The 57,472-nt window shown below is 68.0% G+C and carries 52 protein-coding genes, 3 tRNA genes and 1 other RNA gene (2 of these 56 running past the window's edge); 20 read left to right on the forward strand and 36 right to left on the reverse strand.

Annotation, left to right across the window (positions count from 1 at the left end; translation table 11 throughout):
- The 7 genes from D7252_RS00615 to pstB form a co-directional block, all read left to right on the forward strand.
- Nucleotides 1-338 carry the end of a response regulator transcription factor gene (locus tag D7252_RS00615; protein WP_120773637.1) on the forward strand. Its footprint begins 346 nt before the window's first position, so the window shows 338 of its 684 coding nt (coding positions 347-684); its start codon lies beyond the left edge, outside the window; its stop codon occupies nt 336-338.
- A 52-nt stretch (nt 339-390) separates the two neighbouring features.
- Nucleotides 391-2,556 carry an RNA degradosome polyphosphate kinase gene (locus D7252_RS00620; protein ID WP_120776718.1) on the forward strand — a complete coding sequence of 722 codons (2,166 nt, stop codon included), beginning with the start codon at nt 391-393 and terminating at the stop codon, nt 2,554-2,556.
- Nucleotides 2,553-3,530: an NUDIX hydrolase gene (locus tag D7252_RS00625; protein WP_120773638.1), complete on the forward strand. Its 978-nt coding sequence runs from the start codon at nt 2,553-2,555 to the stop codon at nt 3,528-3,530. Before D7252_RS00620 ends, D7252_RS00625 begins: the two co-directional genes overlap by 4 nt.
- A 151-nt stretch (nt 3,531-3,681) precedes the next feature.
- Nucleotides 3,682-4,785, forward strand: coding sequence for a phosphate ABC transporter substrate-binding protein PstS (gene pstS / locus D7252_RS00630; protein ID WP_120773639.1), 1,104 nt, complete (start codon nt 3,682-3,684; stop codon nt 4,783-4,785).
- A gap of 128 nt (nt 4,786-4,913) precedes the next feature.
- The gene (pstC, locus tag D7252_RS00635; protein WP_120773640.1) at nt 4,914-5,882 is read left to right on the forward strand and encodes a phosphate ABC transporter permease subunit PstC; all 969 of its coding nucleotides are present in this window, start codon (nt 4,914-4,916) and stop codon (nt 5,880-5,882) included.
- 1 nt (nt 5,883) lies between these two features.
- A complete protein-coding gene (gene pstA / locus D7252_RS00640) occupies nt 5,884-6,978 on the forward strand; it encodes a phosphate ABC transporter permease PstA (RefSeq protein ID WP_120773641.1) in 1,095 nt (364 codons plus the stop codon).
- Between the two features lie 38 nt (nt 6,979-7,016).
- A complete protein-coding gene (gene pstB / locus D7252_RS00645; RefSeq protein ID WP_120773642.1) occupies nt 7,017-7,796 on the forward strand; it encodes a phosphate ABC transporter ATP-binding protein PstB in 780 nt (259 codons plus the stop codon).
- Nucleotides 7,797-7,854: 58 nt separating this feature from the next.
- On the opposite strand, the gene D7252_RS00650 is transcribed toward pstB, so the two are convergent.
- The 4 genes from D7252_RS00650 to sigK form a co-directional block, all read right to left on the reverse strand.
- Nucleotides 7,855-8,739 carry an aminodeoxychorismate lyase gene (locus tag D7252_RS00650; protein ID WP_120773643.1) on the reverse strand — a complete coding sequence of 295 codons (885 nt, stop codon included), beginning with the start codon at nt 8,737-8,739 and terminating at the stop codon, nt 7,855-7,857.
- 194 nt (nt 8,740-8,933) lie between these two features.
- The gene (locus D7252_RS00655) at nt 8,934-9,563 is read right to left on the reverse strand and encodes a DNA-directed RNA polymerase subunit beta (protein WP_120773644.1); all 630 of its coding nucleotides are present in this window, start codon (nt 9,561-9,563) and stop codon (nt 8,934-8,936) included.
- A gap of 28 nt (nt 9,564-9,591) precedes the next feature.
- Nucleotides 9,592-10,380 (reverse strand): anti-sigma factor domain-containing protein, encoded by a 789-nt coding sequence (locus D7252_RS00660; RefSeq protein WP_120773645.1) that lies wholly within the window; start codon nt 10,378-10,380, stop codon nt 9,592-9,594.
- Entirely contained in the window at nt 10,377-10,964 is a 588-nt protein-coding gene (sigK, locus tag D7252_RS00665; protein ID WP_120776719.1) for an ECF RNA polymerase sigma factor SigK, read from the reverse strand. The genes D7252_RS00660 and sigK overlap by 4 nt, the downstream gene beginning before the upstream one ends.
- Before the next feature lie 208 nt (nt 10,965-11,172).
- On the opposite strand from sigK, the gene D7252_RS00670 reads away from it, so the two are divergent.
- The 4 genes from D7252_RS00670 (at nt 11,173) to D7252_RS00685 (ending at nt 14,926) form a co-directional block, all read left to right on the forward strand.
- The gene (locus D7252_RS00670) at nt 11,173-11,838 is read left to right on the forward strand and encodes a fasciclin domain-containing protein (RefSeq protein ID WP_120773646.1); all 666 of its coding nucleotides are present in this window, start codon (nt 11,173-11,175) and stop codon (nt 11,836-11,838) included.
- Nucleotides 11,839-11,974: 136 nt separating this feature from the next.
- A tRNA-Lys gene (locus D7252_RS00675) sits at nt 11,975-12,047 on the forward strand.
- A 111-nt stretch (nt 12,048-12,158) separates the two neighbouring features.
- Nucleotides 12,159-14,237, forward strand: a complete 2,079-nt coding sequence (locus D7252_RS00680) for a SpoIIE family protein phosphatase (RefSeq protein WP_120773647.1) — start codon at nt 12,159-12,161, stop codon at nt 14,235-14,237.
- 143 nt (nt 14,238-14,380) lie between these two features.
- Nucleotides 14,381-14,926: a type 1 glutamine amidotransferase domain-containing protein gene (locus tag D7252_RS00685; protein ID WP_120773648.1), complete on the forward strand. Its 546-nt coding sequence runs from the start codon at nt 14,381-14,383 to the stop codon at nt 14,924-14,926.
- A 21-nt stretch (nt 14,927-14,947) separates the two neighbouring features.
- Here D7252_RS00685 and D7252_RS00690 read toward each other — a convergent pair whose 3' ends face one another.
- Nucleotides 14,948-15,466 (reverse strand): CGNR zinc finger domain-containing protein, encoded by a 519-nt coding sequence (locus D7252_RS00690; RefSeq protein ID WP_120773649.1) that lies wholly within the window; start codon nt 15,464-15,466, stop codon nt 14,948-14,950.
- A gap of 25 nt (nt 15,467-15,491) precedes the next feature.
- Here D7252_RS00690 and D7252_RS00695 point away from each other — a divergent pair, with 25 nt between their 5' ends.
- Nucleotides 15,492-15,707 (forward strand): hypothetical protein, encoded by a 216-nt coding sequence (locus D7252_RS00695; protein WP_120773650.1) that lies wholly within the window; start codon nt 15,492-15,494, stop codon nt 15,705-15,707.
- A 5-nt stretch (nt 15,708-15,712) separates the two neighbouring features.
- Here the strand turns inward: D7252_RS00695 and D7252_RS00700 are convergent, their stop codons facing one another.
- From D7252_RS00700 to D7252_RS00760, 13 genes are all read right to left on the reverse strand, one after another.
- A complete protein-coding gene (locus D7252_RS00700; protein ID WP_120773651.1) occupies nt 15,713-16,342 on the reverse strand; it encodes a M23 family metallopeptidase in 630 nt (209 codons plus the stop codon).
- The gene (locus tag D7252_RS00705) at nt 16,339-16,872 is read right to left on the reverse strand and encodes a DUF1697 domain-containing protein (protein WP_120773652.1); all 534 of its coding nucleotides are present in this window, start codon (nt 16,870-16,872) and stop codon (nt 16,339-16,341) included. Before D7252_RS00705 ends, D7252_RS00700 begins: the two co-directional genes overlap by 4 nt.
- On the reverse strand, nt 16,869-17,450 hold the full coding sequence (locus D7252_RS00710; protein ID WP_120773653.1) for an isochorismatase family protein: 582 nt from the start codon (nt 17,448-17,450) through the stop codon (nt 16,869-16,871). Before D7252_RS00710 ends, D7252_RS00705 begins: the two co-directional genes overlap by 4 nt.
- Before the next feature lie 67 nt (nt 17,451-17,517).
- Nucleotides 17,518-17,590: transfer RNA gene (locus tag D7252_RS00715), tRNA-Thr, on the reverse strand.
- A gap of 115 nt (nt 17,591-17,705) precedes the next feature.
- Nucleotides 17,706-19,262, reverse strand: a complete 1,557-nt coding sequence (locus D7252_RS00720) for an alpha/beta hydrolase (protein WP_120773654.1) — start codon at nt 19,260-19,262, stop codon at nt 17,706-17,708.
- Nucleotides 19,259-20,416 carry a DNA polymerase III subunit delta' gene (locus tag D7252_RS00725; RefSeq protein WP_120773655.1) on the reverse strand — a complete coding sequence of 386 codons (1,158 nt, stop codon included), beginning with the start codon at nt 20,414-20,416 and terminating at the stop codon, nt 19,259-19,261. The genes D7252_RS00720 and D7252_RS00725 overlap by 4 nt, the downstream gene beginning before the upstream one ends.
- A 41-nt stretch (nt 20,417-20,457) precedes the next feature.
- Nucleotides 20,458-21,093: a dTMP kinase gene (tmk, locus tag D7252_RS00730; protein ID WP_120773656.1), complete on the reverse strand. Its 636-nt coding sequence runs from the start codon at nt 21,091-21,093 to the stop codon at nt 20,458-20,460.
- A complete protein-coding gene (gene topA / locus D7252_RS00735; RefSeq protein WP_120773657.1) occupies nt 21,090-24,017 on the reverse strand; it encodes a type I DNA topoisomerase in 2,928 nt (975 codons plus the stop codon). Before topA ends, tmk begins: the two co-directional genes overlap by 4 nt.
- Before the next feature lie 77 nt (nt 24,018-24,094).
- Complete coding sequence (locus D7252_RS00740) at nt 24,095-24,424, reverse strand: Rv3654c family TadE-like protein (RefSeq protein WP_120773658.1); 330 nt, start codon at nt 24,422-24,424, stop codon at nt 24,095-24,097.
- Nucleotides 24,424-24,888 (reverse strand): TadE family type IV pilus minor pilin, encoded by a 465-nt coding sequence (locus D7252_RS00745; RefSeq protein WP_251050544.1) that lies wholly within the window; start codon nt 24,886-24,888, stop codon nt 24,424-24,426. The genes D7252_RS00740 and D7252_RS00745 overlap by 1 nt, the downstream gene beginning before the upstream one ends.
- Entirely contained in the window at nt 24,888-25,085 is a 198-nt protein-coding gene (locus tag D7252_RS00750) for a DUF4244 domain-containing protein (protein ID WP_120773660.1), read from the reverse strand. Before D7252_RS00750 ends, D7252_RS00745 begins: the two co-directional genes overlap by 1 nt.
- A 58-nt stretch (nt 25,086-25,143) precedes the next feature.
- Complete coding sequence (locus D7252_RS00755) at nt 25,144-26,049, reverse strand: type II secretion system F family protein (protein WP_259461026.1); 906 nt, start codon at nt 26,047-26,049, stop codon at nt 25,144-25,146.
- Nucleotides 26,043-27,053, reverse strand: coding sequence for a TadA family conjugal transfer-associated ATPase (locus tag D7252_RS00760; protein WP_120773661.1), 1,011 nt, complete (start codon nt 27,051-27,053; stop codon nt 26,043-26,045). The genes D7252_RS00755 and D7252_RS00760 overlap by 7 nt, the downstream gene beginning before the upstream one ends.
- A 386-nt stretch (nt 27,054-27,439) precedes the next feature.
- Between D7252_RS00760 and acs the strand changes: the two genes are divergently transcribed.
- Nucleotides 27,440-29,407: an acetate--CoA ligase gene (acs, locus tag D7252_RS00765; protein WP_120773662.1), complete on the forward strand. Its 1,968-nt coding sequence runs from the start codon at nt 27,440-27,442 to the stop codon at nt 29,405-29,407.
- 62 nt (nt 29,408-29,469) lie between these two features.
- Here acs and D7252_RS00770 read toward each other — a convergent pair whose 3' ends face one another.
- Nucleotides 29,470-29,928, reverse strand: coding sequence for a RidA family protein (locus D7252_RS00770; RefSeq protein WP_120773663.1), 459 nt, complete (start codon nt 29,926-29,928; stop codon nt 29,470-29,472).
- Nucleotides 29,925-30,149 (reverse strand): hypothetical protein, encoded by a 225-nt coding sequence (locus tag D7252_RS00775; RefSeq protein ID WP_120773664.1) that lies wholly within the window; start codon nt 30,147-30,149, stop codon nt 29,925-29,927. The genes D7252_RS00770 and D7252_RS00775 overlap by 4 nt, the downstream gene beginning before the upstream one ends.
- A gap of 110 nt (nt 30,150-30,259) precedes the next feature.
- On the opposite strand from D7252_RS00775, the gene D7252_RS00780 reads away from it, so the two are divergent.
- The 4 genes from D7252_RS00780 (at nt 30,260) to D7252_RS00795 (ending at nt 34,779) form a co-directional block, all read left to right on the forward strand.
- The gene (locus tag D7252_RS00780) at nt 30,260-32,860 is read left to right on the forward strand and encodes a transglycosylase domain-containing protein (RefSeq protein ID WP_183055125.1); all 2,601 of its coding nucleotides are present in this window, start codon (nt 30,260-30,262) and stop codon (nt 32,858-32,860) included.
- Nucleotides 32,857-33,792 carry a metallophosphoesterase gene (locus D7252_RS00785; RefSeq protein WP_120773665.1) on the forward strand — a complete coding sequence of 312 codons (936 nt, stop codon included), beginning with the start codon at nt 32,857-32,859 and terminating at the stop codon, nt 33,790-33,792. The genes D7252_RS00780 and D7252_RS00785 overlap by 4 nt, the downstream gene beginning before the upstream one ends.
- Before the next feature lie 57 nt (nt 33,793-33,849).
- A tRNA-Pro gene (locus D7252_RS00790) sits at nt 33,850-33,926 on the forward strand.
- A 97-nt stretch (nt 33,927-34,023) separates the two neighbouring features.
- The gene (locus D7252_RS00795; RefSeq protein WP_120773666.1) at nt 34,024-34,779 is read left to right on the forward strand and encodes an HAD-IIB family hydrolase; all 756 of its coding nucleotides are present in this window, start codon (nt 34,024-34,026) and stop codon (nt 34,777-34,779) included.
- A 47-nt stretch (nt 34,780-34,826) separates the two neighbouring features.
- Here the strand turns inward: D7252_RS00795 and D7252_RS00800 are convergent, their stop codons facing one another.
- From D7252_RS00800 to ffs, 16 genes are all read right to left on the reverse strand, one after another.
- The gene (locus tag D7252_RS00800) at nt 34,827-36,086 is read right to left on the reverse strand and encodes an alpha-hydroxy acid oxidase (protein ID WP_120773667.1); all 1,260 of its coding nucleotides are present in this window, start codon (nt 36,084-36,086) and stop codon (nt 34,827-34,829) included.
- Between the two features lie 32 nt (nt 36,087-36,118).
- Complete coding sequence (locus D7252_RS00805) at nt 36,119-36,823, reverse strand: FadR/GntR family transcriptional regulator (RefSeq protein WP_120773668.1); 705 nt, start codon at nt 36,821-36,823, stop codon at nt 36,119-36,121.
- A 155-nt stretch (nt 36,824-36,978) separates the two neighbouring features.
- Nucleotides 36,979-37,632: a thymidine kinase gene (locus D7252_RS00810; RefSeq protein WP_120773669.1), complete on the reverse strand. Its 654-nt coding sequence runs from the start codon at nt 37,630-37,632 to the stop codon at nt 36,979-36,981.
- A gap of 9 nt (nt 37,633-37,641) precedes the next feature.
- On the reverse strand, nt 37,642-39,114 hold the full coding sequence (locus D7252_RS00815; protein WP_120773670.1) for a malate:quinone oxidoreductase: 1,473 nt from the start codon (nt 39,112-39,114) through the stop codon (nt 37,642-37,644).
- 66 nt (nt 39,115-39,180) lie between these two features.
- Complete coding sequence (locus D7252_RS00820; protein WP_120773671.1) at nt 39,181-40,251, reverse strand: aspartate-semialdehyde dehydrogenase; 1,071 nt, start codon at nt 40,249-40,251, stop codon at nt 39,181-39,183.
- Nucleotides 40,252-40,375: 124 nt separating this feature from the next.
- Nucleotides 40,376-41,656, reverse strand: coding sequence for an aspartate kinase (locus D7252_RS00825; protein WP_120776722.1), 1,281 nt, complete (start codon nt 41,654-41,656; stop codon nt 40,376-40,378).
- A gap of 108 nt (nt 41,657-41,764) precedes the next feature.
- Nucleotides 41,765-42,712, reverse strand: a complete 948-nt coding sequence (locus tag D7252_RS00830) for a DMT family transporter (protein WP_259461027.1) — start codon at nt 42,710-42,712, stop codon at nt 41,765-41,767.
- Nucleotides 42,709-43,302, reverse strand: coding sequence for a recombination mediator RecR (recR, locus tag D7252_RS00835; protein ID WP_120773672.1), 594 nt, complete (start codon nt 43,300-43,302; stop codon nt 42,709-42,711). The genes D7252_RS00830 and recR overlap by 4 nt, the downstream gene beginning before the upstream one ends.
- Entirely contained in the window at nt 43,302-45,680 is a 2,379-nt protein-coding gene (locus tag D7252_RS00840) for a DNA polymerase III subunit gamma and tau (protein WP_120773673.1), read from the reverse strand. Before D7252_RS00840 ends, recR begins: the two co-directional genes overlap by 1 nt.
- Nucleotides 45,681-45,725: 45 nt before the next feature.
- Nucleotides 45,726-48,236, reverse strand: coding sequence for a glycoside hydrolase family 65 protein (locus D7252_RS00845; RefSeq protein WP_120773674.1), 2,511 nt, complete (start codon nt 48,234-48,236; stop codon nt 45,726-45,728).
- Nucleotides 48,233-48,991, reverse strand: a complete 759-nt coding sequence (locus D7252_RS00850) for an HAD-IA family hydrolase (RefSeq protein ID WP_120773675.1) — start codon at nt 48,989-48,991, stop codon at nt 48,233-48,235. The genes D7252_RS00845 and D7252_RS00850 overlap by 4 nt, the downstream gene beginning before the upstream one ends.
- Before the next feature lie 104 nt (nt 48,992-49,095).
- On the reverse strand, nt 49,096-50,316 hold the full coding sequence (locus D7252_RS00855) for an acetate/propionate family kinase (protein WP_120773676.1): 1,221 nt from the start codon (nt 50,314-50,316) through the stop codon (nt 49,096-49,098).
- Nucleotides 50,313-52,442 (reverse strand): phosphate acetyltransferase, encoded by a 2,130-nt coding sequence (gene pta / locus D7252_RS00860; protein WP_120773677.1) that lies wholly within the window; start codon nt 52,440-52,442, stop codon nt 50,313-50,315. The genes D7252_RS00855 and pta overlap by 4 nt, the downstream gene beginning before the upstream one ends.
- A gap of 9 nt (nt 52,443-52,451) precedes the next feature.
- A complete protein-coding gene (locus D7252_RS00865) occupies nt 52,452-53,159 on the reverse strand; it encodes a hypothetical protein (RefSeq protein WP_251050545.1) in 708 nt (235 codons plus the stop codon).
- Nucleotides 53,156-53,758, reverse strand: a complete 603-nt coding sequence (locus tag D7252_RS00870) for a rhomboid family intramembrane serine protease (protein WP_251050803.1) — start codon at nt 53,756-53,758, stop codon at nt 53,156-53,158. The genes D7252_RS00865 and D7252_RS00870 overlap by 4 nt, the downstream gene beginning before the upstream one ends.
- A gap of 70 nt (nt 53,759-53,828) precedes the next feature.
- Nucleotides 53,829-53,925: signal recognition particle sRNA small type (gene ffs, locus D7252_RS00875), an RNA gene on the reverse strand.
- Between the two features lie 119 nt (nt 53,926-54,044).
- Between ffs and D7252_RS00880 the strand changes: the two genes are divergently transcribed.
- The 3 genes in view from D7252_RS00880 to D7252_RS00890 are tightly spaced (at most 11 nt apart) and all read left to right on the forward strand, a layout consistent with a single transcriptional unit that may run on beyond the window.
- Nucleotides 54,045-55,034: a MoxR family ATPase gene (locus D7252_RS00880; protein WP_120773678.1), complete on the forward strand. Its 990-nt coding sequence runs from the start codon at nt 54,045-54,047 to the stop codon at nt 55,032-55,034.
- 11 nt (nt 55,035-55,045) lie between these two features.
- Complete coding sequence (locus D7252_RS00885) at nt 55,046-56,236, forward strand: DUF58 domain-containing protein (RefSeq protein WP_120773679.1); 1,191 nt, start codon at nt 55,046-55,048, stop codon at nt 56,234-56,236.
- Nucleotides 56,223-57,472, forward strand: the 5' portion of a protein-coding gene (locus tag D7252_RS00890; RefSeq protein WP_120773680.1) for a DUF3488 and transglutaminase-like domain-containing protein. It continues 1,015 nt past the right edge of the window; 1,250 of the gene's 2,265 nt are visible here — the first part of the coding sequence; the start codon lies at nt 56,223-56,225; its stop codon lies off the right edge, out of view. Before D7252_RS00885 ends, D7252_RS00890 begins: the two co-directional genes overlap by 14 nt.

Genomic DNA, 57,472 nt, shown 5'->3' on the forward strand with positions numbered 1-57,472 from the left:
ACGAGGTCGCCGAACCCTCCCGCGTACAGGCGTCCGGAGTCTCGATCGACGAGCAGTCGTATTCGGCGAAGCTGCACGGAAAGCCGCTGGACCTCACGTACAAGGAGTTCCAGCTGCTCCATTTCCTGGCCACCCACCCGTCGCGGGTCTTCACCCGGGAGCAGCTGCTCAGCGAGGTCTGGGGCTACGACTACTTCGGCGGCACCCGCACGGTCGATGTGCATGTGCGGCGCCTTCGGGCGAAGCTCGGCGACCAGGAGCAGATCATCGGCACCGTGCGCAACGTCGGCTACCGGTTCAACGTCTACGAGGACGAGACCCTGGCGGGCGCGCGGTAACGGAACCGCCGCGTTCACACGTGCGTCACCGGTCGATGCTTAGATGTACCCCATGATCGATCCCGCACTCGCTGATGCAGGCCTCGGCGACGCCGAAGACGACGACTTCGACGCCACCGAATCGCCGGACGCCCTGCTGCCCGACCATCGCTACCTCGACCGGGAGCTCAGCTGGCTGGCGTTCAACCAGAGAGTGCTGGAACTCGCCGAAGACCCCACGCTCCCCGAGCTGGAGCGCGCGAACTTCCTGGCGATCTTCGCCAGCAACCTCGACGAGTTCTTCATGGTCCGCGTCGCCGGCCTCAAGCGGCGCATCATGACGGGGCTCGCGGTCCCGACGAACATCGGCAGGTCCCCCGTTGACGCCCTCGCCGACATCTCGCGCGAGGCGCATGCGCTCCAGCTGCGGCACGCCCACGCCTGGGGTTCGATGGTGCGTCCTGCCCTCGCGGACGCCGGCATCGAGATCACCGAATGGTCAGAGCTCACCGACGAAGAGCGGTCGGCGCTGACGGACTATTTCCAGGCTCAGGTCTTTCCCGTCCTCATGCCGCTCGCGGTCGACCCCGCACACCCGTTCCCGTACATCTCGGGCCTGTCCCTGAACCTCGCGATCCGCATCCGGAACGCGCGCACCGGTCGACAGGAGTTCGCGCGCCTCAAGGTGCCGCCGATGCTCCCGCGGTTCGTCGAGGTCCCCCGCGCCGGAGAGATCAAGCGCTTCCTGCGCCTGGAAGAACTCATCGCCAACCACCTCGGCGACCTCTTCCCGGGCATGGAGGTCCTCGACCACCACGCGTTCCGCCTCACCCGCAACGAAGACGTCGAGATCGAAGAGGACGAGAGCGAGAACCTCATCCAGGCGCTCGAAGCCGAACTCCTGCGCCGCCGCTTCGGCCCGCCCATCCGCCTCGAGATCACGGAGGAGATGGACGAGGTGACCCGCGAGCTGCTGGTCAAAGAGCTCGACATCACCGAGCGCGAGGTCTACCGCCTTCCCGGCCCGCTCGACCTGCGCGGGCTGTTCGACCTCTCCCGCATCGACCGTCCGGACCTCCGCTACCCGCCGCACCTGCCCACGACGGCGGTGGCCTTCCAGCCGACCGGATCCAGCACACGCGCCGACATCTTCAAGGCCATCCGCAAATCCGACGTGCTGGTGCACCACCCGTACGAGTCGTTCACGACCAGCGTTCAGGCGTTCCTCGAGCAGGCAGCGCGCGACCCGCACGTCCTCGCCATCAAGCAGACCCTCTACCGCACCTCGGGCGACAGCCCGGTCGTGCAGGCTCTCATCGACGCCGCCGAGGCCGGCAAGCAGGTGCTGGCACTCGTCGAGGTGAAAGCGCGGTTCGACGAAGCCAACAACATCGTCTGGGCACGCAAGCTCGAGAAGGCCGGCGTGCACGTCGTGTACGGGCTCGTCGGACTCAAGACGCACTGCAAGCTCGCGCTGGTCATCCGCGAGGAAGACGGGATGCTGCGCCACTACTCGCACGTCGGCACCGGCAACTACAACCCGAAGACCAGCCGTATCTACGAGGACTTCGGACTCTTCACCGCCGACGCGCAGGTCGGCAAAGACCTCACCCGCCTGTTCAACGAGCTCAGTGGCTACGCGATCGAGAAGAAGTTCAAGCGCCTGCTGGTCGCTCCCCTGCATCTGCGCAAGGGCCTGGTGCGGCAGATCGACGCCGAGCGCAAGAACGCCGAAGCGGGCAAACGCGCGCACATCCGCATCAAGGTGAACTCCATGGTCGACGAGGAGATCATCGACGCGCTCTACCGTGCGAGCGCAGCAGGGGTGAAAGTCGACGTCTGGGTCCGCGGAATCTGCAGTCTGCGCACCGACCTCGACGGCATCAGCGACAACATCACCGTTCGCAGCATCCTCGGTCGATACCTGGAGCACTCCCGGATCTTCGCTTTCGACAACGACGGCGATCCTCAGGTGTACATCGGCAGCGCCGACATGATGCACCGGAACCTCGACCGTCGCGTCGAAGCGCTCGTGCGGGTGACCGACCCAGCACATCTGAAGGAGTTGCAGGCGTTCTTCGATCTCGCCATGGACCCCGGTACGACGTCGTGGCACCTCGGCGCGGACGGCGTCTGGGAGCGGCACGCCGAAGATGCCGACGGGAAGCCGTTGGTCGATCTGCAGGACAAGACGATGGGTCTGGTTCAGCGACGGCGCCGCGCGCGGGCGGTTCGATGACCCTTCGAAAGGACCAGGTCCCGGCAGGATCGAAGTGGACCGACAAGGCCGTCTACGCCGCCGGCGCCGTGGTCTGGCGACTCGTCGACGGGAAGCTCCGCGTCCTCCTGATCCATCGCACGAAGTACCGCGACGTGACGCTCCCCAAGGGCAAGGTCGATCCGGGCGAGATGCTCGCAGAGACCGCCGTGCGCGAGGTGCACGAGGAGACCGGCATCCGCGTGTCCCTCGGCGTCCCCGTCGGTGTGAGCCGCTACCACCTGGCATCGAAGAAGCAGAAGGTCGTGCACTACTGGGCGGCGGAGGCGACCGATGACGCCATCCGTGAATCCACCTTCGTTCCGAACCGGGAGATCGCGGCGATCGAATGGGTGAGCGTCAAGAGGGCGCGGGCACGCCTCAGCTACCCCGTCGATCTGGAGATCCTCGACTTCTTCACGAACCTGGTCGACGACGGGGTGCTCCGCACCTTCCCGGTGATCGCCCTCCGCCATGGGAAGGCACTGTCCCGGTCGGAATGGGACGGTGCGGATGCCGCGCGACCGCTGTCCGAGCGCGGCCGCAAGCAGGCGAAGTCCATCGTCGGCCCCCTCCGCGCGTTCGGCGTCCGCAAGATCGTGACCAGCGACGCCGTGCGCTGCGTGGAGACCGTCGCACCCCTTGCCCGGGAACTCGACCGCAAACCCACCCTGACCGAGAAGATCAGTCAGGACGCCTGGGACGATGATGTGGCCGATCTGCGCGCGGTGGTGGGACGACGGATCCGGTCGGGCAAGCCGGCCGTGCTCTGCAGCCACGGGCCGGTGCTGCCGGGGCTGCTCTCCGAGATCGCGCTGGCCACCGCGACGATCCAGGGCTCCTATCTGAGCAGCGCCGCAGACCTCGAACCGGGAGCATTCTCGGTCGTGCATGTATCCGCCACGAACCCCGGTTCCGGAATCATCGCGATCGAGACGCACGCACCGAAGGTCTGAGCCTTCGCAGTAGCCGCCTGCGATCGCCCCAGAGAGACGCGCGCCGTTCACCTCCCGTTCACCTGTGCGGGAGAGTCTCGTTAACCGCCGCATCTAGCGTCACTGTGTGCCCTGCACCGGGCCCCACCCATCAAAGATCGAAGGATCCACAGTGAAGATCTCCCGAATCGCACGTATCGGCGCCATCGGCGCCGTGGCCGCTCTCGCCCTCGCCGGCTGTGCCGCGAACGAACCCGCCAGCGGCGGCTCCGGCGACGAGCCCGCCGAGTCCAGCCTCACGGGCACCATCGAGGCCACCGGCGCCTCCTCCCAGGAAGCCGCCCAGCAGTCCTGGGTCGCCGGCTTCCAGACCGCGAACCCCGACGTCACCGTCAACTACACCGCCACGGGGTCCGGAACGGGCCGCGAGAACTTCATCGCCGGCTCGTCGAACTTCATCGGCTCCGACCGGGCGTTCGACGCCGACGAGCTCGCCGCCGGCGGCTTCGGCTCCTGCGCATCCGACGAGATCGTCGAGATCCCCGTCTACATCTCGCCGGTCGCTGTCGCCTTCAACCTCGAGGGCATCGACACGCTGAACCTCGACGGCGAGACCATCGCGAACATCTTCGCCGGCAAGATCACCAACTGGAACGACGAGGCCATCGCCTCGCAGAACGAGGGCGTCGAGCTCCCGGACCAGGCCATCGTGCCGGTCCACCGCGCTGACCCCTCGGGCACGCAGGAGACCTTCACCAACTACCTCAGCGCCGTCGCACCCGACGTGTGGACCTACGAGGCCAGCGACGAGTGGCCGCTGCAGACCGGTGAGGCCGGCGACGGCACCTCCGGCGTCGTGGGCGCCATCAAGAGCGGTGTCGGCTACATCGGCTTCGCTGACGCCTCGCAGGCCGGCGACCTCGGACAGGTCGCCGTCGAGGTCGAGGGCGAGTACGTCGCGTACTCCGCCGAAGCCGCCTCCGCGCTGGTCGCCGCCTCGCCGCTCGAGGAAGGCCGTGCCGACCACGACCTCGCCTACGCCGTCGACCCGGCCGCTGCACCCGCCGGCTCCTACCCGATCGCCCTGGTCTCGTACCTGATCGGCTGCGTCGAGTACGAAGACGCCGAGGTGGCCTCGCTGGTCAAGGCGTACTTCGAGTACGTCGCCTCGGAAGAGGGCCAGGATGTCGCCGCCGAGGCTGCCGGCAGCGCGCCGATCTCCTCGGAGCTTCGCGACCAGGTCACCACGGCGATCGAGGCGATCGTCACCGAGTGACCCGGTTCTCGGCTCCAGGCTGAGACCCTGTCGCCCCCGGGTGCGCCGGTCGACCACAAGACCGGCGCACGCGGGGGCACCCGCATGAATAGCCCGCACCACCCACCCCCCACCGTGGAGCCGCACCGATGACCACAACCACGACGGACACCGAAGAGGTCCGCTCGTCCCCGTCGCGCACATCGCTGCGCCGACGAGGAGATCGCATATTCTCCGGAACCGCGCTCGCGGCGGGCATCGTCATTCTCATCACACTGGCGGCCGTCGCGATCTTCCTGATCATCCAGTCCATCCCGGCACTGGCGCCCGACACCTCCGGCAACCACATCCTCAACGGACAGCCGTTCGTCACCTGGGTGTGGCCCTTCGTCTTCGGCACCCTGTGGGCCAGCGCCATCGCGCTGGTGATCGCCGCGCCGATCGCGATCGGCATCGCGCTGTTCATCTCGCATTACGCACCGCGCCGCCTGGCCGGCGCACTCGGCTACGTCATCGACCTGCTGGCCGCCGTGCCCTCCGTGGTCTTCGGCCTGTGGGGAGCCCTCACCTTCGCGCCGATGCTCGTGCCGTTCTACAAATGGCTCAACGACAACCTCGGCTTCATCCCACTCTTCTCGGGCACCCCGTCCGGTACCGGAAAGACGATCCTCACCGCATCCCTCGTGCTCGCCGTGATGATCCTCCCGATCATGACGGCGATCTGCCGCGAGGTCTTCCTGCAGACACCGCGCCTGCACGAGGAAGCCGCGCTCGCACTCGGTGCAACCCGCTGGGAGATGGTCCGGATGGCGGTTCTGCCGTTCGCCCGCAGCGGCATGGTCTCGGGCGCGATGCTCGGCCTCGGTCGCGCACTCGGCGAGACCATGGCCGTCACGCTCGTCCTCTCCCCGCTCGGAATCGTCACCTTCAACCTCATCAACCCCGAGAACCCCACGACGATCCCCGCGATCATCGCACTGCGCTTCCCGGAGGCCCACGACGAGGGCGTCAACACCCTCATCGCCGCCGGTCTGATCCTGTTCATCGTGACCTTCGCGGTCAACTTCGTCGCGCGCTGGATCGTCTCCCGCCGCTCCGAATTCTCGGGAGCCAACTGACATGACCGCCACTGCCATCGCTCCCGACATCGCGCAGTCGTCCTCGACGACCGCCGGCCACCTGCCCAAGTGGGCGCCCTGGGCCCTGCTCCTCGGCTGCTTCGCTGTGGGAGGCGCCGTCTTCGCCATCGCCAACATCGGCGGTGACCCGGCGGACTTCAACATCGCGCTCGCTCTCATCGTCGGCATGCTGCTGTACATGGTGATGATCTTCGTGATCTCCTCCGTTGCGGAGAGCCGCCGCCACGCGACGGACCGCCTCATGACGGCCCTGGTGTCGACCGCGTTCGTGATCGCCCTGCTCCCGCTGGTCTCGCTGCTGTACACGGTGCTGATCAACGGCCTCACCCGCTTCGACTCGGAGTTCTTCAGCTTCTCGATGCGCAACGTCGTCGGCGAGGGCGGTGGAGCGGTCCACGCCATCTGGGGAACGGTGCTCATCACCCTCGGCGCGACCATCATCTCGGTCCCGATCGGCCTGATGACCTCGATCTATCTCGTCGAGTACGGGGAAGGACGTCGGCTCGCGCGCGGCATCACCTTCCTGGTCGACGTGATGACCGGCATCCCCTCGATCGTCGCGGGCCTGTTCATCTACTCGGTGTTCGCCCTCCTCATGGGTCCGGGCACACGAATGGGCATCATGGGTTCGTTGGCGCTGTCCGTCCTGATGATCCCCGTGGTGGTGCGAGGGTCGGAAGAGTTGCTGCGCATCGTTCCCAACGAGCTCCGCGAAGCGGCCTATGCGCTGGGCGTGCCGAAGTGGCTGACCATCATCAAGGTCGTCCTGCCGACCGCCATCGCCGGTATCACCACGAGCATCATGCTGGCCATCTCCCGCGTGATCGGCGAGACCGCTCCGCTGCTCCTCACCGTCGGAATCGTGCCGAGCCTGAACCTCAACATGTTCAGCGGGCAGATGGCGACGCTGCCCGTGTTCTCCTACATGCAAGCCAAATATCCCGGCATCCCGGCAGACGCGTTCATCGAGCGCGCCTGGGCCGCTGCGCTCACCCTCATCGTGATCGTCATGGTCCTCAACCTCCTGGCGCGACTCATCGCCAAGATTTTCGCCCCGAAGACCAACGGCCGCTGAGCCGACGTCTTTTCCCGACCAAGAAGAAGGATCTCCAGGTGTCCAAGAGCATCGAAGTCAACGACCTCAATGTCTACTACAGCGACTTCCTCGCCGTCGAAGGCGTGAGCATCGACATCAAGCCCAACACGGTGACGGCGTTCATCGGCCCGTCGGGCTGCGGCAAGTCGACGTTCCTCCGCACACTGAACCGCATGCACGAGGTGATCCCCGGTGCTCGCGTCGAAGGCGAGGTGCTGATCGACGGACGCAACCTGTACGACGCGAACGTCGACCCCGTACTCGTTCGTCGACGGGTCGGCATGGTGTTCCAGCGTCCGAACCCGTTCCCGACGATGTCGATCAAGGAGAACGTGCTCGCCGGCGTGAAGCTCAACAACACGCGCATGTCCAAGAGCGATCAGGATGCGCTGGTCGAGCAGTCGCTTCGTGGAGCCAACCTCTGGAACGAGGTCAAGGACCGCCTGGACAAGCCCGGCTCCGGCCTCTCGGGCGGGCAGCAGCAGCGTCTGTGCATCGCGCGGGCGATCGCGGTCTCTCCCGACGTGATCCTGATGGACGAGCCCTGCTCCGCTCTCGACCCGATCTCGACCTTCGCGATCGAAGAGCTGATCGCGGAGATCAAGCAGCAGTACACGGTCGTCATCGTCACGCACAACATGCAGCAGGCGTCGCGCGTCTCCGACCGCACCGCCTTCTTCAACATCGCGGGCACCGGCAAGCCGGGCAAGCTCATCGAGTACGACGACACCACGACGATCTTCACCACCCCGTCGATTCAGGCGACTGAAGACTACGTGTCCGGCCGCTTCGGATAGTCCCGGGCCCTCGACTTCTCGGGACTCCGCTTCAGCTGCGGCGAACGGAAGGGCGGACTCAGTCGCGGGGAGACAACAGGTACTGGTTGAGCTCCGCCGTCAACGCAGTGTCGATCGAGAGAGCCGTGCCGTCGACGGCGGTGATCGGGGCAGCCAGGCGGACGCTCGAGACCAGCCACGCGGCATCCGCTCGTGGCAGGTCGGATGCCGGAACGCGGTCGTATTCGACGTCGAAGCCCCGCGCGGACAGGTGTTCGTAGACGCTCAGCTGCGTCGTGCCGTGCAGGATGCCACCGTTCGGGGCCGGCGTCACGAAGCGATCCCCGAAGCGGAGGATGAGGGATGCGGTGGGCGCCTCCAGCACGAACCCGTCGCTGGACAGGAAGATCGCGTCATCCGCGTCGCGGCGCCTGGCCTCTCGCAGCGCCGCCATGTTCACGGCATACGACAGCGTCTTCGCACCGAGCAGCAGCCACGGTGCACGCTCGGCCGCCCCGAGATCGTAGCCACGGTCCAGGGTCACGACCCGGACGCCCTCGGTCCGTACGCGCGCGAAGTCGGGAGCCGGGGCTGCGGTCACCCAGGCTGTCGGAGTGGGCCCGTGCTCGACGCCTCGACTGAGAATGAGTTTGATGACGGCCTCACCGCCGCCGCATCGGGCTGCAGCCTGGTCGATCGCCTGCCGCCACTGCGGAAGATGAGGCTCCGGAAGATCGCACAGCCGCGCGGAATGCGCGAGTCGCTCGAGGTGCGGCACGACCTCCTGCGCGTGCCCGTCGACGACGCCGATCGACTCGAAGACGCCGTCGCCTCGCTGGGTGCTCAGCTCCCCCACGCTGAGGGCGGGAGCCGCCGCGTCCACCTGGGTGAACGTCTCGCGGTAGTCCGTGCGGTCGTCACCGGCGACGACGGGGGCGATCATCAGAGCGAAGCGCTGTGTCATCCTTTGAGCCTACGGGCCGGGAATACCTTGCGGAGTCTCGCGTTACAATTGAACGGCCGGGCCGCATAACCCCGGGCTCCAATATTCGCCGCTTTGAGCGGCCTTCCGCCGAGAGGCGTTCTTGCGGCCCGGTCTTTCTCTGTCTACGACCATCCGCGGCTGATCCGGCCGTGTTGTCGGCTCACGCCCGACGTTCAGGCGAGGGCGCCCGTGCGCCACAGCATCGCGGCAGCGGAAAGGTCGTGTCCATAGCTGCTGAGCCGCAGTGCCCTCGTGGTGAGTTCGCTCGCCCGCGCCGGCTCGGTCGACTCATAGTCATCGGCTGTGTGCGTGGCACCGGACGCCTGCACTCGGCAGAAGGCTGCCGCCCGGTCGAGCGCCACGGCGAAGTCGCCGCGGAACGCGCCGCGAAGGATCGTGTCGATGAGGGCGACGAGCTCATCGGGGTCCGCGGGAACAGGGGCGCCGGCGATGACGGCATCCGCCGAGGCCAGTTCGACGCGACCGCGCTCGTAGAGAAACGCCGCTGTCCGCGGGTCCCCATGGATCGCGAGCTGCAGGACATACAGCCGCCACAACGCCCCCGGCAGCGTGCGTCCCGGTGCCTTGGACCACAGTTCGGCGATCTCATCGATGCCGTGTTCGGCGGTGAACGCGACGAGACGCTCGGCGCTTGCTCCGCTCTCGTCGGCACGAACGCGCGTCAGCAGAGCGGATGCTGTGGCGTGCGCCACTCGCGACTCCTCTGCGGGGTCGTGCGTGCCCACGATGTTGTCGAAGGCGCTGGTGGGGCGTCGCACGGGTCGGTGATGCTGCTCGGGCATCGAACCAGGGTACCTGCGATTGCCGTGCTCAGGCCGTAGGGATGACGAGCACCGGATCGGACGTCGGCTGGCCGTTGGGCGAACCGCCCGCCTGTTCGACGGTCACCGCGATCGCGTCGCCCTCGTGCATGTCACCGTCGAGCACCGCCGTCGCGTCTCCGTCGTCGACGTCGAAGACGCCGGCGGCTATGGGGGCGTCGCCGCGGAGGAACCAGAGTTCGTACGTCTTGCCGTCTTCGGGAGCCTCGATGTCGTCGGCCACCAGGACAGCCGTTCCCAGAGACGCCGACCAGTGCGCCGTGGCGGATCCGCCGCCGTCCAGCTCGACCGTCGCCTGTGCAGCGTCCCCGGCAGCCTGGATCTCTTCCAACGCCACGACGGACGCAGGACGGTTGAGCTGATCGTTGAGCGCCACCGCCCCGATTCCCACACCCACCAGGAGAGCAAGGCAGGCGGCGAGCGCGAACACCACGCGTGTCCAGCGGCGCGGAGCCGAGCGAGGCTCGTCGCGGGCGCGCGAGGCGTCGGTCGCGTGCGCCACCCCGGGTGCGTCGACGGTCGGACCGGGACGATCGTCGGGCTCGACGCCCTGCGGTGTCGTGGCGATCTGCGCGAGCAGCGAAGCGCGGATGTTGTCTGGCGGTGTCACCGAAGCGACCGCGTCCGTCAGCAGGGCAGCAGTCTCCGCCTCGGTCTCGGCGATCGAACGCCATTCCGGGTTGGTGAAGAGGGCTGCGCGGAAACGCTGCTCGTCGTCGGGAGACAGTGCGCCCAGGGCGGCGCCTGCCGCGAGTTCTGCGAATTCTTCCTCGTTCATGCCGTCACCCCCATCGCCGCACGCAGACGGGTGAGCCCGTCTCGCATCCGTGTCTTGATCGTCCCCAGCGGTGCTCCTACGAGCACCGATATCTCGTTCTGACTGTAACCACCGTAGTAAGCAAGAACGAGAGCTTCACGCTGCACTTCGGGCAGCCCCGTGAGCGCTTCGACCACCTTCTCACCGTCGATCCCGAGTTCCACCCGTTCAGCGACGCTGTCATGCGCCACACCGATGTCTCTCAGTCCGGCCCGCACATCTCGGTCCGCACTGGACTGGGATGCACGCACCCTGTCCACGGCCCGGCGATGTGCGATGGTCATCACCCATGCTCGTCCTTGACCCTTGTTCGGAGCGAAGCGCGAAGCGGATTGCCAGATCTCGAGGAAGACCTCCTGGAGCACCTCTTCGCTCTGCGAGCGGTTCACCAGCACGCGGAGGATGAGACCGAACACGCGCGCGGAGAGGGCGTCGTAGAGCTCTGCGAAAGCACGCTGGTCACCGTCGGCGATGCGTTGGAGGAGTGCGCCGACGACATCACTCGCCGTCCCGTCCTCCGGGACGTCCATTCCATCGATGACCATCAGCACAAGCATGCCGCATGCGCGCGCTATTACCGCGCACGTGACGCCCTAACGTGACGGAATCGAGGCCGAGTGCGATGGTCCGAGATCGGGCAGAAAAGGCGCCGGAGAAAAAACTTTGGGATCTGTCCCATCCGATGGCGAGGGGGCTCCGAACAGAACTCGACGCCACGGAGAGGCCGCGGCTCAGTTTTTGAAGGAGCTCGACATGTTCACCACCAAGAAGAAGGTCACCGCAGCAGTCACCCTCACGCTGGCGAGCGCATTCCTGCTCTCGGCCTGTTCGATGGGCGGCACCCCCGAAGAGGAGTCGCCGGAGTCGTCGGCGCCCGAGACGTCGGAGGAGACCGAAGCGCCCGAGACGATGGACCCGGCCGCCAACCTCGTCGGCCCCGGCTGCGCGGCTTACGCCGAGGCAGTGCCGGACGGCGCAGGCTCGGTCGAGGGCATGTCTCAGGACCCGGTCGCCGTCGCAGCCTCCAACAATCCGCTGCTGAAGACGCTCGTCGCAGCAGTGAGCGGACAGCTCAACCCGGACGTCGACCTGGTCGACACGCTCAACGGCGACGAGTTCACGGTGTTCGCACCGGTGGACGAGGCCTTCGCGAAGATCGACCCGGCCACGATCGAGGCACTCAAGACCGACAGCGCAACGCTGAGCTCGATCCTGACGTACCACGTCGTCCCCGGCCAGATCGCTCCCGAGGACATCGCTGGCATGCACACCACGGTGCAGGGTGCCGACCTCGAGGTCACCGGCAGCGGTGACGACTGGATGGTCAACGACGCATCCGCCGTCATCTGCGGTGGCGTCCAGACCGCCAACGCCACCGTGTACCTGATCGACACGGTGCTGATGCCCCCGGCTGAGTAAGCGGGAAAGCCGGGTGGGGATACCCGGCGAGCGTCCTTCTCCCGTCTCGGGGGAGGAACGCGAGGAGGACGCGAAGGGCCGTCGACGGTGTTGCACCGCCGACGGCCCTTCGTCATGCCCCATACAATGGTGGGGAGGGCCTCTAGCTCAGTTGGCAGAGCATCGGACTTTTAATCCGCGGGTCGTGGGTTCGAGCCCCACGGGGCCCACCGCACGATCATCAACTCCCGGTCGTTCGCCCCTGGGGCCGACGACGCCGAGGGCTACGCTGAACTCACCCGCGGCACCACCGACGGGCTACGGCGGGAGGGCAACGACAGATGAGAGTCACCTCCGAACGAACGATTGAAGCAGGCGAAATCCGACGCGAGATCGTTTTGCTGTCAGGCTTCATCGTCGGCTACGCCGTTGCCGTTCTGCTGGGACGGGCCACGGTGCTCCCGCAGTCCAACCTCAGTATGGTGTGGCCCGCCGCCGGGGTATCAGTGCTGTGGATCACCGCGCGAGCGGGCCGTCCCTGGGCAGCGCTGGACATCATCCTGATCGGCCTTCTCACCTCACTCGGCGTGGCGGTCACCGGCGGCGAGATGAGCGGCGCCGTCGCCGCAGGTCTGGCCGCAATCGTGCAGACCGCTGTCATCGCCGTCCTCATCTCCCGCCACTGCCCGCGAATCTGGCGCAGCCGAGCAGGGAGCCCGATCACGCGGCGGGATCTCTGGTGGTTCCTGCTGGCATCGATTCTCGGCCCCGCCGTGTCCGCGGTCCTCATCGGTCTCAACGCGGCTGTGTTCGCCGGCGGGTGGGACTGGCAGGTGATCCTTCTCTGGTGTGCGCGGAACACCGGGAGCATCGTCGTCATCGTTCCCCTCGGCCTCATCGTCGGAGGACTCATCCGCCGGGCGCGAGTGCGAACAGTCGATTCAGCCGCAACCGGACGGCTCCACGCGCTGCGATCGCACCCCGCCGAGTGGGCCTTCCTGCTCGTACTTTCGCCCATCGTGCACGTCGTCTGGTTCATCAGCACCGAGGACACGGCGATCGTCTTCCCCCTGCTGGCTCTGGCCTGCTGGGCTGGAGCGAGACTGCCCTCACCCCTCGTGCCCGTGCAAGGCGCACTCGTCGCCATCGGTTGCACGGCCATCGCTGCCGCGGGCGCAGGACCATGGTTGAGTCTCGGGGCGCCGATCACTCAGATCGCCGTCGCACAGCTGTACGTCACACTTTTCTGTGCCATCGGGTTGGCGCTCGCACTCGACCGTGACGATCGGGACGAGCTCTCCGCCGCACTGTCCGACGCGAAGAACGACGCCCAGGCTCAGGCCGATCTCTACGAGACCATCTTCGAGACGATGTCCGAGGGCGTTCGCGTGGTCGATCGCGAAGGACACCTCGTTGTCCGAAACAGCGCCGCCGCCCGCCTTCTCCGCGTTGATACCGGAGCTGGCGCGCCGCGACAGAGCATGGAGGGGGTGGAGCCGGACCTCGCCTCGATCCGAAACCTGGACGGGTCTGCGCTGGCACCGACCGACATGCCGTTTCGCAGGTCTCTCGCCGGGAACGACGTCCGTGACCTCGAACTGCTGATACGCCCCGACGGCGCGGAGCCCAGCAGTGACCGGATCATCTCGTTCACCACTGCGCGGTTGCCGGTGACAGCCGGCGCCGGGGTCGTCACGGTACTCCGCGACGTGACACTCGAGCGCGAGGAGCTTCGGCGCGCCGCTCAGATCCAATCCAGTCTCCTGCCCCTCGATCTACCTCACCTCCCGGGATACGAGCTGGCGGCGCGATTCGTGCCTGCGGGCTCCGTCGGGGGCGACTTCTACGACTGGTACGAACTGGACGACGGGCTGGTGCTGACTCTTGCGGACGTGATGGGCAAGGGACCGGGTGCGGCGATCCTGGCAGCCACGACGCGCTCCCTGCTCCGGGCGCATGGCGGGGACCAGGATGTCGTGCGAGCCGTGTCGGCGACCGAGAAGAGCATGGTGAGGGACCTTTCCAACATCAATGCCTTCGTCACGGTCTTTCACGCGCATCTGCATGCCCCCACGGGAGCGCTCCGCTATGTGGACGCCGGGCACGGACTCGCGGCGATCATTCCCGCCGGCGGCACCGGGCGACGACTCGAGAGTGTGGACCTGCCGCTGGGCGTGGGCGACGAAGAAGAGCGCGGCGTCAGGAAGGAGTATCTCGCTCCTGGCGATCTGCTTCTCGTGATGAGTGATGGTGTTCTCGATGCCGTGGACGGCACGCCCGAGGGCCTCGACAAGGTCTGGCAGGAGGCTTCACGCGCAGGATCTGCCGCGGACGCCGTTGGCGCCGTCGCCGCGCTCACCGCATCTGCGGCAATCGAAGACGACCTGACGATCCTCGCGCTCCGCCGTCAGCCCGCGTGACCCCGCGCGACCCGCAACATCCGACTCGCGGGCGTATCACCCCTCTCTCGCATCGGCCACCCCCTTTTGCACTGAGCCTGCTCGAAGGAGAGTCGATGTGTCCCCGCGACCCGAGGGACGACTCCCCCACGAAAGGATGAACGATGACTCTCACCGGCAACCGAGTGGCATTCCTGGCGACGGACGGATTCGAGGACAGCGAGCTGACCAGCCCGTGGGACGCGGTGACCGCGGAAGGCGCGAGCGCGACCCTGATCGCCCCTGACAGCGGCCGGATCACCGGCAAGAACGGTCACGAGCAGTCCGTCGACCTCGCCGCGGCCGATGCGAAGGCCGACCAGTTCGACGCGCTCGTGCTTCCGGGAGGCGTCGTGAACGCCGACCATCTGCGTCTCGACCAGGCTGCTATCGCGCTGACGCGGACCTTCTTCGAACAGCACAAGCCCGTGGGCGTGATCTGCCATGGCGCCTGGATCCTCATCGAAGCCGGCGTGGTCGACGGACGGACCCTCACGAGCTACCCGAGCCTCACGACCGACCTCCGCAACGCCGGAGCGACATGGGTCGACGAAGAGGTCGTCGTCGATGCAGGACTGGTCTCGAGCCGCACGCCCGACGACCTGCCCGCGTTCAACGCCAAGCTGGTCGAGGAGATCGGCGAGGGCAAGCACTCGGGTCAGACCGCCTGACCCTCCCGATCGGCGCGTGCCTCAGGCACCCCGCGCACGATGCCGTCGTACAGCCGCACGGTTCGCACAGCGTACGGAGCAGAAGCGCTGGCGGCCGTTGCGGGTCACATCCGCGACGACATTCGTGCACGGGGCCGCCTCACATCGCGCCAGTCGGTGCATGCCCCGCGTCACGAGGTGCAGCGACGTGCCGAGGCTGATGATCGCGCGCAGGACGAACGGCAGCGAGCGCACGTCATCGCGGTAGTGGAGATGCCACCCCTCGCCGTCGTGATTCGTCAAGCGGGGGTACGCGGCCACGGCGGCGAGCTGGGCGTTGAGCATCTCCGCACGCCGATCGGGGTCGTCCGCATCGACGATCGTCAACCAGTCGTCGATCACTGCCCGGACTTCGGCGTGGTCGCCGGGTGCCGGCGGGAAGGTCTGCGTCATGCCGAGTTCGAGTGTGCGCTCCTCGATGCCGGCGCGGTCGTCCGGCCAGTCATTGGCGAGGGATGCCGCGAGCAGTACCGCATACTCGCCGTAAGGGTTGAGATGCATAAGACCATTACATCACGCTGGATGCATGACCTCGACGAACACGCTTCCGGTTCCCCGCCTCGCTCCCCCGCGGACGACCCACGAGCATGCCTGGCTCGTGGAGTCGCGGCATCCGACCAGCGAAGGGACCGTGCTGTACGTGCGATGCGACGATTGCGGCACACGCCGGGTCGATCTGCAGTCGCACGCGCAGACCCCTCCCGCCGCACTGAGCCCTGAGTTCCCCCGGAGGAGCAGCTGAGCCGCTCAGGCTGCGACGACCTCGCCGTTGCGGGGCAGCACGCGGTTCCCGGACGGATCGACGAAAACGAGCGGGACGCCGTGCGCGTTCCGCTCGAGCGAATCGGACACCTGGACGTGCACGTGCGGCTCGGTGCTGTTGCCCGAATTTCCGCACTCGCCGATGGCCGTCCCGGCGGTCACCCGCTCACCCGGCCTGACTCGGATGCTACCCGCGCGCAGATGAGCGAGCAGCACGAGACCCTCGTCGATGCGGATGGCGATGTGGTTGCCGGCGATCGCCGCAGCGCCCTCACGGACTCGCGAAGACTGGGTCAGCGCATACCCGAGCAGTCCCAGCGGGGAGCGTCGAGCGGCGTGGTCACGCTCACCGTCGTGGACCACCTCGACCACCCCGCCGACCGGAGCGAGGACCGGGCGACCGAACCCGACGAAGGACTCGGGCGGTTCCGTCGCGAACACACTGGCGAGGGTGCGGGGTGCGCTGCGACCATCGGCGCCCACCGGGACGAAGTCGATCGCGTACGACGTGCCGAAGAGCTCGGTGCCATGACTGGGCACGCGTGAGGCCGGACTGTTCTGCACCAGCCAACGCCCGGTGAAGGGCAGCGCGAGCTCGACGGCATCCGCGGTCATCTCGTCAACTCGATCAGAGCGCGGACCGTGCGAAGGTTTCGCGTGGTTCCCGCGACGCCGAGTGCACGATCGAGCACGGTCTTGGTGAGCTTGGTCACCTGCACCCCGCCGTCGCCGTAGTCGATCCACAGGTCGTCGCCGATGAACGCCAGGCGTTCGCCGGTTCGCAGCCGCGGTTGGAGGGCCTCGATCGCCCCTCGCGGCGCAGAACCTTCGAGGAACATCGCATGCACGAACTTCTCGACGCCGTCGGTGAACGGCTGCCGGCCGGCGGATGCTGTCAGCTGCGCGTGATCCCGGTGGATGACCGGAGTGTCCACGTCGAACGCGGCGGCGATCGCCGTGCGGACGGACCGGCAGGCCACGGCAGGCTCTGTGGGTGTCTCGCAGATGATGTTTCCGCTCGCGATGTACGTCGTCACATCGGTCAGGTCGGTCTCCGCCGCCAGCACTTCCCGAAGCCGCCCCATCGGCACGCTGTTCCGCCCGCTGACGTTGACGGCGCGCAGCAGCAGGACGCTCCGTGTCACACGTCTGCGCTTTCGAGCAGTTCCGCGCCGGCATGCGCGAGTTCTGCCAGGGCGGCGGCACTCGGCTCCGGGGCCACTCCGGCGACGAGATCGGTGAGGATGCGCACCTGCACTCCGTGCGCGATGGCATCGAGAGCCGATGCTCGCACGCAATGATCCGTCGCGATCCCCACGACGTCCGCGCGGAGCACACCGGCCTCGGTCAGCACGGCGCCGACCGTCGCATCGGCATCCGTCGTGCCTTCGAACATCGAGTAAGCCGGCTTCCCCTGACCCTTGCGCACATGATGAGTCACGGCATCGGTGGTGAGGAGCGGATCGTACTCGGCACCCTCGGTCCCCGCGACGCAGTGCACCGGCCAGGTGTCGGTGAAGTCCGGGACTGCTGCGAAATGGCCGCCGTTGTCGCCCTCGGGGTCGTGCCAGTCGCGCGAGGCGATGATGACGTCGTATTCCGCCGCCCGCTCGGACAGGAAGGCCGTGATCGCCGCAGCGACGGCGTCGCCTCCCTCGACGGCGAGTGCACCGCCCTCGGTGAAATCGTTCTGGACGTCGACGATGAGGAGTGCCCTGCTCATGCTTCGAGGGTACGCCGTGACGGACGGGAAAGGCCCCGTGATGTTCTTCGCATCACGGGGCCTTCGGAGCCGCCTGTCAGAATCGAACTGACGACCTTCTCATTACGAGTGAGATGCTCTGCCGACTGAGCTAAGGCGGCGTGCGACGCGTGAGCGGCGCGATCACCGATATTACCTTGTCTCGAGGCTCGTCGCGAATCGAGGCGACGACTGCGGCGACGACCGCCGGCCGACCGTTCCCGGTGCGGCGCGATGTCACTCGCAGCGCAGGCCGTCTTCGGGGACGACATCCTCGAGCAGGAAGGCTTCGACGGCCTCATCGACACAGGCGTTGCCCTTGTTGTAACCGGTGTGCCCCTCTCCGACGCGGGTGATGAGCACGCCCTCCTCCAGCTGGCCCGCAAGCGATTCCGACCACTCGTAGGGGGTGGCGGGGTCGTTGGTCGTTCCCACGACGACGATGGGTCCTGCGCCTTCCGCAGCGATCTCGCCGCGGGTGCCGGTCGGCGGGTACGGCCAGACCTCACAGGGGTCGGGGCCGCTCCAGTAAGGGGCGATCGTCGGGGCACCCTCGGCGATCTTCGCCTCGGTCGCGGCTTCGGCGTCCGGATCTTCTTCCACCGGGTAGTCCATGCAGTTGTATGCCCGGAACGCCTCGGAGGAGTTGTCGATGTAGGTGTCGCCTTCGCGACCGTTGTAGAAGTCGGCAAGCACGAAGGCCGTCGTCGGGTCACCCTGCAGTGCCTCGTCAAGCGCCTGGGTGAGGTAGCTCCAGCTGTCTTCCGAATACAGGGCGGCGATGATGCCGGTCATCAGCGAGTCGGCGCCCAGCATGCGCCCATCACCGTTCGCGAGCGGCGTGCGGTCGACGCTCGCGAGCAGCGCACCCAGATCGGCCATCGCGTCGTCGACGGTGCCGTTGAAGGGGCAGCTGCCCGAGTCGAGGCAGTACTGCATGTAGGCGCGCAGCGCCGATTCGAAACCGAGAGCCTGAGTCGCGCCCACCTCGAGTCCCGGGACGGCCGGGTCGATCGCGCCGTCGAGCACGAGCCGACCCGCCTTCTCGGGGTAGAGCTTCGCGTACGTGGCTCCGAGGAACGTGCCGTACGAGTAGCCGAGGTAGTTGAGTTCCTTATCGCCGAGAACCGCTCGGATCAAGTCCATGTCACGGGCGGAGTTGATCGTGGTGATGTGCGGCAGGATGCCGCCGCTGTTCGCGTCGCAGGCCTCGGAGAACGCCTTGTGCGACTCGAGAACCTCCGCCTCCCACGCGGCTGTCCCTCTCTTCGCGGTCGGAATGCCGTACAGGTAGTCGTCCATCTGCGCGGCGTCGTAACAGGTCACCGCTGTCGATGCGCCGACACCGCGAGGATCGAAACCGATCACGTCGTAGTTCTCGATGAGGTCTGCACCGATCGCGAAGTCGAGACTGTTCTGGATGAGGTCCACGCCACTGGAGCCAGGGCCACCGGGGTTGGTGAGCAGCGATCCGATCGGCGTTCCCTCGGCCTGGTGTCGGACGACGGACAGGGCGATGTCGCCCGCGCTCGGGTCTTCCCAGTCGAGCGGGGCCGTCACCTCGGTGCAGTCAAAACCGGTGCCGCACTCGGCCCACTCCAGTGTCTGGGAGTAGTACGGGAGCAGATCGGCGTCGACACCCTCGGTGTCGGGCTCGTTCGTCACCGAGGGACGCGGAGCCGCCTGTTCGGGTATCGCCGCGTAGAGGCAGCCTGACAGTGCGACGGAAGCCGCGGCGATCCCCGCGATGACAGCGGCAGCACGACGGAGGCGGGAAGTCGATCGATCGTTCACGGTTTCCTCCCGCTCGTGATCGTCACGAGCAAGCTCTCCAGGGCGAGCAGCGGGGCGACATTGCGCTCCAACGACTGCCGCGTCTCAGCAAGGTGGTCAAGTACGACAAGCGTACGGGTCTCGGACCAGGCGGACGCGAGCGCGCTCAACTCTGTGCGCAACTCGCTGTTGATCAGGTCGTCGCCTCGTCCGAACTGCAGCATCACAACATCGCGGAACAGCGACTGAAGATCGGTCAGCACCCGGTCGATGCCATCGCGCAGGCTGCGCGTGCCGCGTTTCTTCTGATCGTCTTCCAGCGCGGAGAGCTGCGTGCGCAGGGCGGGCGGCACCGGCTGCCCCTCTGCGATCCCGATGGTGCGGAGCATGGAGGCACGCTCTGTGGCGTCGCGTTCGGCGGTGAGCGCCTTCGCGTCTTCGGTGGCGGCCTGGATGATCCGCCCCGCGACCTCGACGGCATCGCCGACGCCGCGCACCCCCAACACCGAGCGCAGGGTCTCATCGCGTCGGCGGCGTGCCGAATCATCGGTGGCCAGGCGCTGGGCCATGCCGATGTGGCGCTGGGCGTGGCGAGCGGCCTGCTCTGCGACGACCTCATCGACGCCGGTGCGCAGACTGATCAACCGGGCCACATCGGCCACATCGGGTTCGCGGAGGCGCAGCGACCGCACCCGGGAGCGGATCGTGGGCAGAAGGTCGGCTTCGCTGGGCGCGCACAGGATCCAGACCGTCAGCTCCGGCGGCTCTTCGAGCGCCTTGAGCAGCACGTTCGACGTGCGCTCGACCATGCGATCGGCATCTTCGACGACGATGACGCGATATCGACCGGCAGAGGGCGCGAAGTACGATCGCTCCACCAGCGCACGGGCTTCAGCGATCGTGATGATGACCTTGTCGGTGCGCAGCGCGGTGACGTCGGGATGTGTGCCCGCCAGCACCTGGCGCATCGTGGACTCGTCGTCGGACTGCTCGGCGATCAGCGCGGCGGCGAAGGCATACGCGAGCGTCGAACGGCCCGACCCCGGCGGGCCGGTGATCAACCAGGCGTGGGAGAGCGCTGACGGGTCAGAGGCGGCAGCACGAAGAGTCTCGACAGCTGCATCCTGCCCCCACACATCGGCCCACGGGAACGGGGCGGCGACGATCTGGGGCATGCCCTCAGCCTACGCGGGAGCGCCGACGTACGCCGTCCGGGTCAGCGGGCGGCGATCAGCTCGGCAACGCGGGCGCGGATCTCGTCAGCGATCTCGCCGACGGATGCCGAGGCGTCGACCACCAGGAAGCGCTCCGGTTCTGCCGCGGCGAGCGCCAGGTAGCCGTCACGAACGCGGCCGTGGAATTCGGCACGCTCCGCCTCCAGACGGTCGAAGGGCTTGTCGGCCGAGTCGAGCCTCACGCGAGCCGCATCCGGGTCGAGGTCGAGCAGGATCGTGAGGTCTGGAAGAGCCCCCTCCACCGCCCACAGCGACAGATCGCGGATCTCGCTCGCATCGAGGATGCGACCGGCTCCCTGATAGGCGATCGAGGAGTCGAGGTAGCGGTCCTGAAGCACGAGGTCGCCGCGGTCGAGGGCCGGCCGGACGACGGTGGCGACGTGGTGCGCGCGGTCGGCTGCGTACAGCAGCGCCTCGGCGCGGGGCGCGATGTCGCCGCGATGGTGCAGCACGATGTCACGGATCAACTGTCCGACCTCCGACCCGCCGGGCTCGCGGGTGCGGACCACCGTGTGGCCGGCATCCGTGAGCCAGGTGGCGAGCAGGTCGGACTGCGTGGTCTTCCCCGAGCCGTCGCCGCCTTCGAGCGTGATCCACACCCCCGCACGTGAGGTCACGAGTTCGCCTTGGTCGCCGCCTTCGCAGCCGCATTCGCCGCCCGCGTCGCCGCCGCCTTCTTCGCTGCGGCCGACCGCGCTGCCGACGTCGCGGTGTCGGACTTCGCCGCCTTCGTCGCCGTCGTCTTCGTCACCGACGCCTTGGCCGGCGCCTTTTTGGTCGCCGTCTTCTTCGCGGCCGTCTTCTTCGCGGCCGTCTTGGCAGGGGCCTTCTTTGCAGGGGCCTTCTTTGCAGCGCTCGATCGCGCTCCGCGCTTCGGGGCGGGCCCCTTGGCGCGCTTGTCGGCGAGCATCTCCACGGCGACTTCGAACGTGATGTCTTCCACCGTCTGACCGCGCGGGATCGTCACGTTCGTCTCACCGTCGGTCACGTAGGCGCCGAAGCGTCCGTCGCGAATACGGATCGGCTTGCCGCTGACCGGGTCGGCGTCGAACTCCGCGAGCGCACTGGATGCACGGCGGGCACCGTACTTCGGCTGCGCGTAGATCTCGAGAGCCTGCTCGAGGGTGACGTCGAAGATCTGCGATTCGCTCTCCAGCGATCGGGAGTCGGTCCCCTTCTTCAGATAGGGTCCGAACCTTCCGTTCTGCGCGGTGATCTCCTCGCCGGATTCCGGGTCGGCGCCGACGACGCGCGGCAGGCTCAGCAGCTGCAACGCGGTGTCGAGCTCGATCGTGTCGACAGACATGGATCGGAACAGGGAGGCGGTGCGGGGCTTGGGCGCCGCGGCTTTCTTCGTTCCGCGCTTCGGCTTGGGCGCTTCGACCACTTCTCCGGTCGTCTCGTCGACCGCGGCGTCGTCCGACACCGGGTCGTTCTCCTGGACGTAGGGGCCGAACCTGCCGTCCTTGACGACGACGATCTTGCCGTTCTCCGGGTTCTCGCCGAGCACCCGGTCGCCGGCCACGGGGGCATCGATGAGCTCCTGCGCTTTCGCCGGGGTGAGCTCGTCGGGTGCGAGGTCTTCGGGGACGTTGACGATACGCGGCTTGGCGTCGGGGTTCTCCGGATCGGCGACCTCGAGGTAGGGACCGTACTTGCCGAAGCGGAGCGTGGCCGTGTCGGTGATGGGGGTCGAGTTCAGAGCCCGAGCATCGATCTCCCCGAGGTTGTCGACCACCTGACGCAGTCCCTCGCGGGAGTCCGAACCGAAGTAGAACGATTTGAGCCACTCGACGCGGTTCTGCTCGCCACGGGCGATGGTGTCGAGGTCGTCTTCGAGTGCGGCCGTGAAGTCATAGTCGACGAGGGCACCGAAGTGCTCTTCGAGGAGCCGCACGACACTGAAGGCGAGCCAGGTGGGAACGAGAGCCTGACCACGCTTGACGGCGTAGCCGCGGTCGAGGATCGTCTCCGGGATCGATGCGAAGGTGGACGGTCGCCCGATCCCCTTCTCCTCCAGCACCTTGACGAGCGATGCTTCGGTGTAGCGGGGCTTGGGGGTCGTGCGGTGCCCCTTGGCCTCGGCATCCGACACGGCGAGCTGGTCGCCCACCGTCACGGCCGGAAGCGACTGGTTCTCCGCGGCATCCGCGTCGCCGCGCTTCTCGTCACGGCCTTCTTCATACGCTTCGAGGAAACCCTTGAAGGTGTAGACGGTGCCGGATGCCGTGAACTCGGCGAGCTGAGCAGCGCCCGTTCCCTGGAGTTCCGCGGAGGTGTCGACGGCGATGGTGACCGTCGTGGTCTCGTACTTCGCGTCGGCCATCTGGCTGGCGACGGTGCGCTTCCAGATGAGGTCGTAGAGACGCTGCTCGTCGCGGTCGAGCTCTTTCGACAGCGACGCCGGCGTGCGGAAGTTCTCGCCGGAGGGGCGGATCGCCTCGTGGGCCTCCTGAGCGTTCTTGCTCTTGGACTTGTACACGCGCGGCTTCAGTGGCACTGCGGCGTCGCCGTAGAGGGCGACAGCCTGACTCCGGGCTGCCTGCACCGCTTGGGTGCTCAGCGCCGTGGAGTCCGTTCGCATATAGGTGATGTACCCCTTCTCATAGAGGCGCTGCGCGACCCCCATCGCCTGCTTCGCCCCCATCGAGAGCTTGCGCCCCGCTTCCTGCTGCATCGTGGAGGTGGTGAAGGGCGCGTACGGGCTGCGGGTGCCGGGCTTGGCCTCGACCTTGGTGACCGTCCCCGCTCCGACGGCATCGATGGCCTGAGCCAGGGCTGCGGCCTCGGCCTCGGCGAGAATGACGACGGCCTTCTTGAGCTTTCCGGCGTCGTCGAAGTCGGTGCCGCGGGCGAGCTGACCGCCGTCGACGCGGACCAGACGGATCTTGAAGGACGTCTGCGCCGCGGCCGCCGCTGCATCGACATCCCAGTACTCGGCCGAGACGAAGGCCATGCGCTCACGCTCGCGGTCGACGATCAGGCGGGTGGCGGCGGACTGCACGCGCCCTGCCGAGATGCCCGTCTTGACCTTGTACCAGAGCACCGGGGAGACATCCCAGCCATAGAGGCGGTCGAGAATACGACGGGTCTCCTGCGCGTCGACCAGATCGTGGTCGAGTTCGCGAGTATTGCCGATCGCGGCCTGGATCGCATCCTTGGTGATCTCGTGGAAGACCATCCGCTTGACGGGAACCTTGGGCTTGAGGGTCTCCAGCAGGTGCCAGGCGATCGCCTCTCCTTCGCGGTCCTCATCAGTGGCGAGCAGAAGCTCGTCTGCGGTCTTCAACGCGCGCTTGAGTTCGGCGACCGTCTTGGTCTTCCGATCGGAGACGACGTAGTACGGGTCGAACCCGTTTTCGATGTCGATCGAGTACTTCCCGTAGGCGTCCTTGTCGGCGGCGGGAATGTCCTTCTTGTCAGCGAGGTCGCGAATGTGGCCGACGGAGCTGAGCACCTCGTAGCCGTCGCCGAGGTATCCCTGAATAGACCGCATCTTCGTCGGGGACTCGACGATGACGAGCTTCTTGCCTTCAGCCAAGGGTGCGTCCTTTCTTCGAAGCACACCATACACACCACTGTGTGGGGTCGTTCACAGTGAGCGAGGTAGCGCAGCCGTCATTGACCCTCGGGTGGCCCGGCACGGGCGTGGGAGACGGCAGCGAGTCCAGCGTACGCCGCCTGCACCTCCACGGTCGCCACGAAGCCCTGGATCGTGCACCCGGTGAGGGCTGCCCCGCCGGCGCTCGCGACCCGCGCGGCGAGCGCGCACGGCTCTTCCGGAGACGGCACGGCACCGCTCGCCGCGTCGGCGGCAGCGAGCGCCGCGGCATCCGCGGCGCCGGCGACACGCTGTGAGGTGACGGCCGCCCCACCGACCGCGGCGAGCCCGATCGATAGAACGGCGGCGACGCTGAGGATTCCCGCCGCGAGCGCTGAGCCGGCCATCAGCGTCCTCCGTCGAGTGCACAGCTCGACGCGTGAAGGGGAACAGTGATGACGGCACCGATGGACACATCGACGGACGCCGTCACGCAGACGAGGTCGCCGGCGCGGGATGACGCGGCGGCGGCTCCGGGAACCGCCCGACTGACCACACCGGCGGCCGCGCCGGACGACTCGCCGCGTCCGAGGAGGCGAGCGGCGTCGGCCGAGGCGTCTTGGAGTGCCACCTGGCGAGACGCCGCCCCGAGGGCACTCACCCCGAGCACGATGACGAGCACGACCGCCGGGAGCGCGAGGGCGAGTTCGGCGGCGACCGATCCTCGATCGCCGCCGAAGCGCACCCGTGTGATCGACCCGGGAATCCGGCGAGACGCTCCGGCCGCGGGAGTGCGGCGAGGCGGGCTGCCTGAACTCGCGCCATCCCGGCGTACCGCGCATACCGCGAGAGGGGCCCGAGTCGCGAGCATCACGCCACCGTCAGCGCCCGGCGGACCAGGTCGGTCAGGATGCCGCGCACTTCGTCGGACCGCATGATGACGACGAGGAGGCCGGCGAAGGCCACGGCGGCCATCGTCGTGATCGCGTACTCAGCGGTCGCTGCTCCGGTGTCGTCTCCGAAGAGTGTCGCCGCGCGATGAGAGGTCAGCGTGGGAATGGTGTTCATGGTGTTCCTTCTTTCTCTGAGGATGCGTCGCATCCGGTGGAGGGTGATGCGGGAGTGGTCATAGAGGAAGGGGCGTCGAACGGAGAACGCTCAGCAGGAGCGGAGCGACCCCGAGGAGGAGGAAAGCCGGAAGTGTGCAGACGCCGAGGGGGACGAGCAACCGGGTCGAGAGCTTGGCTGCGCGAATGCGCCCCTGGATGCGTGACGCGTGACGATCCTGCGCCGCCGAGGCGCGAAGCAGTTCGCCGGCGGGCACACCGGCCGCCCGCGAGAGGTCGAGGACGGTGCGGATGCGCTCCTCTTGATCTGCCCCGGATGCCGAACTGTCCGCCACCAGCCGCAGCGCCCGGTCGATGGACGCTCCGCCTGAGAGCGCGACCGCGACCAGCTCCGCCCGCATCCCGGGGGTGCCCGGTGCCGGGGCCGCCCGGCGAAGAAGTCGTCGCGTCCAGAACCGAGCCGCCAGCACGAGCAGCAGTCCGGCGATCACGCATGCGGCACCGAGCGGATTTCCGACGATCACTCCGATCGTGTCGAAACCGAGCGCGAACCCGAGGAGGAGACCGGCGAACGGCATCCACAGCAGCAGCCGGGCGGTGCCCGCGGGTTCCGCGAGGGCGATGCGCACGTCATCCGCCGCCGATGCCGCGTCGCGCAGCGTCTCCGCGATCATGCGCAGCACCTCGGCGAGCGGCGCACCGACCGTCGTCGCCACCTCCCAGGCGGCGGCCAGATCCGCCCATGCCCCTCCCTCGGCCTCGATGGCGCTGACCAGCGGAGTGCCGGACTCGACACGACTGACGATCGCTGACGCGTGTGTGTCACCGGTGCCCGCGAGGTGGTGCCACGCCACGAGCGGCACGGCACCCGCCTGCAACAGCACCGCCAGGGTCTGCACCGAGGTGGCGGCATCCGCTCCCCCGTGCTGCCCCGCGTCGACCCCTCGACGCAACGACGTCACCACGGGTTGACCTCTTCGATGTCGAGGCGGTCACGCGTGACGGTGAAGCGTCCGACCTGGGCGATGCGGCGGGTCCCGTCGGGCGCCCGCTCGAGATGAAGCACGATCGTGAAGGCACTGACCGCCTGCCGGGCGAGGGCGACGGCATCCATGTCGGCGAGTGCTCCGAGTGCCTCGAGGCGAGCGGGCACGTCGCGAAGGCCGCTGGCATGCAGAGTGCCCGCGCCGCCGTCGTGCCCCGTGTTGAGCGCAGTGAGCAGTTCGCGGATCTCTTCTCCTCGACACTCCCCCACCACGAGGCGGTCAGGGCGCATTCGCAGCGACTCGCGCACCAGCCGCGCGAGGCTGATGCCGCCCGCGCCCTCGAGATTCGCCTGTCGCGCTTCGAGAGCGACGTGATGCGGGTGACGAGGACGAAGCTCAGCCACATCTTCGATCGTGACGATGCGCTCGGCGGCCGGCACCTCAGAGAGGAGAGCCGACAGCAGGGTGGTCTTACCGGTTCCGGTGCCTCCGGTGATCAGGATGTTCGCACGGTCGGCGACCAACCCCATCAGCCAGCTCTGCTGTCTCGCATCGAAGGATCCGAGTGCCGCCAGAGCCTCGAGATCGGCCGCGCGCACCCGAGGGATGCGGATCGACAGTGCGGTGCCTGTCGTCGCCACCGGCGCCAGGACGGCATGCACCCGGATGCCGGAGTCGAGCCTGACATCGACGCACGGTGCCTGGTCGTCGAGATGGCGCCCACCGAGTCCGACCAGTGCCACGGCAAGGTCGCGGACCTCGCGCTCCGAGGCGCGCCACGCAGAGATCGCCTCCGCTCCACTCCCGCGGTCGACGAACAGGCCGCACGCACCGTTGACGAACACGTCGGTGACGGCTTCATCTGCACAGTGCTCCGCCAGGGCACCGAAGGCCGGGTCCATGCGCAGGGGCTCGCCGGTGGCGGACATCGGCGGTGCCGTGGAGCTGCTGTTCCGCGGTTGGATGACGAACGAATCGGGCATACAGGGACGCTAGACGCCGCCGTCCTCGTCACAGCGGCGGACACCGGTCGACGGCCGAGCGCTGTGCACAAGCCCACGCATTCATCGGTGGTGGAGTACGCATACCCGGCTGCGAGAGGGAGCGCTCTCACACGAGAGGGCGACACCTCATGGGGGGAATGAAGTGCCGCCCGGAGCGCGCGCGTTCGGGGGAAACGGGCGCACCAAAGCCAGAATCAGAATTCGGCTGTCGTCGAGTGTACGCAAGGCAGGCGTCCTGACAAAACCCGCCGCAGTACCGACTTTCGGCGGTAGGCGGCGCCGGTGCCCGGGGATAGATTCGCCCTCACATGGTCGCGCCCCGACGCGGCCGCTCGACCCGTGACGCCGCAAAGGAGCGCCTGCCGATGAGCAGTCAGATCGACCACCTTCTCGACGAGACCCGGAAGTTCCCGCCATCCGAGGAATTCGCCGCGCAGTCGGTGTCGTCTCCGGAGCTGTACGAGAGCGCAGCGTCCGACCGCGAGGCTTTCTGGGGACAGCAGTCCCGCGACCTGCTGCACTGGCACAAGCCCTTCACACGCGTCCTCGACTGGACGAATCCGCCATTCGCGAAGTGGTTCGACGACGGTGAGCTCAACGTCGCCTACAACTGTCTCGATCGTCATGTCGAAGAAGGCAACGGCGACCGCGTCGCCCTGCACTGGGAGGGCGAGCCGGGCGATGCGCGCAGCATCACCTACGCAGAGCTCACCGAAGAGGTGAAGCGCGTCGCCAACGTGTTGTCGGACTTCGGCATCAGCCAGGGCGACCGGGTCGCGATCTACCTGCCGATGATCCCGGAGGCGATCGCATCGATGCTCGCGGTCGCGCGCCTGGGCGCCATCCACTCGGTCGTCTTCGGCGGGTTCAGCGCCGACAGCCTGCGCGCGCGCATCGACGACGCCGGGGCGAAGGTCGTCATCACGGCCGACGGCGGATACCGCAAGGGACGCGTCTCGGCCCTGAAGCCGGCTGTCGATCAGGCGCTCGGCGACCGCGGCGAAGGCGAGCAGCAGACGGTCGAGCGGGTTCTGGTGGTCAAGCGGGGCGGCAACGACGTGGACTGGGTCGAGGGGCGCGACGTCTGGTGGCACGAGGCGGTGCCCGCGGCATCCGCCGAGCACGTGGCGCAGGCCTTCCCTGCCGAGAACCCGCTCTACATCCTCTACACCTCGGGGACTACGGGTAAGCCGAAGGGCATCCTGCACACGTCCGGCGGATACCTCACCCAGGCGGCGTACTCGCACAAGTACGTCTTCGATCTGAAGCCCGAGAGCGACGTCTACTGGTGCACGGCGGACATCGGCTGGGTGACCGGTCATTCGTACGTCGCGTACGGCCCGCTCGCGAACGGCGCCACGCAGGTGCTGTACGAAGGCACTCCGGATACTCCGCATCCGGGCCGCTGGTGGGAGATCATCGAGAAGTACAAGGTGTCGATCTTCTACACCGCACCGACCGCGATCCGCTCGTTCATGAAGATCGGTCGCAGCGTGCCCGCGAAGTTCGATCTCTCGTCGCTGCGCCTGCTCGGCTCGGTGGGCGAGCCCATCAACCCCGAGGCGTGGATGTGGTACCGGGAGATCATCGGCGCGAACAAGACGCCGATCGTCGACACCTGGTGGCAGACCGAGACCGGCGCGATCATGGTCTCCGCTCTCCCCGGCGTCACGGCGACCAAGCCCGGCTCTGCACAGGTACCGCTGCCCGGAATCTCCATCGACGTCGTCGATGAGAAGGGCGCCGAGGTCGGCCACGGCAACGGCGGGCTCCTCGTCGTCACCGAGCCGTGGCCGAGCATGCTCCGCGGAATCTGGGGAGACCCGGAGCGCTACCGCGAGACCTACTGGGAGAAGTTCGAAGAGCAGGGCTACTACTTCGCCGGCGACGGCGCCCGGCTCGATGAAGACGGCGACCTCTGGTTGCTCGGACGCGTGGACGACGTGATGAACGTGTCGGGCCATCGCCTCTCCACGGCCGAGATCGAATCCTCGCTGGTCGCGCACGAAGCGACCGCCGAGGCAGCTGTCGTCGGCGCGTCGGATGAGACCACGGGACAAGCGGTCGTCGCCTTCGTGATCATCAAGGAGAGCTATCTCGCCGAGCACGACCCGGCCGGCCTGGCCCAGCAGCTGCGCCTCTGGGTCGGCGAGCAGATCGGGGCGATCGCGCGCCCTCGCGACGTCTACATCGTCGGAGAGCTGCCGAAGACCCGGTCGGGCAAGATCATGCGCCGACTGCTGCGCGATGTCGCCGAGGGCCGCGAGGTCGGTGACACCACGACGCTCGCAGACACCGCGGTGATGAGCATCATCTCGGCACAGGTGAAGTAGCACCCGTGAGACGAAACGCCCCACGTTCCGAGGAACGTGGGGCGTTTCGTCTGGCGGAGCTGTCAAGCGAGGATGAACGTGACCTCGACCTCGACGGGGCTGTCGAGCGGGAGCACCGGCACACCGACGGCCGCACGCGCATGGCGGCCGGCTTCACCGAAGATCTCGCCGAGCACGTCGCTGGCTCCGTTGATGACTCCGGGTTGTCCGGAGAACTCGGGAACGGAGGCGACGAAGCCGCCGAGCCGCAGCACACCGGCGATCCGGTCGACGCCGCCCGCGGCATCCGCGGCCGCGGCGAGAGCATTGAGCGCGCACGTGCGCGCGTACGTCTTCGCGTCTTCCGCTGTGACGTCCGCACCGACCTTGCCGGTGGCAGGCAGCGCACCGGCGACGAAGGGCAACTGCCCGGAGGTGTAGACCAACCCGTCGTGCACCACGGCGGGAACATACGCGGCCACCGGGGCGGCGACCGCGGGGAGCACGATGCCGAGTTCGGCGAGGCGCGCGGCGACGGTCACGCGGCCCCTCCCTCGAACTGGCGCGCTGCTTCGGCGGCGGCTGCGAGGCCCGAGTTCGCGGAGGAATCCGTCGTCACCGGACGCTTCAGGTAAGCGACAAGGCCACCCTCGGGTCCCTGCACGACCTGGACCAGCTCCCAGCCCTGCTTGCCCCAGTTGTTGAGAATGGCTGCGGTGTTGTGGATCAGCAGCGGGGTGGTGAGGTACTCCCACGTGGTCATGGCACTCCTGTCGATTCGGGCGCGACACCGGGCTGCGGGGCTCGAACGCCCTTCAGATGGTGCCGGCTCGTCAAAGGTGGTATTCAGGGAACTCCCCTACGATCAAGCGTATGCCTCAAAAGAATCGCACGGTGAACGGCGTGCTCGGCGGGCTCCTCGGCCTCGTCGGCCTGAGCGTCGTCGCCGGACTCCTGGTGACCGCCAGCGTCACCCCGGTACTCGCCATGACGGGCCTCGCCGGCACCAAGGCCCTCACGCTGTTCGAAGAGCTGCCCGAGGTGCTGAAAGTGGACAAGCCGATGGAGCAGTCCACGCTCTACGCCAAGAACACCGACGGCAGCGACAAGGTGCTGGCCTCGTTCTATGAGCAGAACCGGGTACCGGTCACCTACGACAAGGTGTCCCCGCTTCTCTACGATGCAGTGCTGTCCAGTGAGGACAAGAGCTTCTACAGCCACGGCGGCGTGAATGTCGGGGCCACCGTCAAGGCTCTCGTCGACAACGTGCAGGGGACGTCCAGCCGCGGAGCGTCGACCATCAGTCAGCAGTTCGTCAAGAACGTGCGCATCCAGGAGTGCGAGCAAGAGGTCGACACCGCGTCGGAGACGTACTCCGAGGAACTCCGCCAGTGCTGGGAAGCAGCCACCGAGGCGACCGGTGTCGACGGCATCGAGCGCAAGCTGCAGGAGATGCGCTACGCGATCCAGATCGAGAAGGACTACTCCAAGAACGACATCCTGCTCGGGTACCTGAACATCGCCAACTTCGGCGGCACGGTCTACGGCATCGAGGCCGCCTCGCGCTACTACTTCTCGACCTCGGCCGCCAAGCTGACGCTGGCTCAGGCCGCGACCCTCGCCGGCATCGTGCAGAACCCGAACACCTACCGGATCGACAAGAAGGACGGCTCGTGGACGGACGCTGACGGTGTCGCCCACAACAGCGAGGCCGACGGGTACGCCAGCACCAAGGACCGCCGCCACTATGTGCTCGGTCGTATGCTCGCCGACGGCAAGATCACACAGGCGCAGTACGACGAGGCGGACGCCTCCGACATCGTCCCCGCAATCACCGTGCCCACTCAGGGTTGCGCGGCTGCGGGCCCCAACGCCTACTTCTGCCAGTACGTGAAGTCGATCATCGAGAACGACGAGGCCTTCGGTGAGACGGATCAGGATCGCCGAGACCTGCTCCGCCGTGGCGGACTCAAGATCTACACGACGCTGGACTTCAACATCCAGAACACCGCTTCGCGGACGATGCAGGAGGTCGTTCCTGCGAACTTCGACAACAAGTACTTCGGCGCCGCCGGCACCTCCATCGAAGTCGGCACCGGACGCATCCTCTCGCTGACGCAGAACACGCATTTCCGTGAGACACCCGGAGACGACCAGGCCTACACGTCGCTCGTGTTCGCGGGAGACCAGAAGAACGGCAAATCCGGTGGAGTCCAGGTCGGATCGACCTACAAGCTCTTCACACTCATCGACTGGCTCGAGAAGGGTCATTCCGTCCGTGAGGTGCTCAACGGCGGCGTGCAGGAGAACATGACGTTCCAGGACTCCTGCAACGGGTCGTCGCCGACGGCGAACACGCGCGAGATCGGTAACTTCGGCGGAAGCCGGGGGTACACGGGCTCCGTCATGACGTTCACCGCGCAGTCGCTCAACAGCGGATACTTCGCGATGGCGTCGAAGCTCGACCTCTGCGACATCAACAAGGTCGCCGATCGCATGGGCGTGACCCTGGCGAACGGCAAGAAGGTCTACACAGACGCGCAGACCGTCTATGAAAAGGGCGAAGACAGAAGAGGGAACGTCCCCTTCGACGTTCTCGGCTCGAAGAACATCTCCCCGCTGGCGATGGCCAACGCCTACGCGACAGTGGCAAGCGGCGGCACCTACTGCACCCCGCGCGCGATCGACCGTGTCATCGACGCCGAGGGCAACGAGCATCCGCTTCCGAAGTCGTCGTGCACGGAGGGTGTGATCTCCAAGGAGGTCGCGGCCACCGCGGCGTTCGCCCTTCAGTCCGTCATGTCGGGCGGCGGGACCGGATCCATCGCCAATCCCGGAGACGGCACCCCGTTGATCGGCAAGACCGGTACGCACAACGAGTGGTCGACCATGATGATCGAATCGAGCACGAAGGTCGCCACCGCGGTGTGGGCCGGACGCTGGAAGGGCGAGGAGAACGTCTTCAACGTCTGGGCCGGCAACCACAAGCTCAACGAGATGCGCTACCCGCTGGCGCGCGAGACGCAGCGTGCGGCGAATGCCGCATACGGCGGAGACGCCTTCCCGCAGCCGGACAACAACCTGAGCCGCCAGGTGATGGTGAACGTGCCGGACGTGGTCGGCATGACGATCGACGAGGCGACGAACACCCTCCGCGGCGCCGGATTCGATGTGGGCGTCGGCGCTCCTGTCGACAGCGCCAAGGCGACGAACATCGTCGTCACGCAAGACCCCTCGGGTCAGGCCTCCGGTGGGGCGACGGTCACGATCGCTGTCAGCAACGGGCAGGGCGCAACTGTCCCGGACGTGAAGGGACAGTCTCCGACGGCGGCGGCGGCGGCGCTCACGGGCGCGGGCTTCACTGCCGTCGACTTCGCCAGCAACTGCAACGCGGCGAAGGCGAAGGCGACCGCCACGAGCCCGGCCGCTGGCGAACCCGCGAACAAGTCGAAGAAGATCACGGTGGCCTGTTGACCGCCAGTCGGTCCGCACACCCGGCCCTCATCGCGCTCGGCGCGGTGGGGGCCGCTGGTGTTGCGGCGGCGGTCTGGGGCATCGGCATCGAGCGCTACCTCTTCACGGTGCGTGAGGCGACAGCATCCGCTCTGCCGCCGGGATTCCGGCCCATCCGTGTCCTGCACGTCTCGGACGCGCACATGGCACCCTGGCAGCACCGGAAGCAGGACTGGCTCGCATCGCTCGCAGACCTGGAACCTGATCTCATCGTCAACACCGGGGACAATCTCGGGCACCGTGAAGGACTCGACGGCATCCGCCGCGCGTTCGACGCTTTCGCCGGGATTCCCGGGGTCTTCGTCCACGGCTCGAACGACGTCGTCGCTCCGACTCCCCGCAACCCGCTGCGGTATTTCCTCGGGCCGTCGAAGACGAAGCGCGAGCCGGAGATGCTCGACACCGACGCGATGAACCGGTACTTCACCGACGACCTCGGCTGGACTGATCTCAACAACTCGGCCGCCCGTCTAACCGTCGACGGTACCGCCATCGACGTGTTCGGTGTGAGCGACGCCCACCGCGACTGGGATCGCCTCGACGTTCTCCCTGCCGCCATCGACGCGCTCGGCACGAGAGATGCCACCACTCCCCTGCTCGGCGTCACCCACGCCCCGTACCAGCGTGTGCTGAACCGCTTCACCGACCTGGGGGCCGACGCGATCTTCGGCGGACACACCCACGGAGGCCAGGTCTGCCTGCCCGGATACGGCACACTCGTGGCGAACTGCGACATCCCACTGAAGCAGGCCAAGGGGCTGAGCACGTGGTCGCACGAAGGCCGTACCGTGCCGTTGAACGTCAGCGCCGGCTGCGGTCACTCGATCTATGCGCCGGTCCGCTTCGCCTGCCGCCCCGAGGCGACGCTGTTGACCTTGACCGCGCGCGGTTGAGGTCCGGCCCGATTCGGCACGCCGGGGTTTTCCCTGTAGACTCGGAGGGTTGCAAAACGGGGTGTGGCGCAGCTTGGTAGCGCGCTTCGTTCGGGACGAAGAGGTCGCAGGTTCAAATCCTGTCACCCCGACCAGTGACACGCGAAGGCCGCCCCTCGGGGCGGCCTTCTCTGTCTGTGCTGTTGGCACGATGCCTCGGCGTCCGCCCCATCTCCTAGGCTGGAAGACACCATGACTTCACCCGCCCTCGTCGCCTTCGACCTCGACGACACGCTCGCCCCCTCCAAAGGCGTGATCGACGACCGCATCGCCGATCTGTTGCGTGCTCTGCTGCGGACGGTGGACGTCGCCATCATCTCCGGCGGCAACGAGGCGCAGTTCCGTTCACAGGTGATCTCCCGGCTCGCCGATGCGGATGCCGCCTACCTCGCACGCCTGCACCTTCTGCCGACCTGCGGCACACGGTACCTCCGGCACGACGGCGCCGACTTCCTGCCCGTCTACGCGCACGACCTGAGCGACGCAGAGAAGACCTCCGCGATGACGGCTCTGCGCGAAGAAGCCGAGCGGCTCGGCCACTGGGAAGCAGAGCCCTGGGGAGACATCCTCGAAGACCGCGGCTCGCAGATCACCTTCTCGGCTCTCGGCCAGCGCGCGCCCCGCGACGCGAAGCACACGTGGGACCCGACCGGCGCCAAGCGCGAAGCGCTACGCGAAGCGGTCGGCGCCCGCCTCCCCGGACTCGAGGTGCGCTCCGGCGGCTCTACCTCCATCGACATCACGAAGGCCGGCATCGACAAGGCCTTCGGCATGCGACAGCTCGCCGAGCACACCGGCATCCCCCTCACCGCAATGCTCTTCTACGGCGATCGTCTCGATGAGGGCGGCAACGACTATCCGGTCCTCGCACTGGGAGTGCCGTCGGTGGCCGTCGAGGGCTGGGAAGACACCGCCGACAAGCTCGATGCCCTGCTGAAGACGCTCTGACGCCGCGCAGGACCAGAACCGGGCTTCGGCCCTGGTCCTGCGGATCGTCAGCGTACGACGGCTTCTGCGGCCGCTCGCGACACCGGCACCAAGCGGGTGAGCTGCGTCACATGCCCCGGCTCGAGTTCCGCCAGCGAAGAGACTCCGAGCAGGCGCATGGTGCGCTCGATCTCCGACCGCAGAATCGCGATGGTGCGATCGACCCCCTGTCGACCGCCGGCCATCAGGCCGTAGAGGTACGCGCGGCCGATGAGGGTGAAGTCCGCACCGAGGGCGACGGATGCGACGATGTCGGCCCCGTTCATGATGCCCGTGTCGATCATCACGGTGAAGTCGTCGCCGACGGCCTTGCGAACCTCGGGCAGCAGGTGGAACGGAATCGGTGCGCGATCAAGCTGGCGGCCGCCGTGGTTGGACAGCACGATGCCGTCGACGCCCTCGTCGCGCAGCCGGACCGAATCCTCGACGTTCTGCACACCCTTGATCACGATCTTGCCGGGCCACAGGTCACGGATCACAGCCAGGTCGTCGTAACTGATGGTCGGATCCATCGCGGCATCCAACAGCTCCCCGACCGTTCCACCGGTGGTGCTCAGCGACGCGAACTCGAGCTTCGGAGTGGTGAGGAAGTCGTACCACCACCACGGCCGCGGGATCGCGTTGATGATCGTGCCGAGCGTGAGCTGCGGCGGGATGCTGAAGCCGTTGCGCTTGTCGCGGAGCCGAGCCCCGGCCACGGGAGTGTCGACGGTGAACTGCAGAGTGTCGAAACCTGCAGCCGCCGCGCGCCGGGTGAGCTCGTACGAGATCTCACGATCGCGCATGACATACAGCTGGAACCAGTTGCGTCCGAGCGGATTCGCCGCCTTCACGCCCTCGATCGACGTGGTGCCGAGAGTGGAGAGCGTGAACGGGATGCCGGCGGCGGCAGCGGCCGCGGCTCCGGCCTCTTCGCCCTCGGTCTGCATCAGGCGCGTGAAGCCGGTCGGCGCGATACCGAAAGGCAGAGCGGACGGGCCACCGAGGATCTCGACACGGGTGTCGACGGTGGGGGCAGGGCGCAGGATGCCGGGGTGGAACTCCACGTCCTGGAATGCCTGACGCGCACGTGTGAGCGAGAGCTCGCCTTCAGCGGCGCCGTCCGTGTAATCGAAGGCCGCCTTCGGGGTGCGACGCTTGGCGATCGAGCGCAGGTCATCGATTGTGAGCGCAGCGTCGAGGCGGCGCTTCCTCCCGTCGAGTTCGGGCTTCTTGAACTTCATCAGCTCGAGCAGTTCTACGGGGTTGGGAACCTGGCGCTGGACCATCGTGTGCCTCTCGGTGGGTGGTGTCGGGAAAATCAGGGGTGCAGGATCTGCGTGTAGTAGCCGGTGATGTGACCCTGCATGAGGGCGCGGGCGGCATCCGCATCTCCGGCGTCGATCGCTTCGACGATCGCGCGGTGCTGGGCTCGGAGCGTGCTCGCCATCTCGTCCCACTCCCCGATCGCGGCGACACCCGACTGGACGTAGGACTCGATCGATGACCGCAGGCCCGCCATCATCGCGGCGATCACCGTGTTGCCGCTGGCCTCCGCCAGCGCGAGGTGCAGCTGCGCATCCAGAGCCAGGAACTCCTGCGCGGTCAGGCCGTCGAGGTCCATGGCGTCGAGCATGCGGTGCGCCTCCGTCGTGTCACGGTCGCCCGCCTCGGCGAGGGCGGTCACGACCGCGGCTTCGAGCACCAGACGCGTCTGAACGACATCGTCCAACGGGAAGCCCTGCGCGGCCACCTGAAGGCGCAGGAGCACGGAGAGGCCACCGGTGGGGGTGGCGATCACGATGGCCCCGGATTGCGGCCCTGAGCCGGTCGCGGTGCGGATCAAACCCATGACCTCGAGGACCCGAAGGGCCTCGCGGACGCTGGAGCGACCGACACCGAGGTCGGCGGCGAGCTCGCGCTCCGAAGGGAGCCGGTCACCGGGTCCGAGCCGTGCGTGGAGGAGGTCGCGTTCGATGTGCTCGAGCACGAGGCGCCAGGCGCGCGATGGCTGCGTCTCGGGCATCGATGCTCCCTCTCGGTGTGGTCTGACCACAGTAGCGTGAGTAATCAGACCACGCAATCCGCGGCAGTGAAGCGTTTCGTCTCGCTGGCGCTCGCTCAACGAGCGGAGCGGGCGCAACGAAACGAACGATGGGGCACGCGCTCGACGAGGGAGCGTCAGCCCAGGCGTCCGCCGGACTCCTGGAGGTAGCAGGTGCCGCACAACGACTCGTAGGTCGTCAACTCCGGGGCCGCCGATCCGTCGGCACCCTCGTCGATGGCGACCTGGTCGCCGTCGAAGACGAACCGTCCGCCGACCACTCGGCCGTTGAACACAGCCTTGCGTCCGCAGCGGCAGATCGTCTTGAGCTCTTCCAACGAGTGGGCGATCGCCAGCAGCCGTGCGGAGCCCGGGAAGGCATGGGTCAGGAAGTCGTTGCGGATGCCGTAGGCCATCACCGGGACGCCGTCCTCGACCGCGATGCGGAAGAGGTCGTCGATCTGCGCCGGAGTGAGGAACTGGGCCTCGTCGATGAGCAGGCACGCCACGTCGATCGGACCGCTGGGGATCAGCTCCTCCTCGGCCGAGCGGCGCGCACGATCACGATGCTCGGCGAACAGCGCCCTGGCATCAGCCCCCGGTGCGATCAGGAAGTCGACTTCGCGCGTGACGCCGAGGCGGCTCGCGATCTCCGAGGCGCCCTTGGTGTCGATGGCGGGCTTCGCGAGCAGCACGTGCTGACCGCGCTCCTCGTAGTTGTACGCGGCCTGAAGCAGCGAGGTCGACTTGCCGGAGTTCATCGCGCCGTAGCGGAAGTACAGCTTCGCCACGGTGCCGGGTCAGACGTTGATGCCGAGGGCGGCAGCCGTGGCAGCCGTCGACTCCGCCGCCAGCGCGGGATCCGTGTTCAGCTTCTCGCCGAACGTGGGGATCAGTGCGCGCAGCTCCGGCTCCCAGCCGGGGTACTCATCCGGGAAGCAGGTCTCGAGCAGCTGGAGCATGATGGGCACGGCCGTCGAAGCGCCCGGCGAGGCACCGAGCAGACCAGCGATCGATCCGTCAGCAGCCGAGACGACCTCGGTACCGAACTGCAGGACGCCGCCCTTCTTGGGGTCCTTCTTCATCACCTGTGCGCGCTGTCCGGCGTCGATGAGAGTCCAGTCCTCATCCTTCGCGGTCGGCATGAAGGTGCGGAGACTGTCGACCTTCTTGCGGTGATTCTTCAGCAACTCACCGACGAGATACGTGATCAGGTCGGGATTGGCCAGCGCGACCCGCAGCATCGGCCACAGGTTGTGGGTGCGCACCTGCGTCACGAGGTCGAGCATCGACCCGTTCTTGAGGAACTTCGGGCTGAAGGTCGCGAACGGACCGAACATCAGCGAGGCCTCCCCGCCGACGACACGCGTGTCGAGGTGCGGGACCGACATCGGCGGAGCGCCCACGGACGCCTGCGAGTAGACCTTCGCCTTGTGCTGCGCGACGACGTCGGGGTTGGTGGTCTTCAGGAACTGGCCACCGATCGGGAAGACGCCGTAACCCTTGATCTCGGGGATGCCGGAACTCTGGAGAAGCTTCAGCGCCCAGCCGCCCGCGCCGACGAACACGAAACGCGCCTTGATCTCGCTCGGCGTCAGCCCCAACGTGGTGCGGTACTTGACCAGCCACCCGCCATCCTTCTCCTTCTTCAGACTGCGGACTTCCTGGTTCTTGCGCAGACTGACGCCGGAGGAGGTGAGGTGGTTGAAAAGCTGGTGGGTGAGCGCACCGAAATCGACGTCGGTGCCCGCGGGGACCCGCGTCGCCGCGAACGGCTCACCCTTGCGTCGCTGCTGCATGAGCAGCGGCGCCCATTGGTTGATGACGCGCGAGTCCTCGCTGTACTCGATGCCGGCGAACAGCGGCTGGTCCTTGAGCGCCTCATAGCGGGCCTTCAGGTACGCGACATCCTTCTCGCCCCGCACGAACGTCATGTGCGGCGTCGCGTTGATGAACGTCGACGGCGCGTCGAGCACCCCTCGATCCACGAGGGACGACCAGAACTGGCGGCTCTGCTGGAACTGCTCGTTGATCGACACCGCCTTGGCGGGATCGAGCGGAGCATCGCCCTGCTGCGGCATGTAGTTGAGCTCGCAGAGCGCGGCGTGGCCCGTGCCGGCGTTGTTCCACGGGTTGGAACTCTCCTGCGCCACGTCAGACAGTCGCTCGAAGGCGACGATCTTCCACTCCGGCTGCAATTCATGCAGCAGAGTACCCAGGGTGGCGCTCATGATGCCACCGCCGATCAGGACGACATCGACGTTTTCAGTCACCGAATCAGTCTAGTTCGCCTGCGCCGACCCGAGAGCCAGCCGCAGGGGATCGAAGTTCGCGCGGACTCAGTGGGCTGCGACGAGACGCTCGGCGAGAACCTCGGCGATCTGCACGGCGTTGAGAGCAGCGCCCTTGCGCAGGTTGTCGTTGCTGATGAACAGGACGAGCCCCTTGCCCTCGGGAGCGGACTGGTCGGCGCGGATGCGACCGACGAAGCTCGGGTCCTTGCCGGCAGCATGCAGCGGGGTGGGAACATCCTGCAGGACGACACCCGGGGCCTCGGCGAGGACCTCAGCGGCACGCTCGGGAGTGATGTCGCGCGAGAACTCCGCGTGGATCGAAAGCGAGTGGCCGGTGAACACGGGCACTCGAACGCAGGTCCCCGCGACGCGGAGGTCCGGCAGCTCGAGGATCTTGCGGCTCTCGTTGCGGAGCTTCTTCTCCTCATCCGTCTCGTTCAGACCGTCGTCGACCAGGTTCCCCGCCAGCGGGATGACGTCGAACGCGATCGGCGCGACGTACTTCACGGGCTCAGGGAAATCGATCGCGGACCCGTCGTGCACGAGTCGGAGCGTGTCGCCCTGGGCGAGCACCCCCTCCACCTGATCGAGGAGCTCCTGAGCACCGGCGAGACCGGAACCGGAGACAGCCTGGTAGGTCGACACGATCAGACGCTCGAGGCCCGCCTCGGCATCCAACGCCTTCAGTGCCGGCATGGCCGCCATCGTGGTGCAGTTCGGGTTGGCGATGATGCCCTTGGGGCGGTCGTCCATGGCGTGCGGGTTGACTTCGCTGACCACGAGCGGCACCTCGGGGTCCATCCGCCAGGCACTGGAGTTGTCGACGACCACGGCACCCGCCTCGGCGAAGCGAGGGGCGTAGGCGCGGCTCGCGGTGGCGCCGGCGGAGAAGAGCGCGATGTCGATGCCCGCAGCATCCGCCGTCTCGACGTCTTCGACGACGACGACGGCTCCCTGGTACTCGATCTCGCTGCCCGCGGACCGCGAAGAGGAGAACAGCCGCAGTTCGCGAATCGGGAACGCTCGCTCGGCGAGAATCTCGCGCATGACGGTGCCGACCTGGCCGGTGGCGCCGACGATGGCGACGGAGAGTCCTGATTCGGAGATGCGGGTCATGAGGTTCCTTGGCTTCGTGCGGTGCGGCATACGAGGCTTCGGGCGCGACGTCGGGGTGCGGATGCCGCGCCTGGCGCCGATGTCAGGGTTCGGGTGAGTCTATCGCGCTGGCGGAGGGGCGTGGTCAGCGACCGCTGCCGGCGTGCACCGTGGCTTCGGCCTCACCGTCGAGGCCATACGCGGTGTGCACGGTGCGCGCAGCCTCGGCGAGGTCATCGCCGCGCAGCACCACGGAGATGCGGATCTCGGAGGTCGAGATCATCTCGATGTTGATGCCACCGGCTGACAGCGCCTCGAAGAGCGTCGCCGAGACGCCGGAATGGGTGCGCATACCCGCGCCCACGACCGACAGCTTGCCGATCTGGTCGTCGTGGATGAGGTTCTGGAACCCCACCTGACCCTGCTCTGCCGCGAGGGCTTTGAGTGCCGCCGTCGCATCCGCTTTGGGGACCGTGAACGAGATGTCGGTGCGCCCCGTCGCCGACACGTTCTGCACGATCATGTCGACGTTGGCGCCGGATTTGGCGACGATCTTGAAGATGTCGGCTGCTTTGCCCGGGACGTCGGGGACGCCGGCCACTGTGATCTTGGCGTGGCTGAAGTCGGTCGCGACTCCGGCGACGATCGGTTCTTCCATGACTGCTCCCTCTGCTTCGCGCGGGTTTTTCATGCCCTCGCCCAGGACGTACGTGCCCTCGGACGACGAGAACGTCGACCGAGCGTGGATCAGGACACCGTGACGGCGGGCGTACTCGACGGCGCGGATGTAGAGCACCTTCGCGCCGTTGGCTGCGAGCTCCAGCATCTCTTCGCTGGAGACATGGTCGAGCTTCTGCGCCCGGGGGATCACCCGGGGGTCCGCCGTGAAGATGCCGTCGACGTCGCTGTAGATCTCGCACACGTCGGCGTCGAGCGCCGCCGCGAGCGCCACGGCCGTGGTGTCGGAGCCGCCACGACCCAGCGTCGTGATGTCACGAGTGTCGCGGTTGAAACCCTGGAACCCGGCGACGATGACGATCGCGCCCTCGTCGAGGGCCTCGCGCAGACGCACCGGGGTGACGTCGACGATACGAGCGGCACCGTGCTGCGAGTCGGTGATCATGCCGGCCTGACTGCCGGTGAACGACCGTGCTTCGAAGCCCATCGAGTGGATGGCCATCGCCAGCAGCGCCATCGAGATGCGCTCTCCACTGGAAAGCAGCATGTCGAGCTCTCGCGGAGCCGGAATCGGGGCGACCTCGTTCGCGAGATCGAGCAGCTCGTCGGTCGTGTCGCCCATGGCGCTCACCGCGACGACGACGTCGTGCCCGGCTCGGCGCGTGTCGACGATGCGCTTCGCGACGCGTTTGATGCTCTCTGCGTCGGCGACGGATGAGCCGCCGTACTTCTGCACGATGAGGGCCACGATCACTCCCCGGGTTGTCGGGCGGATCCGCCCACGCTCATTCTACGATCGGCGCGTATACGCCGCCGCGCATGTGACACACGCCGGGCGGTGCCAGCTGGTGCGGTTTCAGGGTGCGGGCGGCAGGGCGACGGGCGGAACAGCCTCCGAGCGTGCGGCAGTGGAGGCGGCGGGTCGGAGCCGCCCGCCGGTCGCTGCGAACCAGCATCCGGCGATGATGAGCGGGAATCCGATGAGGAGACCCGGTGTCAGCGGCTCGGAGAGCACGATCGCGCCCAGGATGATCGCCACCACCGGATTCACGTAGGTGAAGAGCGGTGCACGCACCGGGCCGACCTCGCGGATGAGCGCGAAGAAGGCGAGGAAGGCGACAGCCGTGCAGATCACCGCCAGGGCGAGAAGCGCGCCGATCGACGGCAGGGTCGGTACCTCGTGCTGCGTGAGCAGGGCGATTGGCAGATACAGCACGCCGATCATGAGCAGCGAGAGGGTGATCGTGCCCATGGACGGGACGTCGGCGAGCTTCCGCGCCACGATGAAAGGGGCGATCGCGTATAAGACGGCGACGAGCAGCACTTCGCCTGCCGCCAGCAGGCTGATCTCGCCGCCGAGGAGTCCGGGGCCGGCGACGACGATCGCGACACCGACGAACCCGACGAGCAGTCCGATGCCGCGCGCGGGTCTGAGTACACCGCGATCGCCGCCGCCGAGTGCGATCAGCGCCGCGAACAGGGGGACGGTCGCCACCAGCAGACCGGTCATTCCCGACGGAAGCGTCATCTCGGCGTGCCCGAGCAGCACGAACGGGCCCGCCATCTCGACGAGACCGAAGGCCAGCACCCAGGGCCAGTGCTTCAAGGCCGTGCGCATCGCCCCGCCGCGGAAGGCGAAAGGCAGGAGGATGAGAGCCGCGATGAGCGTGCGGCCGGCGACGATCGCGGGCGGTGAGATCGACTCCACCGCGATGCTGATGAACAGGTACGGCACGCCCCAGAGGAGCGCCATGGCTCCGAACAGCAGCCATCCTCGGCGGGAGAACCCGGCCTGCGGTGTCACAGGGTGCGCCGCCCTTCGAAAGCGCGGCCGAGCGTCACCTCATCGGCGTACTCGAGATCGCCACCCACCGGAAGCCCGGATGCCAGACGCGACACGGTGATCTGCATCGTGGTCAGGAGCCTGCTGAGGTAGCTGGCGGTGGCCTCGCCCTCGAGGTTGGGGTTCGTCGCGAGGATCACCTCCTGCACCGTCCCGTCGGCGAGGCGCGTCATCAGTTGCGCGATGCGCAGGTCGTCGGGCCCGACACCCGCGATCGGACTGATCACGCCTCCCAGCACGTGGTACAGCCCGCGGAACTCGCGCGTGCGCTCGATGGCGGCGACGTCTTTGGCGTCTTCGACGACGCAGATGAGCGTCTGACTGCGTCGCGGATCGCGGCAGATCGCGCAGCGTTCCTGCTCGGCGACGTTGCCGCAGATCTCGCAGAAACGCACCCGGAGACGGATCTCGGAGAGAAGCTCGGCCAGGCGCGCCACATCGAACGTCGGCGTCTGCAGGATATGGAACGTGATGCGCTGGGCGGATTTCGGTCCGATGCCGGGGAGCCGACCGAACTCGTCGATCAGCTCTTGAACGATGCCGTCATACATCAGGAGAACCTCGTCGGGGGCTCGTAGGGCTCTTCACGCACGAATCGGGCGCCGAGCACCTGGCGGATCACGGCCTCACCGTAGCGCTGCACTCCCCCGACAGAGGGAACGCGCTCGGTGACGGCAGGAGGGGCGGACGGTCGACGCGGGGTCTCGGCCACCGAAGGCGAGGGTTGCGTCGACGGCGAGGGCTGCATCGCGCGCGGAGCCGATACTTCCGGTCGGGGCGCGGCGATGCCTGCGTTCGGCGCCGGAGGTTCGTACGACGGGTCATAGGGCGGCTCGTCATCGAAGGCGGGCGCCTCATCGTCTCCGGGCAAGGGAGGCACGTCGCGGTCGACGGTGCCGTCGGACGGGGGAGTCGGAGCGGATGCTGCGGCCTCGACCTCTTCGGGTTCGTCGTCGACCGGAAGCGGGGCCGTCGGTGCCGGCACCTCGCTGGGCGCTTGATCGGCGCGAGGAATCGGCGCGACCGCCCACTCCGTGACGGATGCGGACGATGATGCTCGGGACTCGGAACGGGAGAACCCCGCTGACGCAGGCTCCGATGCGGTCGCGGCGTCGCTGGGTGCCTGCGGAGCGGATGCCGCCGGCTGGCGGGGTGCGCCGCCGGTCGCCGGCATGGGCGCGGGGAGGTACTTCACCCGGACGCCGAGTTCCTGCTCGATGGCCGTACGCAGGTGGTCGGACGGACCGGAGCCCGGCGTGACGCCCTTGAACTTGGCGACGTCGTGCTGGCTGGTGAAGCCGAGCGTGAGGACCTCGGTATCGGCCACGTAGGCGAGCGGCTGCACGGCGGTCGCCAGCAGCCACGACGTGCGGCTGATCCCTTCGAGTCGCGTGAGCACTGCCGGCCATGCCGCGCTGATGCGGTCGAGGGTCACCGGTCCTGTCGGCGCGCTCGACTTCTCCGTGGACGCGGGCTCAGCGGCCGACGTCGAGGGTGCGAGCGACGGCGACGCTGCGGGCGCCGACGCTGCGGGATCGGACGCTGCGGGCGCCGACGCTGCGGGAGTCGACGCTACGGGCGCCGAGGTGGATGCCTCGGGGGCGGAGGTTGCGGGAGCCGACGCTGCTGCAGGAGGAGTTGCTGCCGGAGGAGCGCTGTCCGCTGCGGGCGGTGCGGTGGCCGCGGCAGGGGCCCGCTCTGCCGACGGTGCCGCGGTGCGGTCCGGCGCGTCGGCGCGCGCCGGCGACGCGGCGTCGCCCGGCACAGCGGCCGTCGCGTTCGCCGTTGCCCCGGCATCCGACGCCCCGCCAGACGCGCCGGCGAGAACGCGCGCCACCATCAGCTCGAGGTGAAGACGCGGTGAGGTGGCACCCGACATGTCGTCGAGAGCCGCACTGACCACATCGGCGGTGCGAGAGAGCCGAGCGGAGCCGAAGGCCGACGCCTGGGCGCGCATGCGCTCCAGGTCGTCTTCGGCCACCCCGCGCAGCACGGCAGACGCACCGGCGCCGACGGCGGCGATGACGATGAGGTCACGCAGCCTCTCGAGCAGGTCGTCGACGAAGCGGCGGGGGTCTTGACCCGTCTGCACGACGCGATCGATCGCCGGGAAGGCTTCTGCGGCGTCGCCGGCGGCCAGCGCGTCGACGATCTCGTCGAGCAGTGCGGCATGGGTGTACCCGAGCAGCGAGACCGCCCTGGCGTAACCCACCGTGACCGTCTCGGAACCGGCGGGCGCGTCGGACCCGGCGATCAGCTGATCGAGCAGCGACAGGGTGTCGCGAGGAGACCCGCCGCCGGCGCGGACCACGAGAGGGAGCACGCCCTGCTCGACGATGACGCCCTCTTCGCCGCAGAGTTTGGCGACGTACTCGAGCATCGCGGCGGGCGGCACGAGGCGGAAGGGATAGTGGTGCGTGCGCGAGCGGATCGTGCCCAGCACCTTCTCGGGCTCGGTGGTCGCGAAGATGAACTTCACGTGCTCGGGCGGCTCTTCGACGAGCTTGAGCAGCGCGTTGAACCCCTGAGGGGTCACCATGTGCGCCTCGTCGAGGATGAAGATCTTGTACCGGTCACGGCTGGGCGCGAACGTGGCGCGCTCGCGCAGATCGCGCGCATCGTCGACGCCGTTGTGGCTGGCGGCGTCGATCTCGACGACGTCGAGCGATCCGCCGCCGGCACGCGACAACTCGACGCAGCTCGGGCAGGTTCCGCAGGGAACGTCGGTCGGCCCTTCGGCGCAGTTCAGGCACCGCGCCAGGATGCGCGCGGACGTCGTCTTGCCGCACCCGCGAGGGCCGGAGAACAGGTATGCATGCCCGACTCGATCGCCGCGCAGCGCGGTCATCAGCGGGTCGGTCACCTGTGACTGCCCGATCATCTCGCCGAACGTCTCGGGCCGGTAGCGGCGGTAGAGGGCTGTGGTCACCTCAACAGCCTACGGCGTGCCGCCGACACTTCGGCGGCCGCCCGGTCAGTCGATCGACTCGATGATCGGGATCGCCGTCGTGATCACCGGAACGGATGCCGACATCCGCGTGCCGTCCTCGCGCCGCGCGTCGGCGAACTGCCGCAGCGTCGGGCGGCCGGGGATGATCGGGCCCTGGTCGGCGAGGGGTACGGCGACCACTTCGTCGACCGTCGCGACGTAGTCGGTCCCGCGCACCGAGAACGCCACCGGAGCGCCGCTGCGCACGTGCATCCGCAGTTCGTCCCTGGTCACCGTGACCTGCACCGACGATCCCTGCCACTGCAGCGGGAACGACAGCGAGGGCCATTCGGCCGGGAGGCGCGGGTCGAAGCTGAGCTCTCCCGCGTAGTCGCGCATGCCGCCGAAACCGCAGACGAGTGCGGTCCACACGCCGCCGGCCGAAGCCACGTGCACGCCGTCAGCCGCGTTGTGGTGCAGGTCGTGCAGGTCGACGAACAGCGACTGCTCGAAGTAACGCTGCGCGAGGTCCTGGTATCCCACCTCGGCCGCCAGGATGGACTGCACCACGGCGGAGAGGGTCGAGTCGCCCGTGGTCAGCGGGTCGTAGTAGTCGAAGTCGGCCCGCTTCTCCTCGGGCGTGAAGTGGTTGCCCTGCAAGAAGAGCGCGAGGACGACATCCGCCTGCTTGAGCACCTGGAACCGGTAGATCACCAGCGGGTGGAAGTGCAGCAGAAGGGGTCGCTGCTCGGCCGGGGTGTGTGCGAGGTCCCACACCTCTCGCTCGAGGAACAGCGAATCCTGGGGGTGGATGCCGAGGGTGTCGCTGTAGGGGATGACCATGGCCTCGGCGGCGCGCTCCCACGCCTCCGCCTCCCCCGTGCCGAGACCCGTGCGCTCGACGAGCCGCGCGTAGTCCTCGGGGAAGCTCTCCTGGATCTCCCGCACGATCCTCGCGGCGTACCGGAGGTTGTAGCGCGCCATGACGTTCGTGTAGAGGTTGTCGTTCACCACCGTCGTGTACTCGTCCGGCCCCGTGACCCCGTGGATGTGGAAGGTCTCCGCACTGCCGCCGGCGCCGGAGTCTCCGGGGAGCGGCGAGCCGCGCCAGAAGCCGAGAGTCGCCCACAGCCGCGCGGTCTCGATGGCGATGTCAGCGCCTTCGCGCCGCAGGAACTCCTCGTCGCCGGTGGCGCGGACGTACTTGCCGAGGGCGAAGCTGACGTCGGCGTTGATGTGATACTGCGCGGTGCCGGCGGCGTAGTAGGCCGAAGCCTCCTCGCCGTTGATCGTGCGCCACGGGAAGAGAGCTCCCGCCTCGTTCAGCTGGGCCGCCCGACGTCGGGCGGCCGGCAGCATGAGCACGCGGGCACGCAGGGCGTTGAGCGCCCATTGCGGCGACGTGTAGGTGAGGAACGGGAGCACGTAGATCTCCGTGTCCCAGAAGTAGTGGCCACTGTAGCCCGAGCCGGAGACGCCCTTGGCGGGAACGCCGGTGCCGTCCGCACGAGCGGACGCCTGAGCGAGCTGCAGGAGGCACCACCGAGTGGCCTGCTGCAGGTCGTCGCGTCCGCCGATCTGCACATCGCTGCGCTCCCAGAACGCGGCGAGCCAGTCCTCCTGACGCCGGAACTGCGTCTCGATGCCTTCGACGATCACCCGATCGAGCGAACGACGGCAGCGGTCCACGAGTTCGCGCGGCGGGACGCCCCGCGACGTGTGGTAGCTGACGAGCTTGGTGATGCGGATCGGCACACCCGCCTTCGCCTGCACGCGGAACACGTTCTTGGCGATGTCGGGGTCGACGAACCTGCGGGCGTTGTACTCGTTCTCGGTCTCGATGAGGTGATCGGCCACCACCGCGACCGTCATCCCGGAATCGGCGACCTGATACGAAAGAGCAGATCGCTGCCCGTCCTGCCAGAACTCGTCGGGCTCGAGCACTCGGTCGGCGATCTTCTCCGCCTTGCGGGGATCGAAACCGGCCTGCTTCCGCGCGGGGACCGGAGTGCCCGCGTAGACGTTCCCGCCGTCCTGCCGGTTGAGCATCTGGCAGCTGATCGTCACCGGTGCGTCGGAGTTCTCGACGGTGACCTCGAGCCGGAGGATGGCGAGGTGGCGCTCCTCGAAGCTGACGATGCGCTCGTCACGGATGCGCACGCGCTTGCCGGACGGAGTCTCCCAGACGACGATGCGTTCCAGGACGCCGGTGCGCATGTCGAGCGTACGCCGGTACTCGCGCACATCCGCCTCGTCGAACGACATCGGTTCGTCGTCGACGTAGACCCGCATCACCTTCGCGTCGGGCGCGTTGACGATCGTCTGGCCGACCTCCGCGAAGCCGTAGGCCTGCTCGGCGTGCCGGATGGGCCAGGTCTCGTGCAGCCCGTTGATGAAGGTGCCGTGCTCGTGCGCCCCGCGCCCCTCGATGTGGTTGCCGCGCAGACCGAGGTATCCGTTTCCGACCGAGAACAGCGTCTCTCCGACGCCGTCCTCGGAGTAGGCCGTCTCGATCAGTCGCCAGGGGTCGACGGGGAAGCGGTCGCTGTCGATCATGCGGTCTCCGAGGTGTCGATACGGGATTCGGGGAGGAACACGGCGAGGTCTTCGACGACGCAGGTGGCACCGGAGGCGCGGAGGGCGTCTGCTCCGGTGCCGCGGTCGACGCCGACGACGTCGGCGATACCGGCTGCAGCAGCCGAGGCCGCGCCGGAGGTGGCGTCTTCGAACGCGACCGTCCGGGACGGGTCGACACCGAGCGCGACGGCGCCGGCGGCGAACATGTCGGCGGCGGGCTTGGAGGAGAGCTCGTCGCGCTCGGCGACCACACCGTCGACGACGACGCGGAAGAAGTCGCGGATGCCGGCGGCGCCGAGGACCTCTTCGGCGTTCTTCGAGCTCGACACCACGCCCAGCGGGATTCCCTCGGCGCGCAGGCGTTCGATCAGTGCGAGCGAGCCCGGATACGGGGCGATCCCTTCTGCGCGCAACGAGGTGGCGAAAGCGGCGTTCTTCCGGTTGCCGATTCCGCAGATCGTCTCGGCCTCCGGGTCGTCGTCGACCTCGCCCCACGGCACTTCGACGTTCCGGCTGTGCAGCAGACTGGCGACGCCGTCGTAGCGCTTCTTGCCGTCGACGTAGTCGTAGTAGTCGGCATCCGTGTACGCCGGGCTGATTCCCCACCGCTCGAAGACGTCATCGAAGACGACCTTCCACGCACGCATGTGCACCTCCGCCGTCGGCGTGAGGACGCCGTCGAGATCGAAGAGCACGCCGGCCGCGTGGAACAGGTCGGGCAGGGCTTCTGGCACAGGAGCCTCCAGGAGAAGGGTGTCGGGTATTCGGCACCTCTCCGTGCCACTGTGCAAGCGTAATGCGGTGCGGGCATCGCGGGTAACCCCGGCGCGGCATCCGATCAGAGCAGTTCGGCGGTCTGTCGAGCGATCTGCAGCTCTTCATTCGTCGGGACGACGAGAACGGTGACGGATGACGCGTCGGTGGAGATCCGACGGATGCCGCGCCCGCGCGCCTCGTTCCGCGCGGCATCGATCTCGACACCGGCGAACCCCAGGGTCGACATGGCGGCGGCGCGCACCGCGGCCGCGTTCTCGCCGACGCCCGCGGTGAAGGAGATCACGTCGACGCCGCCGAGCTGCGCGATGTAGGAGCCGGCATAGGCGCGCAGTCGATGGACGTAGACGTCGAAGGCGAGGGTGGCAGCGTCCTCCCCCGCGTCACGGCCGGCGAGGATGTCGCGCATGTCGCTGTGTCCGGCGAGACCCGCCAGGCCGCTCCGGCTGTTCAGCAGCGCGTCGAGATCGTCGATCGAGTATCCGGCCCGACGCGACAGGTGCAGGAGGGCCGCCGCGTCGATGTCGCCGGAACGGGTGCCCATCACGAGACCTTCGAGCGGTGTGAGGCCCATCGAGGTCTCCACCGAACGACCTCCGTCGACCGCGGTCACGGACGCGCCGTTGCCGAGATGGAAGACGAGCTGTTTCAGGTCGGCCAGGTCGCGGTCGAGGTAGGCCGCGGCGGCCTCGCTCACATACTGGTGACTCGTCCCATGGAAGCCGTAGCGCCGCACACGGTGCTCGGCGGCGAGGGCGGCATCGATGGCGTAGGTGTAGGCCGCCGGCGGCAGAGTCTGATGGAACGCGGTGTCGAAGACCGCGACGTGCGGCACGTCGGTGAAGACCGCCTTCGCTGCGCGGATCCCGGCGAGATTCGCCGGGTTGTGCAGAGGCGCGAGCACCGCGAGCTCATCGATCTGTCGCTCGACGTCAGCGTCGACCAGCGTGGGGGCGAAGAAGCGAGCACCGCCGTGCACCACGCGGTGCCCGACGGCGGCCGGACGGCGGTCTTCCAATGACGGACCGTTGGCCGCGAACTGCTCCAGCATCACGGCGAACGCGGCGGCGTGATCGGCGATCGACTGCTCGTCGCGATAGGTCGCGTCGAGCATGGTCGGCATGGCCTCGGCATCCTTCTCGGGCCGCACCGTGTGAGCGACCGGGCTGAGGTCCTGCCCGATCCGCTCGATGAGCCCGTTCGCCAGCTCGTTCTCGTTCTCGACGTCGATCAGGCTGTACTTCAGGGACGAGGAGCCGCTGTTGATCACCAGGACCACGCTCATGCGTCGCCGCCTTCCTCCGCCGCCTGCGCCTGGATGGCCGTGATCGCCACCGTGTTCACGATGTCGTCCACGAGCGCTCCCCGCGAGAGGTCGTTGATCGGCTTGTTGAGGCCCTGCAGCACCGGACCGATGGCGACCGCCCCCGCCGAACGCTGCACGGCTTTGTATGTGTTGTTGCCGGTGTTGAGGTCGGGGAAGACGAACACCGTCGCCCGGCCCGCCACCGCGGAGTCGGGCAGCTTGGTCTTCGCGACGGCGGCATCGGCGGCCGCGTCGTACTGGATCGGCCCTTCGACCGGCAGTTCCGGCGCACGCTCGCGCACCAGAGCGGTGGCCGCGCGCACCTTCTCGACATCAGCGCCGGAACCGGATTCGCCTGTGGAGTAAGACAGCATCGCGACGCGGGGGTCGATGCCGAACTGACTGGCCGTCGCCGCGGAGGAGATCGCGATGTCGGCGAGCTGCTCGGCGGTGGGATCGGGGATGACGGCGCAGTCGCCGTAGACGAGCACGCGGTCGGCGAGCGCCATCAGGAAGACACTCGAGACGACATTCACGCCTTCCTTCGTCTTGATGATCTCGAAGGACGGACGGATCGTGTGCGCCGTCGTGTGCGCCGCGCCCGACACCATGCCGTCGGCCAACCCCAGGTGCACCATCATCGTGCCGAAGTACGACACGTCGGTCACCGTGTCGGCCGCACGCTCGAGCGTGATGCCCTTGTGGGCGCGGAGACGCGCGTACTCCGCGGCGAAACGCTCGACGAGTTCGGGGTCGGTGGGGCTGATCACCTGTGCGGCCGAGATGTCGACGCCGAGGTCGGTCGCCCTGGCGCGCACCGCCGACTCGTCACCCAGGATGGTCAGGTCGGCGACCTCTCTGGCCAGCAGAGCGGCCGCGGCCCGGATGATGCGATCGTCGTCGCCTTCGGGCAGGACGATGTGTCGACGATCGGCACGGGCGCGCTCGATGAGCCCGTACTCGAACATCAGCGGCGTGACGACGCGCGATTCGGCGAGGCCCAGTTGCGTGGTCAGCTCGACCACATCGACGTGCGCCTGGAACAGGCCCAGAGCGCGGTCGTACCGGCCCCTGGCGTCGACAGAGATCCGACCGCGTGTGCCCATCACCCGCACAGCGGTGTCGTACGTGCCGAGGTCGGTGGTGATGATCGGCACCGAGGAGGAGATGCCGTCGAGGAGCTGCGCGATCGGTTCGGGCAGCGGGAACGGGCCGTTCAGGATGATCCCCGCGATGCGCGGGAACGTGCCGGACGAATCGGCCAGCAGGGCCGCGAGCAGCACTTCGGTCCGGTCGGCGGGGATGACCACCACGGCTTCTTCGGTGAGCCGCGGCAGCACGTTGACCATCGACATGCCGGCGACGACGATGGTCATCGCCTCCCGTTCGAGCCGGTCGTCGTCGCCCTTGAGCAGGGTGCCGTCGACGGCGACGAGGATGCTGCGGATCGACGGAGCGACCAGTGCGCGGTCTTCCGGGATCGCCCACACCGGAGCGGTCTTGGCGGGGACGACCTCGCGGACGGCGGCGATGATGTCGTCGAGCGTCTCCGGGTCGGCCCGGTTCACGACGACCGCGAACAGCTCGGCGCGTTCCGTCGTGAGCTCGGAGAGGGCCAAGGCTGCGATCTGTCCGACCGCGGCGGCCGTGCGTGCCGTCGTGGTGCCGAGCTGCTCAGCCTGTCGCTGCTGGTCGCGTCCGCTGAGCACGAGCAGGACAGGGGCTGCGAGGTTCGCCGCGATGCGGGCGTTGAATCCGAGTTCGGCAGGACTTCCGACGTCCGTGTAGTCGCTGCCGATGATCACGACGGAGTCGCACTGCGCCTCGACGGCCTTGAAGCGGGAGACGATGGTCGACAGCGCAGCATCCGGGTCTCTGCGTACGTCGTCGTAGCTGACGCCGATGCAGTCGTCGTAGTCGAGGTGCACGCCGTCATGGGCGAGCATCACTTCGAGGATCTCGTCGCGTTCCGTCACCGACCGGGCTATCGGGCGGAACACGCCCACCCGTGGCGACACGCGCATCAGAGCGTCGAGCGCCCCGAGGGCGATCGTCGACTTGCCGGTATGGCCTTCGGCCGAGGTTACATAGATGCTCCGCGCCACGGGTTCAGCTTAGGCGGGCGCGGCTGTGCACGGGCCCGACAGGGCGTCGACCACGGCGGTGGCATCCGTCTGGAATCGGGAGTAGTAGTCCCGATCGGTGTTCACCTGCACCCGGTGAATGGCGTGCGACGGTTCCATCTGCTGCCAGCCCGGTACGCCGACCAGACGGTCGAAGAACATCGTGGCCGCCGTCGCCGGGTCCATCCGCTCCTCGATGCTCCCCCACCACTCCTGCTGCTGGAACAGCCCGATGCTGGTGGTGCGCGACCCGTCGGGGTTCGTGAACCCGCGGGTCTCCCAGTCGCCGTAGTCGATGTTGTGCAGGCTGCTCTCGCCCATCGCGGTCATCACGCCCAGGATCTGCCCGTCGCGGCCGAGCCCGAGAGCGGATGCCGTGCGCACGATGGTCGCCGCGTTCTCGAGCTGCTCGCCGCTCCATCCTTCGACCCCCGCCTGCGGGAACGTCGTCGGATCGTCGAGACAGACCGCGGCGGGCTCGCGGGCGAGGCCCAACGGGATGAGCACAGCGAAGACGACGACGGCGGCCACCGCGGCCGCGGAGATGAGCACGCGCCGCAGGAGGCGCTGTCGACGCAGTCGGAGTGTCGCGCGCTTCCTGGCCCCCGGCTTACGACGCTTCGTTCGGGAGGCCGGGCGGCGGCGCGACTGCGGGTGGCGCTTCGCCGGGCGCTTTGCGGAGAGGCGCTGCGCGTTCATCCGCGCCGTCGCGCGTGGATGGGTCGCGCTCGCCCGCCGACGAGCGCGGCCGCCGCGCCGCCGATCGCGCCGAAGAGGTGGGCCTGCCACGACGTGCCGTCAGCGACTCCGACGACGCCGGCGAGCATCGATCCGCCATACAGCGCGATGACGATCAGTGCGATGACCGCATAGAGGATGCGGTGGGATATCCGCCCCGGCGCGAAGACGCGCAGCACGACGTAGCCGAAGTAGCCGAACACGAGTCCCGAGGCACCGACGGTGAGCGTTCCGGGCGCATTGAAGAACCACGTGCCCAGCCCGCTCGCGACGGTGACGATCACGGTGACCGCCCAGAACCGACGCGTTCCCTCCACCGCGACCAGGCAGCCGAGCACCAGGAAAGGGACGGAGTTCGCGATGAGGTGTGCCCAGCTCGCGTGCAGGAGCGGGGCGAGGATGATGCCGCCGAGACCGGAGAGATCCCAGGACCGCAGCCCGAAACCGGTGAAGGAGCCGGGCAGGATCGCATCCGCGAACTGGATGACCCACATCGCGGCAAGGAGCAGCACCGGGGAGGCGAAACGACGCAGGGAGTTCGACGAGGTCCGGGGCTGCATGGCGGTCACCCCACGATTGTGGCAGGCGTAGCCCGGAGACGACTGGGTGAATGCGCGGCGCACGGGCACAAAAAATGACCCTCCGCGCACCCAGCAGAGCCCGGTTACCCTTGCTGCGTTTCCGCCCTGGGGGAATTGGCCTGGATGCCGCCACGCGGAGAGCCGTCGTCAAGTCTAGCGGAAGGTGTCACGGGTCGACGACCGGTGGGAGCGAATGATCCACGCTGCCCTGTCAAAGCGTACGATCGAGACACGCGCACCGTGGCGCCGACGCGAGAGGGTACGCATGCCAGAGAACTCCCCCCAGATACCGGTGATGATCGACGCCGACCAGTTCGCCGCGCAGACATCGGCGATCCTCGCCTCGATCGCTCAGGTGATCGACGGGAAGCCGGATGCGGTGCGGAGCGCCGTCGTCTGCCTGCTGGCCGAGGGGCATCTGCTGATCGAAGACGTCCCCGGCGTGGGCAAGACCATGCTGGCTCGTGCGCTCGCCGCGACCGTCGACGCGACGGTGCGCCGCATCCAGTTCACGCCCGACCTTCTTCCCGGTGATGTGACCGGCGTCTCGGTCTACAACCCGGTGGATCGCGAGTTCGAGTTCAAGCGCGGAGCGATCTTCGCACACATCGTGATCGCCGACGAGATCAACCGCTCCTCCCCCAAGACGCAGTCGGCGCTGCTCGAGGCGATGGAAGAGGGTCAGGTCACCGTCGACGGTTCGACCCACCCGCTCCCCGAGCCGTTCCTCGTCGTCGCGACGCAGAACCCGCTGGAGATGGAGGGCACCTACGCTCTCCCGGAGGCCCAGCGCGACCGCTTCATGATGCGCATCTCCATGGGCTATCCGGATGCCGCGGCCGAGGCGCTCATGCTCCGTCAGCGCGACGTGGTCAATCCTCTCGCCGCGGTGTCTCCCGTCGCCGACGCGGCATCCATCTCGCAGCTCATCGCGTGGGCGCGCGCCGTGCACGTGGCTCCCGCCCTGGAAGAGTACGCGGTCGCGCTCGCTCAGGCCACGCGCTCCGACCCGAACCTGCACCTCGGAGCGAGCCCGCGTGCGACCCTGCAGCTCATCCGCGCGGCGAAGGTGTGGGCGGCGCTCGACGGCCGCGACTTCGTCATCCCCGACGACATCACCGCGCTGCTCATCCCGGTGCTCGCTCATCGGCTGCTCCCGGCGCGAGGGGCGCAGCGCGCGGGTGCTCAGCCCATCGAAGCCGCGTTGACCCAGATCGCCGAACGGGTGCGGGTTCCCATCGCAACCCGCGCCTGACCGGACCGACCATGCGACGACGACGAATCCTCACCCCGCGTGGCGCGGGCACGCTCGTCGCGGCAGTCGGGTGTCTCATCGCCGCCAATCTCGTGGGCACCCGCATCCTGGTCTACATCGGCCTGTTCCTGGCGCTCCTCACGCTGTGCTCGGTCATCGCCGTGCGGATGCCTCGACGGTCGGGGACCGTCAGCCGTCAGATCTCGACGGATCTGCTGACCGTGTCCGAGACCTCGCGGGTGACGGTGCGGTTCGCGCTCCGTGCGCTGCGCGTGCCGCACGGACTCTGGCACGACGTGCTGCCGGACGCGGTGGAGGGTGACTCCGGCGGCGAGTACCCTCCCGAGTCCGGTCAGCTCAGCTATCAGATCACCGGCGTGCGCCGCGGGGTCTGGTCGCTCGGCCCGTTGATGCTGCGCACGGTCGACCCCTTCGGCCTCGCGCAGCGGGAGCAATCGTTCGGTGAGACCCGGAGCATCACCGTCGTCCCCGAGATCTTCGCCCTCGCCCCGCTCGCGGTGCGCGTCGGAGCGGCGGGCGGCACCGCTCACACCTCCTCCAGCAGGCTCGGACAGGGCAGTGACAACCTCTCCCCCCGCGGATACATCCCCGGCGACTCGATGCGGCGGATCCATTGGCGAGCCACCGCGCACCGCGGGCAACTCATGGTGCGCCAGGAGGAGCAGGAGTCCAGCCCCGACGCGCTCGTCGTCCTCGATCACAGCAGCCACCGCTGGACCGCACGAGGCAACGAGGCCGACCCGACGTTCGAGGCGGCCGTCTCGCTCTGCGCCTCAGCCGCGGTGCACCTGGCGTCGGAAGGTTACAGCGTCGACGTGATCGACAGCGCCGGGAACGCACTGGGTGCGCTGCGCGGGCACGAGGATGACCGCGACGGCCTGCTCGTCGCGCTGGCTCTGGTGGTTCCGCGTGGCGAGAGCAGGGAACTCGGGGCCCTCATCGGGGGGACACCCCCGGGCCCCCTGGTGTACATCACCGGTGCGCTGGACGAAGAGGATGCCGCGCTGCTGCGACCTTCCGGCGCCGCAGCGGCGATGCTCTTCAGCAGCGATCTCCTGCCGGGCGCCACCGCGGCTGCGACGCAGCACGGATGGACGGTCGCTCGACTCGGATCCGACGTCGCCGAGGCATGGGACGAGGCGGTCTCTGCCCGGATCGGAGTCGGCCATGTTCCGGGCTGAGGGTTCCACTGCGGCCGCGCGATCCGGAGCGAGGGCGGTGCCGCGCTGGCATCGTGATCGTGAGGAAGCCGCCGGAGTCGTACTTCCCGGGGCGCTGACTGCGGCGACCTCGTTCGTGGCCATGTGGCCGTTCACCGCGGTCATCCAGCCGGGCGCCTGGTCGTTCACCGTCCTCGCTGTGATCGTCGTCCTGTCAGCCGTCGGGATGCTGATGCGCTGGCTCCTCCGGCGGCGCTCCCTCGGGCTCAGTGGTCTGGGGGCGCTTGTCGTTCAGAGCGTGGTCGCCGTCGCGCTTCTCACCCGGACGGTGGCCGGCGACACGGCGATCTTCGGGATCATCCCGACGCCCACCACCGTCTCCGTGTTCGCCACCCGGGGGGTCGCGGCGTGGAACGAGGTGACGTTCGGGTCTGCACCGCTGGAAGCGTCCCCGGCGCTCACGGCGGCGATGGGCGTCGGCTTCGCCATCATCACGATCACCCTCGACCATCTGATCGCCGGTCGTGCCGCGATCCTCGCCGTCCTGGTGATGGGGGTGGCCGGCGCCGTGCCGATGATCGCCACCCTCGGCGAACCACACCTCGTCTGGTTCGCGGTGTTCGGCGTGGTCGCGCTTCTCCTGTTCCGGTTCACCGCGCGACGCCATCCGCTCTCTCCTCGGCGATCCTCGGTGGCACTGAGCGTCGCCGTCGGCGCGGCGGCACTGGCGGGGACGATCGCCATCGCACCCGCGCTTCCCGTCACGGCGAACCTCGCCGGCACCGGGGTCGGGGTCACCGTCGACGCCTCCCTCCGACTCGGCGACGATCTACGGCAGCCCAATCCCGTCGAGGTGCTGACTGTGGCAGCCGAGGGAGAGACCGCCCCGTACCTGCGCCTGACGACCCTGTCGCGCTTCGACGGCCGTGTCTGGCAGCCCGATCGCGGCACCATGCAGTCTCAGGACGAAGGCTTCGGTGAACCGGACTGGGGCGATGACATCGTCACGGAGGATCAGAACACCTCGATCCGCGTGCTTCGGATGTCGAGCTCCTGGCTCCCCGTCCCCTACCCGGCCGTGAGCGTCCAGGGGCTCACGGGATCGTGGCGCGTGGCGACCGAGAACCGCACGCTCGTCTCGCGGAGCGCGGAGGCCACCGGCAACGACTACACCGTCGAATCCACGCGGGTCCTTCCCACTCTCGAGCAGATCCGCGGCCGCGATGCGGCAGGGCCCGTCGAGGATGAGGAGACGGA

This window comes from Microbacterium sp. CGR2 (assembly GCF_003626735.1).
In the GTDB taxonomy this organism is placed as follows: Bacteria; Actinomycetota; Actinomycetes; order Actinomycetales; family Microbacteriaceae; genus Microbacterium.

Excerpts from the sequence above, each read along its gene's own strand:
- D7252_RS00620 (WP_120776718.1), top strand. The coding sequence starts at position 391 with ATGATCGATCCCGCACTCGCTGATGCAGGCCTCGGCGACGCCGAAGAC.
- D7252_RS00625 (WP_120773638.1), top strand. The coding sequence starts at position 2,553 with ATGACCCTTCGAAAGGACCAGGTCCCGGCAGGATCGAAGTGGACCGAC.
- pstC (WP_120773640.1), top strand. The coding sequence starts at position 4,914 with ATGACCACAACCACGACGGACACCGAAGAGGTCCGCTCGTCCCCGTCG.
- pstA (WP_120773641.1), top strand. The coding sequence starts at position 5,884 with ATGACCGCCACTGCCATCGCTCCCGACATCGCGCAGTCGTCCTCGACG.
- D7252_RS00650 (WP_120773643.1), bottom strand. The coding sequence starts at position 8,739 with ATGACACAGCGCTTCGCTCTGATGATCGCCCCCGTCGTCGCCGGTGAC.
- D7252_RS00655 (WP_120773644.1), bottom strand. The coding sequence starts at position 9,563 with ATGCCCGAGCAGCATCACCGACCCGTGCGACGCCCCACCAGCGCCTTC.
- D7252_RS00660 (WP_120773645.1), bottom strand. The coding sequence starts at position 10,380 with ATGAACGAGGAAGAATTCGCAGAACTCGCGGCAGGCGCCGCCCTGGGC.
- sigK (WP_120776719.1), bottom strand. The coding sequence starts at position 10,964 with ATGGTCATCGATGGAATGGACGTCCCGGAGGACGGGACGGCGAGTGAT.
- D7252_RS00670 (WP_120773646.1), top strand. The coding sequence starts at position 11,173 with ATGTTCACCACCAAGAAGAAGGTCACCGCAGCAGTCACCCTCACGCTG.
- D7252_RS00680 (WP_120773647.1), top strand. The coding sequence starts at position 12,159 with ATGAGAGTCACCTCCGAACGAACGATTGAAGCAGGCGAAATCCGACGC.
- D7252_RS00685 (WP_120773648.1), top strand. The coding sequence starts at position 14,381 with ATGACTCTCACCGGCAACCGAGTGGCATTCCTGGCGACGGACGGATTC.
- D7252_RS00690 (WP_120773649.1), bottom strand. The coding sequence starts at position 15,466 with ATGCATCTCAACCCTTACGGCGAGTATGCGGTACTGCTCGCGGCATCC.
- D7252_RS00695 (WP_120773650.1), top strand. The coding sequence starts at position 15,492 with ATGACCTCGACGAACACGCTTCCGGTTCCCCGCCTCGCTCCCCCGCGG.
- D7252_RS00700 (WP_120773651.1), bottom strand. The coding sequence starts at position 16,342 with ATGACCGCGGATGCCGTCGAGCTCGCGCTGCCCTTCACCGGGCGTTGG.
- D7252_RS00710 (WP_120773653.1), bottom strand. The coding sequence starts at position 17,450 with ATGAGCAGGGCACTCCTCATCGTCGACGTCCAGAACGATTTCACCGAG.
- D7252_RS00725 (WP_120773655.1), bottom strand. The coding sequence starts at position 20,416 with ATGCCCCAGATCGTCGCCGCCCCGTTCCCGTGGGCCGATGTGTGGGGG.
- D7252_RS00740 (WP_120773658.1), bottom strand. The coding sequence starts at position 24,424 with ATGGCCGGCTCAGCGCTCGCGGCGGGAATCCTCAGCGTCGCCGCCGTT.
- D7252_RS00745 (WP_251050544.1), bottom strand. The coding sequence starts at position 24,888 with ATGCTCGCGACTCGGGCCCCTCTCGCGGTATGCGCGGTACGCCGGGAT.
- D7252_RS00750 (WP_120773660.1), bottom strand. The coding sequence starts at position 25,085 with ATGAACACCATTCCCACGCTGACCTCTCATCGCGCGGCGACACTCTTC.
- D7252_RS00760 (WP_120773661.1), bottom strand. The coding sequence starts at position 27,053 with ATGCCCGATTCGTTCGTCATCCAACCGCGGAACAGCAGCTCCACGGCA.
- acs (WP_120773662.1), top strand. The coding sequence starts at position 27,440 with ATGAGCAGTCAGATCGACCACCTTCTCGACGAGACCCGGAAGTTCCCG.
- D7252_RS00775 (WP_120773664.1), bottom strand. The coding sequence starts at position 30,149 with ATGACCACGTGGGAGTACCTCACCACCCCGCTGCTGATCCACAACACC.
- D7252_RS00780 (WP_183055125.1), top strand. The coding sequence starts at position 30,260 with ATGCCTCAAAAGAATCGCACGGTGAACGGCGTGCTCGGCGGGCTCCTC.
- D7252_RS00795 (WP_120773666.1), top strand. The coding sequence starts at position 34,024 with ATGACTTCACCCGCCCTCGTCGCCTTCGACCTCGACGACACGCTCGCC.
- D7252_RS00800 (WP_120773667.1), bottom strand. The coding sequence starts at position 36,086 with ATGGTCCAGCGCCAGGTTCCCAACCCCGTAGAACTGCTCGAGCTGATG.
- D7252_RS00805 (WP_120773668.1), bottom strand. The coding sequence starts at position 36,823 with ATGCCCGAGACGCAGCCATCGCGCGCCTGGCGCCTCGTGCTCGAGCAC.
- D7252_RS00820 (WP_120773671.1), bottom strand. The coding sequence starts at position 40,251 with ATGACCCGCATCTCCGAATCAGGACTCTCCGTCGCCATCGTCGGCGCC.
- recR (WP_120773672.1), bottom strand. The coding sequence starts at position 43,302 with ATGTATGACGGCATCGTTCAAGAGCTGATCGACGAGTTCGGTCGGCTC.
- D7252_RS00845 (WP_120773674.1), bottom strand. The coding sequence starts at position 48,236 with ATGATCGACAGCGACCGCTTCCCCGTCGACCCCTGGCGACTGATCGAG.
- D7252_RS00855 (WP_120773676.1), bottom strand. The coding sequence starts at position 50,316 with ATGAGCGTGGTCCTGGTGATCAACAGCGGCTCCTCGTCCCTGAAGTAC.
- D7252_RS00865 (WP_251050545.1), bottom strand. The coding sequence starts at position 53,159 with ATGAACGCGCAGCGCCTCTCCGCAAAGCGCCCGGCGAAGCGCCACCCG.
- D7252_RS00870 (WP_251050803.1), bottom strand. The coding sequence starts at position 53,758 with ATGCAGCCCCGGACCTCGTCGAACTCCCTGCGTCGTTTCGCCTCCCCG.
- D7252_RS00880 (WP_120773678.1), top strand. The coding sequence starts at position 54,045 with ATGCCAGAGAACTCCCCCCAGATACCGGTGATGATCGACGCCGACCAG.
- D7252_RS00885 (WP_120773679.1), top strand. The coding sequence starts at position 55,046 with ATGCGACGACGACGAATCCTCACCCCGCGTGGCGCGGGCACGCTCGTC.